Origin of the sequence: Hydrogenophaga sp. Root209 (assembly GCF_001428625.1) — a bacterium.
Taxonomy (GTDB): Bacteria; Pseudomonadota; Gammaproteobacteria; order Burkholderiales; family Burkholderiaceae_C; genus Hydrogenophaga.
Window position 1 is genome coordinate 79400 of the sequence record NZ_LMIE01000030.1, and the last position, 56058, is coordinate 135457.

52 protein-coding genes, 1 tRNA gene and 2 pseudogenes (1 of these 55 running past the window's edge) are annotated in these 56058 nt (G+C 64.6%); 18 read left to right on the forward strand and 37 right to left on the reverse strand.

Going from position 1 to position 56058, the window contains the following annotated elements:
• A pseudogene (locus ASE11_RS26730) lies at nucleotides 1–126 on the forward strand (FAD-dependent oxidoreductase); the annotation flags it as partial.
• A 74-nt stretch (nucleotides 127–200) separates the two neighbouring features.
• On the opposite strand, the gene ASE11_RS26735 reads toward ASE11_RS26730, so the two are convergent.
• The 9 genes from ASE11_RS26735 to ASE11_RS17225 all read right to left on the reverse strand — a co-directional run bounded on the left by ASE11_RS26735 (nucleotide 201) and on the right by ASE11_RS17225 (nucleotide 7754).
• A complete protein-coding gene (locus ASE11_RS26735) occupies nucleotides 201–641 on the reverse strand; it encodes a GNAT family N-acetyltransferase (RefSeq protein ID WP_162258061.1) in 441 nt (146 codons plus the stop codon).
• A 59-nt stretch (nucleotides 642–700) separates the two neighbouring features.
• Nucleotides 701–1906, reverse strand: a complete 1206-nt coding sequence (locus ASE11_RS17190; RefSeq protein ID WP_082585814.1) for a PP2C family protein-serine/threonine phosphatase — start codon at nucleotides 1904–1906, stop codon at nucleotides 701–703.
• Nucleotides 1907–1936: 30 nt separating this feature from the next.
• On the reverse strand, nucleotides 1937–2824 hold the full coding sequence (locus ASE11_RS17195) for a patatin-like phospholipase family protein (RefSeq protein WP_056274532.1): 888 nt from the start codon (nucleotides 2822–2824) through the stop codon (nucleotides 1937–1939).
• Nucleotides 2821–3165 (reverse strand): STAS domain-containing protein, encoded by a 345-nt coding sequence (locus ASE11_RS17200; RefSeq protein WP_056274535.1) that lies wholly within the window; start codon nucleotides 3163–3165, stop codon nucleotides 2821–2823. Before ASE11_RS17200 ends, ASE11_RS17195 begins: the two co-directional genes overlap by 4 nt.
• Nucleotides 3166–3180: 15 nt before the next feature.
• Complete coding sequence (locus ASE11_RS17205) at nucleotides 3181–3618, reverse strand: ATP-binding protein (RefSeq protein ID WP_056274538.1); 438 nt, start codon at nucleotides 3616–3618, stop codon at nucleotides 3181–3183.
• A complete protein-coding gene (locus tag ASE11_RS17210; RefSeq protein WP_056274540.1) occupies nucleotides 3615–4961 on the reverse strand; it encodes an ATP-binding protein in 1347 nt (448 codons plus the stop codon). Before ASE11_RS17210 ends, ASE11_RS17205 begins: the two co-directional genes overlap by 4 nt.
• On the reverse strand, nucleotides 4958–5317 hold the full coding sequence (locus ASE11_RS17215) for a response regulator (RefSeq protein WP_056274543.1): 360 nt from the start codon (nucleotides 5315–5317) through the stop codon (nucleotides 4958–4960). The genes ASE11_RS17210 and ASE11_RS17215 overlap by 4 nt, the downstream gene beginning before the upstream one ends.
• 1 nt (nucleotide 5318) lies before the next feature.
• Nucleotides 5319–6707: an ATP-binding protein gene (locus ASE11_RS17220; protein WP_082585817.1), complete on the reverse strand. Its 1389-nt coding sequence runs from the start codon at nucleotides 6705–6707 to the stop codon at nucleotides 5319–5321.
• A 165-nt stretch (nucleotides 6708–6872) separates the two neighbouring features.
• The gene (locus ASE11_RS17225; RefSeq protein ID WP_162258062.1) at nucleotides 6873–7754 is read right to left on the reverse strand and encodes a tripartite tricarboxylate transporter substrate binding protein; all 882 of its coding nucleotides are present in this window, start codon (nucleotides 7752–7754) and stop codon (nucleotides 6873–6875) included.
• 201 nt (nucleotides 7755–7955) lie between these two features.
• On the opposite strand from ASE11_RS17225, the gene ASE11_RS17230 reads away from it, so the two are divergent.
• Nucleotides 7956–8999 carry a LacI family DNA-binding transcriptional regulator gene (locus ASE11_RS17230; RefSeq protein ID WP_082585819.1) on the forward strand — a complete coding sequence of 348 codons (1044 nt, stop codon included), beginning with the start codon at nucleotides 7956–7958 and terminating at the stop codon, nucleotides 8997–8999.
• Nucleotides 9000–9039: 40 nt separating this feature from the next.
• On the opposite strand, the gene guaA is transcribed toward ASE11_RS17230, so the two are convergent.
• Both guaA and guaB read right to left on the reverse strand, forming a co-directional pair.
• A complete protein-coding gene (gene guaA, locus ASE11_RS17235; protein ID WP_056274553.1) occupies nucleotides 9040–10656 on the reverse strand; it encodes a glutamine-hydrolyzing GMP synthase in 1617 nt (538 codons plus the stop codon).
• Nucleotides 10657–10726: 70 nt separating this feature from the next.
• On the reverse strand, nucleotides 10727–12196 hold the full coding sequence (guaB, locus tag ASE11_RS17240) for an IMP dehydrogenase (protein ID WP_056275037.1): 1470 nt from the start codon (nucleotides 12194–12196) through the stop codon (nucleotides 10727–10729).
• A 219-nt stretch (nucleotides 12197–12415) separates the two neighbouring features.
• On the opposite strand from guaB, the gene ASE11_RS17245 reads away from it, so the two are divergent.
• Entirely contained in the window at nucleotides 12416–12907 is a 492-nt protein-coding gene (locus ASE11_RS17245; protein ID WP_056275039.1) for a DUF4124 domain-containing protein, read from the forward strand.
• 22 nt (nucleotides 12908–12929) lie between these two features.
• Here the strand turns inward: ASE11_RS17245 and ASE11_RS17250 are convergent, their stop codons facing one another.
• A complete protein-coding gene (locus tag ASE11_RS17250) occupies nucleotides 12930–13259 on the reverse strand; it encodes an RnfH family protein (RefSeq protein ID WP_056274557.1) in 330 nt (109 codons plus the stop codon).
• A 7-nt stretch (nucleotides 13260–13266) separates the two neighbouring features.
• The gene (locus tag ASE11_RS17255) at nucleotides 13267–13713 is read right to left on the reverse strand and encodes a type II toxin-antitoxin system RatA family toxin (RefSeq protein ID WP_056274558.1); all 447 of its coding nucleotides are present in this window, start codon (nucleotides 13711–13713) and stop codon (nucleotides 13267–13269) included.
• A gap of 48 nt (nucleotides 13714–13761) precedes the next feature.
• On the opposite strand from ASE11_RS17255, the gene smpB reads away from it, so the two are divergent.
• Nucleotides 13762–14256, forward strand: a complete 495-nt coding sequence (gene smpB / locus ASE11_RS17260) for an SsrA-binding protein SmpB (RefSeq protein ID WP_056274560.1) — start codon at nucleotides 13762–13764, stop codon at nucleotides 14254–14256.
• Between the two features lie 15 nt (nucleotides 14257–14271).
• Here smpB and ASE11_RS17265 read toward each other — a convergent pair whose 3' ends face one another.
• The 14 genes and pseudogenes from ASE11_RS17265 to ASE11_RS17330 all read right to left on the reverse strand — a co-directional run bounded on the left by ASE11_RS17265 (nucleotide 14272) and on the right by ASE11_RS17330 (nucleotide 31546).
• Nucleotides 14272–15372: an enoyl-CoA hydratase/isomerase family protein gene (locus ASE11_RS17265; RefSeq protein ID WP_056274562.1), complete on the reverse strand. Its 1101-nt coding sequence runs from the start codon at nucleotides 15370–15372 to the stop codon at nucleotides 14272–14274.
• 22 nt (nucleotides 15373–15394) lie between these two features.
• Nucleotides 15395–16414, reverse strand: coding sequence for a DMT family transporter (locus ASE11_RS17270; RefSeq protein ID WP_056274565.1), 1020 nt, complete (start codon nucleotides 16412–16414; stop codon nucleotides 15395–15397).
• 112 nt (nucleotides 16415–16526) lie between these two features.
• Nucleotides 16527–18353, reverse strand: a complete 1827-nt coding sequence (gene typA / locus ASE11_RS17275; RefSeq protein WP_056274567.1) for a translational GTPase TypA — start codon at nucleotides 18351–18353, stop codon at nucleotides 16527–16529.
• Entirely contained in the window at nucleotides 18350–19339 is a 990-nt protein-coding gene (truB, locus tag ASE11_RS17280; protein WP_056274569.1) for a tRNA pseudouridine(55) synthase TruB, read from the reverse strand. The genes typA and truB overlap by 4 nt, the downstream gene beginning before the upstream one ends.
• A gap of 2 nt (nucleotides 19340–19341) precedes the next feature.
• The gene (rbfA, locus tag ASE11_RS17285; RefSeq protein ID WP_056274571.1) at nucleotides 19342–19713 is read right to left on the reverse strand and encodes a 30S ribosome-binding factor RbfA; all 372 of its coding nucleotides are present in this window, start codon (nucleotides 19711–19713) and stop codon (nucleotides 19342–19344) included.
• A 12-nt stretch (nucleotides 19714–19725) separates the two neighbouring features.
• Nucleotides 19726–22599 (reverse strand): translation initiation factor IF-2, encoded by a 2874-nt coding sequence (gene infB / locus ASE11_RS17290; protein WP_056274573.1) that lies wholly within the window; start codon nucleotides 22597–22599, stop codon nucleotides 19726–19728.
• A 31-nt stretch (nucleotides 22600–22630) separates the two neighbouring features.
• Nucleotides 22631–24130: a transcription termination factor NusA gene (gene nusA, locus ASE11_RS17295; protein WP_056274575.1), complete on the reverse strand. Its 1500-nt coding sequence runs from the start codon at nucleotides 24128–24130 to the stop codon at nucleotides 22631–22633.
• A gap of 51 nt (nucleotides 24131–24181) precedes the next feature.
• Nucleotides 24182–24781 carry a ribosome maturation factor RimP gene (gene rimP / locus ASE11_RS17300; RefSeq protein ID WP_056274577.1) on the reverse strand — a complete coding sequence of 200 codons (600 nt, stop codon included), beginning with the start codon at nucleotides 24779–24781 and terminating at the stop codon, nucleotides 24182–24184.
• Nucleotides 24782–24963: 182 nt separating this feature from the next.
• A complete protein-coding gene (locus ASE11_RS17305) occupies nucleotides 24964–25185 on the reverse strand; it encodes a DUF2788 domain-containing protein (protein WP_056274579.1) in 222 nt (73 codons plus the stop codon).
• A gap of 3 nt (nucleotides 25186–25188) precedes the next feature.
• Nucleotides 25189–25938, reverse strand: a complete 750-nt coding sequence (locus ASE11_RS17310; RefSeq protein ID WP_056274581.1) for a DUF2189 domain-containing protein — start codon at nucleotides 25936–25938, stop codon at nucleotides 25189–25191.
• Nucleotides 25939–26002: 64 nt separating this feature from the next.
• A complete protein-coding gene (locus tag ASE11_RS17315; RefSeq protein ID WP_235501343.1) occupies nucleotides 26003–27601 on the reverse strand; it encodes an ABC transporter ATP-binding protein in 1599 nt (532 codons plus the stop codon).
• Between the two features lie 8 nt (nucleotides 27602–27609).
• Nucleotides 27610–28680, reverse strand: coding sequence for an ABC transporter permease (locus ASE11_RS17320; RefSeq protein ID WP_156406401.1), 1071 nt, complete (start codon nucleotides 28678–28680; stop codon nucleotides 27610–27612).
• Nucleotides 28646–29672, reverse strand: a pseudogene (locus tag ASE11_RS17325) (microcin C ABC transporter permease YejB). The gene ASE11_RS17320 and the pseudogene ASE11_RS17325 overlap by 35 nt, the downstream one beginning before the upstream one ends.
• A gap of 5 nt (nucleotides 29673–29677) precedes the next feature.
• Nucleotides 29678–31546, reverse strand: a complete 1869-nt coding sequence (locus ASE11_RS17330) for an extracellular solute-binding protein (RefSeq protein WP_056274588.1) — start codon at nucleotides 31544–31546, stop codon at nucleotides 29678–29680.
• A 38-nt stretch (nucleotides 31547–31584) separates the two neighbouring features.
• On the opposite strand from ASE11_RS17330, the gene fabI reads away from it, so the two are divergent.
• Entirely contained in the window at nucleotides 31585–32382 is a 798-nt protein-coding gene (gene fabI, locus ASE11_RS17335; protein ID WP_056274590.1) for an enoyl-ACP reductase FabI, read from the forward strand.
• Nucleotides 32383–32423: 41 nt separating this feature from the next.
• On the forward strand, nucleotides 32424–33314 hold the full coding sequence (locus ASE11_RS17340) for a DNA ligase (RefSeq protein WP_056274592.1): 891 nt from the start codon (nucleotides 32424–32426) through the stop codon (nucleotides 33312–33314).
• On the opposite strand, the gene ASE11_RS17345 is transcribed toward ASE11_RS17340, so the two are convergent.
• Nucleotides 33287–35569, reverse strand: coding sequence for an arginine/lysine/ornithine decarboxylase (locus ASE11_RS17345; RefSeq protein ID WP_056274594.1), 2283 nt, complete (start codon nucleotides 35567–35569; stop codon nucleotides 33287–33289). The two genes, ASE11_RS17340 and ASE11_RS17345, sit on opposite strands and share 28 nt — an antisense overlap.
• Before the next feature lie 228 nt (nucleotides 35570–35797).
• Here ASE11_RS17345 and ASE11_RS17350 point away from each other — a divergent pair, with 228 nt between their 5' ends.
• The 4 genes from ASE11_RS17350 (at nucleotide 35798) to ASE11_RS17365 (ending at nucleotide 37748) form a co-directional block, all read left to right on the forward strand.
• Entirely contained in the window at nucleotides 35798–36223 is a 426-nt protein-coding gene (locus ASE11_RS17350) for an NfeD family protein (RefSeq protein ID WP_056275041.1), read from the forward strand.
• A 67-nt stretch (nucleotides 36224–36290) separates the two neighbouring features.
• The gene (locus ASE11_RS17355) at nucleotides 36291–37205 is read left to right on the forward strand and encodes an SPFH domain-containing protein (protein WP_056274596.1); all 915 of its coding nucleotides are present in this window, start codon (nucleotides 36291–36293) and stop codon (nucleotides 37203–37205) included.
• A gap of 24 nt (nucleotides 37206–37229) precedes the next feature.
• Complete coding sequence (locus tag ASE11_RS17360) at nucleotides 37230–37622, forward strand: DUF2237 family protein (protein ID WP_056274598.1); 393 nt, start codon at nucleotides 37230–37232, stop codon at nucleotides 37620–37622.
• Nucleotides 37623–37658: 36 nt separating this feature from the next.
• Nucleotides 37659–37748 (forward strand) — tRNA-Ser (locus ASE11_RS17365).
• Between the two features lie 60 nt (nucleotides 37749–37808).
• Here ASE11_RS17365 and ASE11_RS17370 read toward each other — a convergent pair.
• The 4 genes from ASE11_RS17370 to ASE11_RS17385 all read right to left on the reverse strand — a co-directional run bounded on the left by ASE11_RS17370 (nucleotide 37809) and on the right by ASE11_RS17385 (nucleotide 41781).
• Entirely contained in the window at nucleotides 37809–38261 is a 453-nt protein-coding gene (locus ASE11_RS17370; protein ID WP_056274600.1) for a hemerythrin domain-containing protein, read from the reverse strand.
• A 181-nt stretch (nucleotides 38262–38442) separates the two neighbouring features.
• Nucleotides 38443–39627 (reverse strand): branched-chain amino acid ABC transporter substrate-binding protein, encoded by a 1185-nt coding sequence (locus ASE11_RS17375; RefSeq protein ID WP_056274602.1) that lies wholly within the window; start codon nucleotides 39625–39627, stop codon nucleotides 38443–38445.
• Nucleotides 39628–39830: 203 nt separating this feature from the next.
• Entirely contained in the window at nucleotides 39831–40265 is a 435-nt protein-coding gene (locus ASE11_RS17380) for a DNA polymerase III subunit chi (protein ID WP_056274605.1), read from the reverse strand.
• Between the two features lie 7 nt (nucleotides 40266–40272).
• On the reverse strand, nucleotides 40273–41781 hold the full coding sequence (locus tag ASE11_RS17385; RefSeq protein WP_056274606.1) for a leucyl aminopeptidase: 1509 nt from the start codon (nucleotides 41779–41781) through the stop codon (nucleotides 40273–40275).
• A gap of 25 nt (nucleotides 41782–41806) precedes the next feature.
• Here ASE11_RS17385 and lptF point away from each other — a divergent pair, with 25 nt between their 5' ends.
• Genes lptF through ASE11_RS17410 form a run of 5 tightly spaced genes read left to right on the forward strand, consistent with a single transcriptional unit; the run spans nucleotide 41807 to nucleotide 46555 of the window.
• Complete coding sequence (gene lptF, locus ASE11_RS17390) at nucleotides 41807–42931, forward strand: LPS export ABC transporter permease LptF (protein WP_056274607.1); 1125 nt, start codon at nucleotides 41807–41809, stop codon at nucleotides 42929–42931.
• Entirely contained in the window at nucleotides 42928–44046 is a 1119-nt protein-coding gene (lptG, locus tag ASE11_RS17395; RefSeq protein ID WP_056274609.1) for an LPS export ABC transporter permease LptG, read from the forward strand. The genes lptF and lptG overlap by 4 nt, the downstream gene beginning before the upstream one ends.
• A gap of 7 nt (nucleotides 44047–44053) precedes the next feature.
• Nucleotides 44054–44431 carry a sirohydrochlorin chelatase gene (locus tag ASE11_RS17400; protein ID WP_056275042.1) on the forward strand — a complete coding sequence of 126 codons (378 nt, stop codon included), beginning with the start codon at nucleotides 44054–44056 and terminating at the stop codon, nucleotides 44429–44431.
• Nucleotides 44428–45372: a CysB family HTH-type transcriptional regulator gene (locus tag ASE11_RS17405; protein WP_056274611.1), complete on the forward strand. Its 945-nt coding sequence runs from the start codon at nucleotides 44428–44430 to the stop codon at nucleotides 45370–45372. Before ASE11_RS17400 ends, ASE11_RS17405 begins: the two co-directional genes overlap by 4 nt.
• A 4-nt stretch (nucleotides 45373–45376) precedes the next feature.
• Nucleotides 45377–46555 carry a pyridoxal phosphate-dependent aminotransferase gene (locus ASE11_RS17410; protein ID WP_056274614.1) on the forward strand — a complete coding sequence of 393 codons (1179 nt, stop codon included), beginning with the start codon at nucleotides 45377–45379 and terminating at the stop codon, nucleotides 46553–46555.
• Nucleotides 46556–46629: 74 nt separating this feature from the next.
• On the opposite strand, the gene ASE11_RS17415 is transcribed toward ASE11_RS17410, so the two are convergent.
• Both ASE11_RS17415 and hrpA read right to left on the reverse strand, forming a co-directional pair.
• Entirely contained in the window at nucleotides 46630–47346 is a 717-nt protein-coding gene (locus ASE11_RS17415) for a (2Fe-2S)-binding protein (protein WP_056274616.1), read from the reverse strand.
• A gap of 161 nt (nucleotides 47347–47507) precedes the next feature.
• The gene (hrpA, locus tag ASE11_RS17420) at nucleotides 47508–51422 is read right to left on the reverse strand and encodes an ATP-dependent RNA helicase HrpA (RefSeq protein WP_056274618.1); all 3915 of its coding nucleotides are present in this window, start codon (nucleotides 51420–51422) and stop codon (nucleotides 47508–47510) included.
• 39 nt (nucleotides 51423–51461) lie between these two features.
• Between hrpA and argA the strand changes: the two genes are divergently transcribed.
• Nucleotides 51462–52802: an amino-acid N-acetyltransferase gene (argA, locus tag ASE11_RS17425; protein ID WP_056274619.1), complete on the forward strand. Its 1341-nt coding sequence runs from the start codon at nucleotides 51462–51464 to the stop codon at nucleotides 52800–52802.
• An 18-nt stretch (nucleotides 52803–52820) separates the two neighbouring features.
• On the opposite strand, the gene ASE11_RS17430 is transcribed toward argA, so the two are convergent.
• On the reverse strand, nucleotides 52821–53345 hold the full coding sequence (locus tag ASE11_RS17430; protein ID WP_414842466.1) for a disulfide bond formation protein B: 525 nt from the start codon (nucleotides 53343–53345) through the stop codon (nucleotides 52821–52823).
• Between the two features lie 51 nt (nucleotides 53346–53396).
• A complete protein-coding gene (locus tag ASE11_RS17435; RefSeq protein WP_056274622.1) occupies nucleotides 53397–54170 on the reverse strand; it encodes a ferredoxin--NADP reductase in 774 nt (257 codons plus the stop codon).
• Nucleotides 54171–54415: 245 nt separating this feature from the next.
• On the opposite strand from ASE11_RS17435, the gene ASE11_RS17440 reads away from it, so the two are divergent.
• Both ASE11_RS17440 and ASE11_RS17445 read left to right on the forward strand, forming a co-directional pair.
• The gene (locus ASE11_RS17440; RefSeq protein ID WP_056274624.1) at nucleotides 54416–54691 is read left to right on the forward strand and encodes an oxidative damage protection protein; all 276 of its coding nucleotides are present in this window, start codon (nucleotides 54416–54418) and stop codon (nucleotides 54689–54691) included.
• A 26-nt stretch (nucleotides 54692–54717) separates the two neighbouring features.
• The gene (locus ASE11_RS17445) at nucleotides 54718–55923 is read left to right on the forward strand and encodes an FAD-dependent oxidoreductase (protein WP_082585822.1); all 1206 of its coding nucleotides are present in this window, start codon (nucleotides 54718–54720) and stop codon (nucleotides 55921–55923) included.
• On the opposite strand, the gene ASE11_RS17450 is transcribed toward ASE11_RS17445, so the two are convergent.
• Nucleotides 55910–56058 carry the final stretch of a hypothetical protein gene (locus ASE11_RS17450; RefSeq protein ID WP_056274629.1) on the reverse strand. The gene runs 652 nt beyond the window's last position, so only the last 149 of its 801 coding nucleotides appear in the window; its start codon lies beyond the right edge, outside the window — the gene reads right to left on this strand; its stop codon occupies nucleotides 55910–55912. The two genes, ASE11_RS17445 and ASE11_RS17450, sit on opposite strands and share 14 nt — an antisense overlap.

Here is a 56058-nt window from a genome sequence, read left to right on the forward strand (position 1 = left end):
GGCGATGTGGCCGTGGTGGGCGCCGGCCCGGCCGGGCTGGCAACAGCCGTCCATGCAGCGTCCGAAGGCTTGCGCGTGGTGGTGGACTGCCGCGCTTACGGTGGCCAGGCCGGCGCCAGTGCGCGCACTACGATCCGCCGGAACTGTGCAAATAACAGCTCTTCCGCGATGCACGAAGGGATGCGCGTGACCCGGAACGCTCAGGTCAGTTGGCAGCTGACCCGCTCCACGCCCCGGTCGGGCGGCTCATCGAAACCCGCCTCCAGTCCGTGCTTGCGCATGAAGGCCAGCATCCGCACATTGACGTCGAGCACGTCGCCGTAGAGGTGGCGCAAGCCTGCATCGCGCGCGCCAACCATGATGGTGTTCATCAGCCGGCTCGCCACCCCGGAGCCCTGCCACCCATCCAGCACGCTCAGGGCCAGCTCGGCGCTGCCGCGCTCGGGGTCGACGACGAACCAACCCGCCTCCCCGATGATTTCCTCGCCGTCAGGACCCCAGATGCAGGCCACCCAGGCCGCATGGCGGATGCCGTCGGCATTGACCAGATACGCAATCAACTTGGGCGAGGCGCCGTTCACGCTCCCATGGAAGCGATTTCGCCGCGACGGTCCGCTCAACCCCAGCACAAAGCCTTGCATGGTTTGTGCGTCCTCCATTCGCACACGGCGGACGAAGACAGTGAGTCGCGCTGTTGGCGTCACGGTTGAACACCTCTTGGGGATTCACGTGTCAGACAGAACAAGGTCACGTCGTCATGCGGTTCGAATGCGCCCACATGGGCAGCCAGCTGCGTTCGCATGCTCTCGACCATGGCCTGCGCCGAGCCCGCATGACGGGCAAACGCATGCCCGAGTGCCTCTTCACCAAAAGGCCCCGACACGCCCAGCGCTTCGGTCACCCCATCGGTGTACAGGAGCAGCCTGGCGCCTGGCTGCACCGTCAAGGTCTGCACTTCAAAGCTCTTGCCGGCCATCAACCCGACCGCCGGCCCGGTGACGCCGAGCCGGGTCAAGGCGCCGCCGCCCGCCTGCTGGACAAACGGCGCTTCATGGCCCGCGTTGAGGTAGTGCACGCGCCCGCTGTCCGGCTCCAGAAGCGCGAAGAACACCGTGGCAAACATGTTCTCGTGCCCGTGCACGGTGGCGATGTAGTCGTTGACGAAAGCGACGCTGCGCTTGAGTGTCGCGCGGGGTGTCTCGCCCTGCGTCGCCTGGCAGGCCATCGCGCGCAACAGCGTGCGAAACAGCGCCATGTAGAGCGCCGCCCCCACGCCCTTGTCGCACACGTCCGCGACCACGAAAGCAAGCGCACCTCCCGGCAGTGAGTAAGCATCGTAGAAGTCGCCGCCGACCTGTCGGGCGGGCGTACAACAGGCCCCCAGCGACCATCCCGCCAGGCTCGGCAGTTCCCCGGGCAGGAAGCCTTGCTGGATCCGCTGGCCGATCTGCAATTCGCGCGAGAGCGCCCGCAGCAACTGGCTCTTTTGATCCTGCAGACGTTTTTTTGCCAGCGATGATTCGACGCGTGCCTGCAGTACCACGGGGTTGAAGGGCTTGGGCAGGTAGTCGTCGGCCCCCAGCTCCAGGCAACGCACGACGCTTTCGCTCTCGTCGATGGCCGAGACCATCACCACGGGCAGTTGCGCCGACAGCGGGTCGGCCCGGATGCGCCGCAGGGTTTCGTAGCCGTCCATTTCGGGCATGGTGATGTCCAGCAGCACCAGGTCCCAGTCCTGCTGACTCAGCTTGTCGAGTGCATCGCGTCCATTGACGGCGACGCCAGCCTCGTGGCCGAGCCGCTGCACGCGGCGCGCCAGCAGGTCGCGGTTGAGCTCGAGGTCGTCGACCACCAGGATGCGCATCGGGCGCTCCAGTTGGTCATTGGGCGGCGGACGGGGCTTCATGCGGACACCGGATTGAAGCCTTCCGCGCCTTCACGCCGTGGCGGGTTCAAGGCGCTCGCGCTCTGAATTCAGCAGCGCATGAAGGTAGGGCAGTTGCTGCAAGGCGGCTTGCTCGCCTTCTTCGATGATGTAGGGCACCTTGGCGGTGTCGAACAGGCCCACACGCTGCTTGAACTGCGGCAGGATCAGGATCATCTCGGAGTGGTGCGCCGCGCTCTGGAATGCCAGGCGCGCCTTGAGCAGGTTGTTCGCAAGGATCGCGCTGAGCTGGCTCGCAAAGCGCCCTGCACTGCGGATGTTGTCCTGGTACGGACTCTCGAAGCCCACCGCGACGATCACCCGGCTGCCGTTCTTCATGGCCACGCTGACGGGCAGCGGGTCGGCCAGATAGCCATCGACCAGAAGCCGGCCGTCCCTCTTCACGGGCGGGAACACCAGGGGCAAGGACACGCTGGCGCGAATCGCATCGACCAGGTCGCCGCGGGTGATGTCGACCAGTTCGCCATTCTGGAAGTCGGTGGCCGTGATGTGGAGCGGAATCGGCGTGTCCTCGATGCGCTGTGCTCCGAAGACGTCGCGAAAGGCCGCGAGCATCGGGCGGTCGTCACGCAAACCAAAACTCTCCGGCTTGAAACCGAAGAGCCGAGGTGCCAGCAGACGCAGGAACCCCATGTTGTTTCGCCTGGAGGTCAGCTTGCGGGTCCAGGTGCGCTGGGTGATCTCCGTCATCCTGGGGGCATCGAAGCCCATGGCCACCGCGGCCGCGAACAGGGCCCCACCGCTGCAACCGACCACGCGGTCGATGCCGATGCCCGAGTCGGAAAGGGCCTTGACCACCCCGATGGCGGCGGCGCACTTGACGCTGCCCGAGCCGATCACCAGCGTGACCGCAGGACCCTCAACCGGCGCGCGTTTCATGCGGCCTCCGTGAAGCTCTCGACCGCGTGGTGCACGTCGGGGAAGATGTTGAGAATGCTGGTAAAACCGGCGATCTCGAGCACCCGGTGCACCTGAGGCTGCACCGCGGCCATGCGCAGATCGCCGCCGGCAAGGCGGCAGCTCTTGACCGTGCCCAGCAAGGACCGCAAGCCGGCGCTGCTGGTGTAGTTCACCCGCGAAAAATCGGCCACCAGACGCACATGGCTCAGCGAGATCGACTCCGCAAAGCGTTGGGTCAGGTGTTCGACGTTGAGGCTGTCTATGCTGCCAGTGATGGCCACGACGAAGACTGTGTCGTGTTGTGTGATGTCGATCTGCAAGGCGTTCTCCAGGGGTCAATGGGATGCGGGCGGCACGAGGAATTTTTCAATGGTGAAGACGTTGCCGCGCAGTGGGTGGCGGTGGTAGTGCTGGCGGTCGGACAATTGACGGATGAGATGCACGCCCAAGCCCCCCTGCGCGCGTGCCTCGACTGCAGCGCTGGCGTCCACGGGTGCCAGCGACAACGGGTCGAAGGGTTTGCCCTGGTCTTCCAGCGTCAGCACGATGCGGCGTGGACCGTCCTGGTGCACGATCGCCGCCGCCAGCGTCAGCGGACCGGCCTGCCCTGCGGGATAGGCGTGGTGCATGACGTTGACACAGGCTTCCTCGACGATGAGTCGAAGGTCGTGGCAGGTCGCGCCATCGATCTGCTCGCGCTCACACAGGCCGTCGACCAGGGACATCAGCGCCGGCAGGTTGGCGAGCTCGGCAGTGCACGCGATGCGGTTCATGCGAGGTGCTCCGGTGGCGCGACCGGCTGGGGCAGCCAGACGGTGAAGCACGAGCCCTGGCCGGGTGTGCTGCTCACCTCGATGTCGCCACCCATCAACCTGCACAGGCGGCGGCTGATCGCCAAGCCCAGACCACTGCCGCCAAAGGCACGCGTGGTGCCCTCGTCGGCCTGCAGAAAGGGCTGAAACAGGTTGCCGATCGCCTCGGGGCTCAGGCCGATGCCGGTGTCTTCGACATCGAACCGCACCTCCAGCGCACCGGGTTGTCGCTCGCACGTGGAAACGCGCAGCTTCACGGTCCCGCGGGACATGAACTTGGCCGCGTTGGACACCAAGGCGATCAGCACTTGCCGCAAGCGCAGTGCATCCGCAAGGACCAGCGACAGGCCCGGCTGCACGTCGAGCTGCATGCGATTTCCGTTGGCGACCAGCATGGGCTGCACGGCGGCCTCGACGGACGACAGCAGGCCACGCAGGTCGCAGTCCTCGAGGTTGAGGTGGATCTTGTTCGCGTCCAGCCGGGTGAGGTCCAGCACGGCGTTGATCATCGACAGCAAATCGGTCGCAGCATGCTTGATGCGGCCCAGGTCGGCGCGGGCCTCGGAAGTCGTGCTGTCGGGCAGTTCTTCTTCGAGCAGCTCGGCGTAACCGATCACGGCGTTGAGTGGCGTTCGCAACTCATGGCTCATGTTCGCCAGAAAGGCGCTCTTGGCCTTGTTGGCCTGCACGGCCTCCTTGCGTGCCTGTTCGAGGTGCACGGCCTGGGATTCGATCTCGCGATTGCGCTCTTCGAGTGCCGCACGCGTCTTCGCGGTGCGCAGCGATTCGGCATAAATCGCATGACCGAACAGCGACAGATAGAGCGCGGCGGCCACGGCCGACAACGCGATGGTGAGCAACGAGGTGTCTGGACGGAATTCGAAGCCGGTCACCGCAGCGCCGGTCAGGATGCCGATCCCCATGGCCATCACGCCACGCACCGCGTGCCGCCCCCCGCCCGAACCGAGGTTCGAGGCATGCATCGCCCCCCCCAGGGCAACGATGATCCATGGGTTGAAGCCGGAGAGCCCGCCGTAGACGCCGATCAGGAACGAGTCGACCAGCAAGGCGCGCATCTCGCTGCGCTTGCTGTCGCTTGAGCGGCAACTCAGCCAGTAGGCGACATGCGGCCACGTCAGCATGATCACCGCTGCCCACCACAGCGCCGCGGGCGGATGCATCGCAAAGACCGAGCCCAGCAACAACGCAGCGGCCAGATGGGCGCCGATGCGCACCGGGTAGTTCACCCGCACCCCGCCGTACAGGCGCCGCCGCAGCGTCGACACGCCAGTCAACGCCGTCACAGCAGTCCCTCGATCTTTGCCAGCAACCTCTCGAGATCGATCGGCTTGGTGTCGAAGTCGTCGCAACCTGCTTCCATCGCGCGCAGGCGGTCGCCCTCCATGGCATGCGCGGTGAGCGCGATCACGGGGATCTCGCGCATGGCGATGTCCGCCTTCAGGCGACGCGTGGCCTCCCAACCGTCCATGATCGGCAGGCTCAAGTCCATCAAGATCAGATCTGGCCGTGCGCTCTCCGCCAGGCGCAGGGCGTCCGGTCCGTCGAAGGCCATCACCACCTCGAAGCCACGCCGCAGCAGCCGCCGCGACAACATGTCCCGGTTGAGTTCGTTGTCCTCGACCAGCAGGATCTTTGGCATGTCAGTCCGCGTCGGTGCTTTCGACGACCGGCATCTTCATGAGCACCACTGCACGGAACAGGCTGCCCTCAGCGAGCGCACTGGTGGCCGTCACGTCGCCGCCCAGCAGGCGACACAGGCGCCGGCTGATGGCCAATCCCAGGCCCGTGCCGCCGTACTTTCGCGTGGTTTCGGCGTCAGCCTGCACGAAGGGCTGGAACAGCCGGTCCAACTGCGAAGGCGTCATGCCGATACCCGTGTCGCGGACCTCGAACGCCAGAATGGGTCGGCCACGCGTGTCGGCCTCGCCTGCTGCGGTGATCGAGATGCGACCGTCGCTGGTGAATTTGGCCGCGTTCGACACCAGGTTGATCAGCACCTGTCGCAGCTTGGTCAAGTCGGACTGCATCGAACCCAATTCCGGCGCGCAGTGCACCTCCAGCTTGTTGCGGTTGACGGCAAGCAGCGGCTGGGTAGTCGAAACCACCTGGTCCAGAAGCTCGGCCAACTGGAAGGACTCGATGTGCAATTCGATCTTGCCTGCTTCGATCTTTGAAAGATCCAGCACGTCGTTGATCATTTGCAGCAGATGCCGCGCAGCACCCTTGATGTGACCCAGATCGACCAGCGAGCTGCTGAGCGCCTCGCGATCCGCGAAGTCTTCTTCCAGCATCTCGGTGTAGCCGATCACGGCATTGAGCGGCGTGCGCAGCTCATGGCTCATGTTGGCCAGGAAGGTGCTTTTGGTGAGGTTGGCCGCTTCGGCCTGCTCACGGGCCCGCTCGGCAATTTCGCGGGCCTGTTCGAGGTGCGCCTTCTGTTGCTCGATGACCAGGTTGCGCGCGTGAACCTCCCGTTTCGCGCCAATGGCGTGCCGCGTCTGAAAATGAGACGCCAGCCCGAACGCGGCCGTGTAGGTGATGACGGCCAGTGCGGTCATCGCGTGCGCGAACATCGGCACCGGCAACACGTTGAAACCGGTGCTCAGTCCCGCAACCAGGACCCCGAACGCGAAGCAGCCGGCACCCATCACGCCCAGGCGCAGCCCGCCGATGCTCAGGTTGGCGGCGTTGACGGCGGTGAACGCCACCACTCCAATCCACAGATCGAGGCCCGTCAGCAAGGTGAACACGCCCATCAGGAAGCTGTCGACCAGCAGGTTCCGCTGTTCGGCGGCCTTGCTGTCGCGCGCCCGGCTTGCCACCAGATAGGCCAGATGCGGCCACAGCAAGGCAACGCTGCAGATCAGCACCAGGATGCCGACAGGCATGGGCCGCAGTTGCAACACCGAGATCGCTGCGGCGGCAAAGAACCCGTGTCCACCCACGCGCAGACCGTAGTCCAGGCGCACAGTCGGGTGGACCCGTCGCGGCGACTCCAGAGATGGCAGATCTTGTGTGGCGGTATTCAAGGAACGTCTCTCTGCAAATGCAGGTGATGCTGGCGGTTACACCCGGACGCTCTGCCGCCCAGCACCTATGAAGTGCGTATCATAATACGTATTACATCAGGAAATTCAACTTGTTACCGGGGCATCGCGAATCGCAGCGGCAGTCCGGAACCGGCCCGACAACGACTACAGGGGCTCGACGTGCGCGGCCTTCGCCAACGCCTCCAGCTTCACGGTGTCTGCGGCGTAGAAGCGCGCAGCCTCAACCAGTGACATCCGGGACGGCACGGCCCCACCAGCGGCATCAATGGCATGGCGCACGTCCGCATCGCCCAGCGCGTCTGCGACGACCTCGTGCAACTGCACGCTGATGCTTTCGCTCATCGCGGCGGGCACCAGCAGGCCGACCCAGATGCTCGGGCGACCGAAGGCAGGCGCCGATCTGCTTTCGTCGAAGGTCGCGGCGGCGGGAAACCGCTTGAGCCGCTGCGCAGACGAGACGCCCAGCACCTTCATCCGTCCGCCGGCGATCATGCTTCCCAGCAGTGCGTCCACGGGCAGCATCGTGAAGTCGATGATGCCGCGCTGAAGGTCGATCAACATGGGCATGCCGCCGCGGTAGGGCACGTGCGTGGCCTGCATGCCTGTGGTGGACAGCAGCATCTCCGTGACGAGGTGGAACAACGAGCCCTGCCCTGTGCTGCCATAGCTCAGGGGCCTGTCGCCTCTCTTGCGCGCCAGCGCAACGAGTTCGTCCAGGTTGTTCGCGGGCAAGTCGCTGCGCGCGTACAGCGCCAACGGCGAATCGTTGACCAGGCCCAGCAGGCGGAAGTCCTTGGGTTTGTATCGGACAGCGCGCAAGGTGAGCGGTGCGAGCACGGTCTCTGAAGGAGATCCGACAAAGAGCGTGGAGCCGTCGGGCTCGGCCGCCAGCAAGCGGGTGGCGGCGATGGAGCCGCTCGCTCCGGTGACGTTCTCCACCACCACGACACGCCCAAGTCTCCGGCCCAGCGCCGGCGCCACGGCGCGCGCGAAGATATCCGTCACGCCGCCAGCGGGTTGCGCCACCAGGATGGTTAGATGGCCAGTGCGGGTCTGGGCGCGGAGGCGAGGGGCGACAGCGGCGCCCACGCCCGACAGGGTGAATGCGCGACGTGAGAGGTTGATGGCGGAATCCTCTGTTCGGGGCTCATCCGGACGACGCCCCCTCTCTCAGCAATCAGACAGGGAGTGCAAAATGGTGATACGCATTATGGATGGCAACCCAATATGAAGAAGCCAACGACCGGCACACCAGCGCCCGCGGTCGCCTTGCGACGGCCCACGCAGCGCGACATCGCCGTGGCCACCGGCTTGTCGCAGACCGCCGTGTCGCTGGTGCTCAACGGTGTGGAGCCGTCCACCGTGTCGGAGGAGGCACGCGAACGCATACGGCAGGCCGCACAACGGCTCGGTTATGTCCCCAACCGCATGGCCCGCAATCTTCAGTCTGCGCGCACGCGCACGCTGGCTTGCATCGTCCCGGACATCACGAACCCGACGTACCCGGCCCTGGTGCGGGGGTTCCAGTCCACCGCCGATGCGGCGGGATACGACACCATGATCTTCGACACCGACGGCGCGCCCGAGCGCGAGCACCGGGCGCTGCAGTGGCTGTCGCAGGGGCATGTGGACGGTGTGATGGCGGTCTTCTTCCACGTAGACGAAGCCGAGCTGCTGAAGGCAGTGCGCGGACGCGTTGCCGTGGTGCAGATGGAAAGCCAGGCGCACAAGCCGTCCCGAGATATCGACAAGATCTATATCGACAACGCAGCGGCGGCGCAGGCCATGACGCAAGCCCTGATCGATAAAGGGCACCAACGCATCGCCATGCTGTCCTGCCCGTTGGGCCCGGGCGCGGAGCGCCAACGCGGCTTTCATGCGGCGATGCAGAAAGCCGGGCTTGAGCCTTGCGTCATTGCCGCCGATGACTTCACACAAGACGCCGGTGCGCGCGCCATGGCCGCCGAACTGGCGGGTCAATTCCGTTGCAGCGCCGTGTTCGCGGCCAACGACCTGCTGGCCATCGGTGCGATGGGCGCGCTGCGCGCGGCGGGGAAACGCATTCCCGACGATGTCGCGGTGGCCGGCTTCGACGACATCCCTTCCGCGCAATTGCTGCAGCCTGCGTTGACCACCGTGCGCCGATCAGAACAGGCCATCGGCCGCTTTGCAGCCGAATTGCTCATCGCACGGTTGGACGGCCCCGACGCGGACCGCCCGGGCCGCGGCTTTGAGCAGCCCTTTCAGCTGGTCCTGCGCGACTCGGCCTGACCGGCCGCCCTCTGCAGCAGCGATCGGCGATCGCCGTCCATCACTCCCACTCGATCGTCGCGGGCGGCTTGGAGCTCACGTCGTAGGTCACGCGGTTGATGCCGCGCACCTCGTTGATGATGCGGCTGCTGACCTTCTTGAGCAGCGCGTACGGCAGCTCGGCCCAGTCGGCGGTCATGAAGTCGCTGGTCTGCACCGCGCGCAACGCGACCACGTAGTCGTAAGTGCGCCCATCGCCCATCACGCCCACGCTCTTGACCGGCAGGAACACGGTGAAGGCCTGGCTGGTCAGGTCGTACCAGCTCTTGCCGCTGGGGTGGTCGATGGTGGAGCGCAGCTCTTCGATGAAGATCGCGTCGGCCCGGCGCAGCAGGTCGGCATATTCCTTCTTCACCTCACCCAGGATGCGCACACCCAGGCCCGGGCCCGGGAACGGGTGGCGGTAGACCATGTCGTGGGGCAGACCGAGCGCCACGCCGAGTTCGCGCACCTCGTCCTTGAACAGGTCGCGCAGGGGTTCCAGCAGTTTCAGGCCCAGTTGCTCGGGCAAGCCACCCACGTTGTGGTGGCTCTTGATGGTCACGGCTTTCTTGCTCTTGGCACCGCCGGATTCGATCACGTCCGGGTAAATTGTCCCTTGTGCCAACCACTTGGCACCTTTTGTTGATGCACCACTTGAAATGAGTTTGGCGGCTTCGGCCTTGAAGACCTCGACAAATTCGCGGCCGATGATCTTGCGCTTGGCCTCCGGCTCGCTCACGCCGGCCAGGTGGCCGAGGAACTGGTCGGCCGCGTCCACGCGAATCACCTTGGCGTGCAGCTTGCCGACGAACATATCCATCACCATGTCGCCCTCGTTAAGGCGCAGCAGGCCGTGGTCGACGAACACGCAGGTGAGCTGGTCGCCGATGGCGCGGTGGATCAGCGCCGCGGCCACCGAAGAATCGACGCCGCCCGAGAGGCCCAGGATGACCTCCTCGTCGCCCACCTGCTGGCGGATCTTCTCGACGGCTTCGGCGATGTGGTCACGCATCACCCAGTCGGGTCGGGTGGCGCAGATGTCGAGCACAAAGCGCTCCAGCAGCGCCCGGCCCTGCACGGTGTGCGTGACCTCGGGGTGGAACTGCACTGCATAGAAGTGGCGCGCCTCGTCGGCCATGCCAGCGATCGGGCAGGACTCGGTGCTGGCCATGAGCTTGAAGCCCGGAGGCAGTTCGGTGACCTTGTCGCCGTGGCTCATCCAGACCTTGAGCATGCCGTGGCCGTCGGGGGTGTGGAAATCGGCGATGTCCTTGAGCAGCGCGGTGTGGCCGCGTGCGCGCACCTCGGCATAACCGAACTCACGCGTGTGGGAGCCTTCCACCTTGCCGCCGAGCTGCTGGGCCATGGTCTGCATGCCGTAGCAGATGCCAAGCACCGGAATGCCCAGCTCGTAAACCACGTCGGGCGCCTTGTCGTCCACCTCGTACACGCTGGCGTGGCTGCCGGAGAGGATCACACCCTTGAGCTGGCCGTCGGCCGCAAACTCCCGCACCCATTCACTGCTGACGTCGCAGGGATGCACTTCACAGTACACATGGGCCTCCCGCACCCGGCGGGCAATCAGCTGGGTGACCTGGGAACCGAAATCGAGGATGAGGATTTTCTGGTGCTGCATGGCGGGGTCGGTGGAGCGTGAGGGGAAAAGAAAAAGGCCGTCTCGCGGACGGCCTGCGGAGTGGACCTGATCAGTCCGCCCGGTAGTTGGGTGCCTCTTTCGTGATCTGCACGTCGTGCACGTGGCTTTCGCGGATGCCGGCCGAAGTGATCTCGACGAACTCCGCCTTGTGCCGCATGTGCTCGATGCTCGGGCAACCGCAGTAACCCATGGCCGCACGCAGACCACCGGCCATCTGGAAGATGATGGAGACCACCGAGCCCTTGTAGGGCACGCGGCCTTCGATGCCTTCTGGCACCAGCTTGTCGGCATTGGGGTTGCCGGTGCTGCTTTCCTGGAAGTAGCGGTCGGCGCTGCCCTGCTGCATGGCGCCGATGGAGCCCATGCCGCGGTATCCCTTGTAGCTGCGGCCCTGGTACAGGACGATCTCGCCCGGCGACTCTTCCGTGCCGGCAAACATGCCACCCATCATCACGGTGTTGGCACCGGCCGCGATGGCCTTGGCGATGTCACCGCTGTAGCGGATGCCGCCGTCGGCGATCATCGGCACGCCTGTGCCTTGCAGGGCCGTGGCCACGTTGTCGATGGCCATGATCTGCGGCACGCCCACGCCCGCCACGATGCGGGTGGTGCAGATGGAGCCAGGGCCGATACCGACCTTCACCGCATCCGCGCCCGCTTCGACCAGCGCCATGGCAGCGCCACCCGTGGCGATGTTGCCGCCGATCACGTCAATCTGGGGGTAGTTCTGCTTGACCCAGCGCACACGGTCGATCACGCCCTTGCTGTGGCCATGAGCGGTGTCCACCACGATGGCGTCCACACCGGCCTTCACCAATGCTTCCACGCGCTCTTCGGTGCCTTCGCCCACGCCCACCGCCGCGCCCACGCGCAGGCGGCCAGAGGCGTCGCGCGCGGCGTTGGGGAAGTTGAGCTGCTTGGTGATGTCCTTCACCGTGATCAGGCCTTTGAGCTCAAAGCTGTCGTTGACCAGCAGCAGGCGTTCGAGCTTGTGCTTGTTGAGCAGGGTCTTGGCCTCGGCCGGCGTGGTGCCGTCGGGCATGGTGATCAGGCGCTCGCGCGGCGTCATGATCTCGCTCACCGGCAGGTCGTAGCGGGTTTCGAAACGCAGGTCGCGGCCGGTGACGATGCCCACCACACGGCCAGACTCGACGACCGGGAAACCGGAGATGCCCAGATCGTCGGACAGCTTCATGACCTGGCGGATGGTGGTTTGCGGCGAGATCACCACCGGGTCGCGCAGCACGCCGGACTCGTAGCGCTTGACCTTGGCAACCTGGGCCGCCTGCTCCTGCGGCGTGAGGTTTTTGTGAATGATGCCTATGCCGCCTTCCTGGGCCACGGCGATGGCCAGCCGGGCTTCGGTGACCGTGTCCATGGCCGCGGAAACCAAGGGCAGGTTCAACTGGATATTGCGGGAGAACTGGGTGGCAAGAGAAGCGTCCTTGGGCAGGACCTGGGAGTACGCTGGCACCAGCAACACATCGTCGAAGGTGAGCGCTTTGCCGAGTAGGCGCATGGGAAAGCTCCAAAAGAGTCGATTGTAGCCGCCCGACCCGAGGGCAAACCCGTGGGCCGGCGCCTGCAGCATCGACCGCTCAGCCGCGAAAAACCACCGCTGCGTCAGCTTGTGCCCGGTGGGGTGTCAGACGGCCACAGCGCCCGGTGGACTCAGGGCTAAACTGATGCAATGTCACAAGCCAACACCCCTCAACCGTCCTGGCGCAACCCACTGCTGATGGGACTGCTGCTCGCATTCAGTTCAGCAGCGATGGCGCAATGGCAATGGGTCGATGGCACCGGCCGCAAGGTGTTCAGCGACACCCCGCCGCCTGCAAGCATCCCCGACAAGAACATCCTCAAGAAGCCGGGCATGACGGCGGCCCCCATCGTCGTTGCAGAACCGGCCCCATCGACAGCACCCGCCGCCACCCCGCCTGCCGCGCCTCAGATCCCCGCTCGCGACACCGAGCTGGAAGCGAAAAAGAAACAGGCCGAACAGGCCGAGGAAGCGAAGAAAAAGGCCGAGCTGGAACGGGTGGCCAAGGTGCGTGCCGAGAGCTGCGAGCGAGCGCGAAAAGCGAAGATCACGATGGAGTCCGGCGTGCGGCTGGCGACCACCAACGCCAAGGGAGAGCGCGAGATCATGGACGACAAGGCCAAGGCCGCCGAATCTCGGCGCATGGATGGCATCATCCGCAGCGATTGCGGACCTGTGCCGAAGCAGTGATCAAGCCCGGCGCATCAAGAATTCAGTAGCCGGCCTTGGAGCCGGCTTTTCTTCGGGCAAACAGGCCTGTTCCGCGAGCGCCCTGCCCCACGAACCGCTCCCGGCGGGCCACCTTCGGGTCCACCCGAAGCGCCCGATACACCTCCAGGCGATCTCCGTCACGCAGCACATGCTCCGGGCTCACACGCCGACCCCACACGCCCAGCGTCAGTGCGGGCGTGCCCAGTTCTGGGTAGACGTTCAGCCAGCCGGCCTTCTCCAGCGCCATCTGCGCCGTGCATCCCTCGGGCACTTGCAGGCCGAGTTCGTGCACATGGCGCGGTGCCTTCGAATGGATCAGGGTGATCTGCATGCTTCGCTCAGTCTGCGCCGTACACCTGATCGGCGCGCTTGACGAACGCGTCCACCAGATTGCCAGCGATCTTGTCAAACACCGGGCCCACGAGCGCTGCGAGTGTGGTGCTTGAAAAACCATAGGTCAGGGTGAACTCCACCTTGCAGGCGCGCTGGCTGCCTTCCCCCAAGGGCGTGAACGCCCAGACACCGTCCAGCCTGGAGAATGGGCCATCGACCAGTTCCATGAGTACTTTGCGGTCGGTCTCATGCGTGTTGCGCGTGGTGAAGTTGTGGCGCAGTCCGCTGAAGGCCATGCCCACGCGCGCGACCATCCCGTCCTCGAATTGCTCCAGCACTTCGCCGTGATCGCACCAAGGCAGAAACTGCGGGTAGTGTTCGATGTTGGTGACCAGGGCGAACATTTCGTGCGCGCTGTGCCAGAGCAAGACATTCTTGTGAATCGTTTTCATACAATCGAACTCATTGTATTGGCCTGAAACGGCCGCACCTCGCGCGTCATGGCCACCAAAAACAGCAAAGCAACTCCCACCAAAGGCCTCGACAGCCGCATCGCCGACAACAAGAAGGCGTTCTTCAACTACGCCATCGAGGAGCGCTTTGAAGCGGGCATGGTGCTCGAAGGCTGGGAAGTGAAGGCCCTGCGCGAGGGCAAGGTGCAACTCACCGACGGCTACGTGGTCATTCGCAACGGCGAGCTGTTCCTCATCGGCTGCCAGATCAACGCGCTGCACACGGCATCCACGCACGTCAGCCCGGACGCGGTGCGCACCAAGAAGCTGCTGCTGAACAAGGACGAGATCCGCCGCCTCATTGGCAAGGTTGAGCAGAAGGGCTACACGCTCGTGCCACTCAATCTGCATTGGAAGAACGGCAAGGTCAAATGCGACCTGGCCCTGGCCAAGGGCAAGGCCGAGCACGACAAGCGCGACACCATCAAGGACCGCGAAGGCAAGCGCGAGGTGGACCGGGCGATGAAGTCGCGCAACCGCTGAGGCTGCGCGTGGCGTTCAGCCCAGGTGTTTGAGCGGATGCGCGTCCGCCGTCCACGGACTTTCGAAGAACGCGGCCACGTGCCCTCTTCCCACATCCTCGATGCGCTCGGGGTTCCAGCGCGGTTGGTGGTCCTTGTCCACCGCCAAGGCACGGATGCCTTCCACCGTTTCGCTGGCGGCACCCGGGCGCAGGTGGAAGCACCGGTACACCATGCCACGCTCCATGCGCAGGTTGTCGGTCAGGCCCATGGCGCGGGCGCGGCGCACCTGCTCCAGCACCACGTGCAGCATCAGCGGTGAGCGATGGCGCAGGGTGGCGGCAGTGGCCTTGGCCCACTCTCCATCACCCGACTCCAGCGTGGAGATGATGGCGTGCATGTCGGGCAACCCAAACACACGGTCGATCTCCTTGGCCGGCCAGCTGCCCGGCGAAACGGTGGTGCTGAGGTGGCTGGCGCACCAGCGCTCCACCGAGGCACCGTTCTCGAAGGGGGTCTGCGCCAGCGAGTTCCAGAGGCCGACAAGGCGACCCGACTCGATGAAGCCGTCGGCCAGTCCCGCTGCCATGGCGTCGCGCGCGCCGAGCGTCTGCCCCGTGAGCGCGAGGTATTCGCCCAGACGGCCCGGGCAGCGGCTCAGGAAGTAACCACCGCCTACATCGGGGAACAGGCCGATGTGGGTCTCCGGCATGGCGAGCTTGCTGCGCTCGGTGACGATGCGCAGGCTCGCCCCCTGGCTGATCCCCATGCCGCCACCCATGACGATGCCGTCCATGAAGGCGATATAGGGCTTGGGATAGGTGTGGATCAGGTGGTTGAGTGCGTACTCTTCGGTGAAGAAATCTTCCAGCGAAGCGTCGCCCGAGAGCGCAGCCTGGTGGAAGAAGCGGATGTCGCCGCCCGCGCAGAAGCTGCCGAACGGGCCTTCCTTGTTGACGCCGCGCACCGCGACCGCCTGCACTTGATCGTCATCGCGCCAGGCCACCAACGCCTGTGTGATGCGGCGGATCATGTCGAGCGACAAGGCATTGAGGGCCTTGGGGCGGTTGAGCGTGATGCAGCCAACGCGGCCCTGGACTTCGGCAATGACGTGGGTTTCTGGCACTGAGGCGTTCATTGTTGTTCTTCCGGAAGATCGTTCATTGTGGCTGCTGGTCGACGGTCTGGATGCGCGGTGAACCTGCTCGTGAGCGCCAGCCCAGCAACTCGTTGATCACCAGGGCGCCAATCACCACACTGCCGCCCAGCAGCACTTCGTCACCGGGTACTTCGTTGGCCAGGACCCAGACCAGCAGGATGCCGAAGATCACCTCCAGCAAGGCCAGCAGCGAGACCTCTGGTGCCTTGAGGACACGCGCGCACACCACCGAGAGTGCGCAGGGAATCGCCAGTTGCACCAGGCCGAGCAGGGCCAGCCAGGCCACGTCGCTGCCGGTGGCCGAAAACGGCAGGGCCAGGGGCAGCGTGAGCACCGACGAGATCACCGCGCCCAGCAGCACCGAGGGCACGAGATCGATCTTTTCCCCGTGGGTCTGGCCACGTTGCACCACGGTCCAGTTGATGGCACCGGCGATGGGCACGCACAGCGCGGTAAGCGATCCCAGCAACAGCCCGCCGGTGTCGATCTCGGGATGGGTCAGCGCCTGGACGAACTGGCTGCCGTACATGTACGCAATGCCCGCCCCGGCGGCCAGGATGGCCAGCCAGGTGCGCATGGCCAGTTGCTGTCCGATGAAGAGTCGCGCGACCAGCGCGGTGAGCAGCGGACCGATCGACATGATGATCAGCACGTTGGCCACGCTGGTGAAGGTCAGGGCCAACATGAACGCGGTGAACATCACCGACCAGCAGACGCCCGAGATCCAGAAGGCCGGCGACTCGGGAATCAGTCCCCAGTGGCGCTTGAGCCACGTGCGCAGCGAAGGCGCCAGTGCAGGGTCGATCAGGTGACCCTGGCTTCGGTCCATCCGGCGCCAGACGGGCAGGATCACCAGCAGCGAGAGCGCGGTGAAGGCACTGCGCCAGAACGTGACCTCAAAATGCGCCGCCGATTCGAGTTGGCGCGACACCACACCGGCGATCGACCACATGAGCGTGACCGCCAGCATGAGAAAAACCGCCTGGGTGTGGGTCAGGCGGTTGAGGGCGCGAAAGGGCATGGATGTCTTTGCCGTTCAGGTTACGCCACCCCATTGGGGTTGAGCTTGCCGAAGCCCCGAGCTCCGATCATCCTGAGCTTGTCGAAGGGCAGGCTCAGGGCGAACGGATACTTCAGGCGCTTTTGGAGGCGCGCTTGCGATCGCTTTCCTTCAGGAAACGCTTGCGCAGGCGCACGCTCTTGGGCGTGATCTCGACCAGTTCGTCGTCTTCGATGAACTCGACACCGTACTCCAGGTTGAGGTCGACCGGTGGCGTGATCTTGATCGCGTCTTCCTTGCCACTGACACGGAAGTTGGTCAGCTGCTTGGTGCGGGTGGCGTTGACGATCAGGTCGTTGTCGCGGTTGTGGATGCCCACAATCATGCCTTCGTACACCGGGTCGCCGGCGCGAACGAACATGCGGCCACGGTCGTCAAGCTTGCCCAGGGCGTAGGTGAAGATTTCACCGTCGTCCATGGAGATCAGCACGCCGTTCTTGCGGCTGGCGATGTCGCCCTTGTGCGGCTCGTAGCCATCGAAGATGTTGGCGATCAGGCCGGAGCCGCGCGTCAGGTTCAGGAATTCGTTGGTGAAACCGATCAGGCCACGCGCTGGAATCCGGTACTCCAGGCGCACACGGCCACGGCCATCGGGCTCCATGTTGGCCAGTTCACCTTTGCGCTCGCCCAGTGCCTGCATCACGCCACCCTGGTGCTGCTCTTCGATGTCGGCCGTCACCATCTCGATAGGCTCGTGGCGCACGCCATCGATGTCGCGGAACACCACGCGCGGCTTGGACACCGCGAGTTCATAGCCTTCGCGGCGCATGTTTTCCAGCAGGATGGTCAGGTGCAGTTCGCCGCGGCCCATCACTTCAAAGATGCCGTCTTCGTCGGTTTCCTTCACGCGCAGGGCCACGTTGTGCTGCAGCTCTTTCTGCAGGCGGTCCCAGATCTGGCGGCTGGTCACGTACTTGCCTTCACGGCCAGCCAGCGGGCTGGTGTTCACGCAGAAGTTCATGGTCAGCGTCGGCTCGTCGATCTTGAGCATGGGCAGCGGCGCGGGGTTCAGCGGATCGGTCACGGTCACGCCGATACCGATATCGGGAATGCCGTTGATGAGAACGATGTCGCCTGGACCGGCTTCGGTCACTTGCACGCGGTCCAGGCCCTGGAACTTCAGCACCTGGTTGACGCGGCCTTTGACGACCTTGCCGTCCTCGCCCTCCATCACGACCACATCCATGTTGGGCCTGATCGTGCCCTGGCTGATGCGGCCCACGCCGATGCGGCCGACGAAGGTCGAGAAGTCGAGTGCCGACACCTGCAACTGCAGCGGTGCCGCCGGGTCACCCTCTTGAGGTTTCACATGCTTGAGCACAGTGTTGAACAAGGCCGACATGTCCGGGCCCCACTGCTCGCCCGGTGCGCCTTCGACCAGTGACGTCCAGCCGTTGATGCCCGAGGCATAGACCACCGGGAAATCGAGTTGCTCGTCGTTGGCGCCGAGCTTGTCGAACAGGTCGAACGCGGCATTGATGACTGCGTCGGGGCGAGCGCCCGGCTTGTCCACCTTGTTCACGACCACGATGGGCTTCAGACCCAGGGCGAGCGCTTTCTTGGTCACGAAGCGCGTCTGCGGCATCGGGCCTTCCTGCGCGTCGATCAGCAGCACCACGCCGTCCACCATGGACAGGGCGCGTTCGACTTCACCACCGAAATCCGCGTGGCCGGGGGTATCGACGATGTTGATGTGCGTGCCTTCCCAGCTCACGGCACAGTTCTTGGCCAGGATCGTGATGCCCCGCTCGCGTTCGATGGCGTTGTTGTCCATCACCGTGTCGACGATTTTCTCGTGCTCGGCGAAGGTGCCCGACTGGCGAAGCAGCTGGTCGACCATGGTGGTTTTGCCGTGGTCAACGTGGGCGATGATGGCGATGTTGCGGATTTGTTTGCTCATGATGCGAGTTCCGGTGAGGTTTCCAGGATTTGCTGTATTTCGGAGGGGCTCAGCAGTCGCCCCGGGATCAGTTCACCCGATTGGGTGTGCGCGCTGCCCAGCAGCACGGGTTCGTGGGAAAAGGATTCTTCGCCTGCGGGCACCGGGCCGAACACGGCCACCCGCTCGTTGTCGCCCCAGGCGCCGCGACGGCGCAGGCCGCTGAGGAAGCGTCCGGCGTCCATGGCGTCGAGCGTGACGACCTCGTGTCCGTCCAGCAAGGCTTGAACCGGCAGCAACCGCGCCATGCGCTCGCCTTCATCGAGGGCTTCCAGTGCTTCGAGCGTGATGCACTGCGACGCATCGAAGGAGCCGGTCTCGGTGCGCCGCAGCATGCTGAGATGACCACCGCAGCCCAGGGCCTCGGCGATGTCTTCACCCAGCGTGCGGATGTAGGTGCCCTTGCTGCAGCGCACACGCAGGCGCAGGAACGGTGCGTCCCCCTGCAACCGCATGTCCAGCAGGTCCAGGTCGTGAATGAGGACAAGGCGCGCCTCGCGCTCCACCGTCTCGCCCTGGCGGGCATATTCGTAGAGGGGCTTGCCGTCTTTCTTCAAGGCGCTGTGCATGGGGGGCACCTGGGCAATGGGGCCCATGAAGCGGTCCAGCACCTCGACCACCTGCCCCGGCGTGCAAGCCACGTCGCGGGTCTGGAGCACATCGCATTCGGCATCGCCGGTGCGCGTCTTCACGCCGAGACGGACCACGGTCTCGTAAGTCTTGTCGGCGTCCAGATGGATCTGGCTGAACTTGGTGGCCGCGCCAAAACACAGCGGCAGTACACCACTGGCCAGTGGATCCAGCGTGCCGGTGTGACCCGCCTTTTCAGCACGCAGCAACCATTTGGCCTTTTGCAAAGCCTGGTTGCTGGAGAGACCCAGCGGTTTGTCGAGCAACAGCACCCCGTGCACAGGGCGCCGCTGCACCCTCGTGCTTGGCGCGTGCATGACTACTCTTCCTTTGAACGAGAAGAGACCGCCTTGGAAATCAAGGCGTTCATGTCAGCCGCGCGCTCGGTGGTGCGGTCGAACACGAAATGCAGCGTGGGCACGGTGTGGATGTGCAGGCGCTTGAACAAACCGCTGCGCAGGAAACCCGCCGCAGCGTTGAGGCCCTCCAGCGTCTCCTGCGGATCACCGGTCAGCAGGCTGAAGAACACCTTGGCGTGCGCGTAGTCGGGCGTGACCTCGACCGCATTGATCGTGACCATGCCCACCCGCCGGTCTTTCAACTCGCGCGCGATCAGCTCGGCCAGATCGCGCTGGATCTGGTCGGCCACGCGGAAACCGCGGTTGGGGGTGGAGGAGGCTTTGCGAACCATGCAGATCACCGCTTACAGCGTGCGCGCCACTTCCTTGACCTCGAAGAATTCGAGCTGGTCGCCTTCTTTGATGTCGTTGTAGTTCTTCAGCTTGATACCGCACTCGAAGCCTTCCTTGACTTCGCGCACGTCGTCCTTGAGGCGCTTGAGGGTGTCGATCTCGCCGGTGTAGATGACCACGTTGTCGCGCAGCAAGCGGAAATGCGCGCCGCGATTGACCTGGCCAGACGTGACCATACAACCGGCGATGGTGCCGATCTTGGTGGCCACGAACACGGTGCGGATCTCGGCCGAGCCGATGACCTCTTCGCGCTTTTCGGGTGCCAGCATGCCGGACATGGCCGCACGCAACTCATCGACGGCGTCGTAAATGATGTTGTAGTAGCGCAGATCCACGTCGTTGCCTTCGGCCAGCTTGCGGGCACCGACATCGGCGCGCACGTTGAAGCCGATGATCACCGCCTTGGAGGCGATGGCCAGGTTCACGTCGGACTCGCTGATGCCACCGACTCCCGCGAACACCAACTGCACCTTGACCTCGTCGGTCGAGAGCTTGAGCAGCGACTGGGCCAGCGCTTCCTGCGAACCCTGCACGTCGGACTTGACGATGATGGGCAGCAGCTTGACTTCGCCAGCCGACATGTCGGAGAACATGTTCTCCAGCTTGGCGGCCTGCTGGCGTGCCAGCTTGGTGTTGCGGAACTTGCCCGCGCGGTAGGTGGCGATCTCGCGCGCACGGCGCTCGTCGGTCATCACCATGAAGTCGTCGCCAGCCTGTGGCACCTCCGACAGGCCCTGGATTTCCACCGGAATCGACGGGCCGGCCGATTTGATCGGCTTGCCGTTTTCGTCCAGCATGGCGCGCACGCGGCCGGAGGTCTGACCCACCAGCACCACGTCGCCAGTCTTGAGCGTGCCGCTCTGCACCAGCACCGTGGCCACGGCACCGCGGCCTTTGTCCAGGCGCGCTTCGATCACCAGGCCCTTGGCCATGGACTCCACCGGCGCCTTGAGTTCCAGCACTTCGGCCTGCAGCAGCACCTGCTCCAGCAGCGCGTCGATGCCCACACCGGTCTTGGCTGACACGCCCACGAAGGGCACGTCACCACCGAACTCTTCGGGCACGACTTCTTCGGCCACGAGTTCGGAGCGGACCTTCTCCAGGTTGATACCGGGCTTGTCGATCTTGGTCAGCGCCACGACGATGGGCACGCCCGCCGCCTTGGCATGTTTGATGGCTTCCTTGGTCTGCGGCATCACACCGTCGTCGGCTGCGCAGACGAGGATGACGATGTCGGTGGCCTGGGCACCACGGGCACGCATGGCGGTGAACGCCTCGTGACCCGGGGTGTCAAGGAAGGAGATCATGCCGCGCTCGGTCTCGACGTGATACGCACCGATGTGCTGCGTGATGCCGCCTGCTTCGCCCGCGGCCACCTTGGCGCGGCGGATGTAGTCCAGCAGCGAGGTCTTGCCGTGGTCCACGTGGCCCATGACGGTAACCACAGGCGCGCGCGGCAGCAGCTCGTGCTCCTGCTGCGAGGTTTCGTCGTCAGCAAAGGCTTCCGGATCGTCCAGCGCAGCCACGACGGCCTTGTGGCCCAGTTCTTCCACCACGATCATGGCGGTGTCCTGGTCCAGCGGCTGGTTGATCGTGACCATTTGGCCGAGCTTCATCAGCTGCTTGATGACCTCGGACGACTTCAGGCTCATCTTGTGCGCGAGCTCGGCCACCGTGATGGTCTCCGGCACGTGCACTTCAATGACCTTGAGCTCGGTCGGCGCCACGAAGTTGCTCTGACCGGTGTCACGAGAATCGCGCGAGTCGCGGCGACCGCGTGGGCCTCCGCGCCAGTTGGAGCGGCCCGCGCTGGTGTCGCCACGGGTCTTGATTTCTTTCTTTTTGGCCGCGTCGTCCTTCCAGGTGGAAGACAGGTTCTCCGACTTGATTTCTTTCTTGCCGGCCACGCCAGCCGTGGCTGCGCCAGCGGTGGTGACGGGCTTGCCGGGCGTGCCGGCAGGCTTGTGCAGCGTGCCCTTGATGCCGGCCTTGGGGTCGGCCACCGGGGCAGGCTCGGGCTTCTTGGCCACCAGCGTCTTGGCTGGCGCAGACATCATGGCGCGGATGTTGGCGGCTTCGGCTTCGGCCTTGCGGCGGCGCTCCACCAGATCCTGAGCACGCAGATCGTCGGCGCGTTTGCTTTCAGCGTTGCGGTCCGCGATCACGCGGGCCGCGGAATCGCGCTCCAGCGAGTCGGTCTTGGCCTTGGCGTCCTTGGCGGTGCGGGCGGCGATGGCTTCGGCAACGCCTTCAGGGGTGGCGGCCTCGGCGGCAGCACGGGCAGCAGCTTCCGCCACTTCGGCAGCGGCAGCAGCGGCGCGCTCCTGCTCGACGGCGGCCTGAGCTTGACGAGCTTCTTCGGCTTCGCGCGCCTGGCGCTTCTCGTTGAACTCTTCTTCCTGGCGACGCAGCAACTCGGCCTGGCGGCGCGCGTCTTCCTCGCGGCGGGTCAATTCTTCGGTGTCGACCACTGGTGCGGCCGCCACGGGCTCTTCCGCGACCTCGGGTACTGCTACTGCTTCGTCGTCTCGCTTGATGAAGGTGCGCTTCTTGCGCACTTCCACCTGGATCGTGCGGGCACGACCCGTGGAGTCGGCCTGCTTGATCTCGGAGGTGGACTTCTTCACCAAGGTGATCTTCTTGCGCTCACCGCCGGCCGTGCCGTGGCTGGCCTTCAGGTGGCCCAGCAGCGATTGCTTGTCGGATTCGGTGACTGGATCGGTCCCGGATGTCTTGGGCACACCCGCTGCGGAGAGTTGCTCCAGCAGGACGGTGGTGGGCTTGTTCAGCTCGGCAGCCAGTTCGGCGACGGTGGTACTTGTCATAGGTTTCAATTCTCCGATGGGCCTCCGCTGGTCAGGTCGTGGATTGCGCTTCGTCACCGGTGAACCAGTGAGCGCGTGCCAGCATGATCAGCGCGGTGGCCTCTTCAGGCGTCTGTGCGGTGATGTCGGTGAGCTCGTCGGTGGCCAGATCGGCCAGCTCGTCGCGGGTGTGGATGCCGGCGTCGGCCAACTTGGCAATCAGCTCGGGGGTCACGCCTTCGAGGTCGCGCAGATCTTGCGAAACTTCTTCGACGCTTTCTTCCCGGGCGATTTCCATCGTCAGCAAGGCATCCTTGGCGCGGGTGCGCAGCTCATTGACCGTGTCTTCGTCGAAAGACTCGATCTCCAGCATTTCCTGCAGCGGCACGTAGGCCACTTCTTCGAGGCTGGTAAAGCCTTCTTCGATCAGGATGTCGGCAATCTCCTGGTCCACGTCCAGCTTGGCCATGAAGATCTTGCGGATGCCGTCGGCCTCTTCGGCCTGCTTCTGGGCCGATTCATCGGCCGTCATGATGTTGATGCGCCAGCCGGTCAGCTCGGACGCCAGGCGCACGTTCTGCCCCCCGCGGCCGATGGCGATGGCGAGGTTTTCCTCGTCCACCACCACGTCCATCGCATGGCGCTCTTCGTCCACAACGATGGAGACCACGTTGGCTGGAGCCAGCGCGCCGATGACAAACTGCGCGGGGTCCTCAGACCACAGCACGATGTCCACGCGCTCGCCAGCGAGTTCGTTGGTCACACCGTTGACGCGCGAACCACGCACACCGACACAGGTGCCGATGGGGTCGATGCGTTTGTCGAAGGTGTGCACGGCGATCTTGGCGCGCGAGCCCGGGTCGCGGGCGCAGGTCTTGATCTCCAGCAGGCCTTGTTCGATCTCGGGCACTTCCTGGCGGAACAGCTCGATCATGAAAGCCGGAGCCGAACGCGACAGCAGGATCGGTGCGCCGCGCAGCGTCAGGTCCACGTCCATGATCATGGCGCGCACGCGGTCCCCCGTGCGGAAGTTTTCCTTCGGGATCATCTCGCCACGCTTCAAGCGACCTTCGACGCGACCGCTCTCGATGATGAGGTCGCCCTTGTCCATGCGCTTGACGGTACCCACGAAGATCTTGTCGCCGCGCGACATGAAGTCGTTGAGCAGCATTTCGCGCTCGGCATCGCGGATCTTCTGCAGGATGACCTGCTTGGCGGCCATGGCGCCAATGCGGCCAATCGGCACGCTCTCCACCGGTTTCTCGATGAAGTCACCTTCTTCGATGTCGGAGAGTTCGTCGCGAGCGTCCGTGAGCAACTCTTCGGCGTCCGGGTTCTGCAGGCCGGCCTCATCGGGCACGACCAGCCAGCGACGGAAGGTCTCGTAGGCGCCGGTGTCCGGGTCCATCGCCACGCGGATGTCCACGTCGCCCTTGTAGAGTTTCTTGGTGGCCGAGGCCAGCGCCAGTTCCACGGCGCCCAACACGACGTCGCGCTCGACGTTTTTCTCGCGCGAGATCGCATCGATCAGCATCAACATTTCGCGGTTCATTTCACTCGCCCACCTTTCCGAATAGCTTGTCCTGGGTCACTTTGATTTCTCTCATTCATCACTGTCTGGAGCATTTGCTCCGGGAGCCTGTCGGCCCTTGAAATTCACGATCGGCGCCAACCGCGCCTGCTGGATGTCGTCCAGCGAAAACGTCATGGCCTGCATGGGCACGGGTGCGCGCTTCTTGCTCACCCGCGCGCCAGGCTTGGGTTCGGGCGCATCGCTCCAGACCACTTGCCACTGCACGCCGTCGTCGGCACGCTCGAGCGTGCCCCTGAATTTCTTGCGGTTCGCCGCCACGTCGGTCCCGGTGGCACCGATCGGTGCCTTCAAGGTGAGGTCGATCACGTGACCTTCAAACCGCACGTAATCGATCTCGCGCTTCAGTGGGCGGTCGATACCCGGCGAACCCACTTCGAGGCGGCGGTATTCCAGGCCCTCGACTTCCAGCAGGTATTGCAACTGACGCGTGATCTTTTCGCAATCTTCGACCGTAACGAAACGCTCCACAGGCACCGGCTGACCTACAACAGGCGCTTCCCACGGCAGATCGATCGTGACCTTCAACAGGCCACTGCCCGAGCGCTCCAGCTCCACCAGGTCAAAACCCAGTCCGGTGACGGTCTGCTCTACGATCTCTTGCCAAGCCATGCTGATGGTGTCTGCCCAGGGGTGTGCCGTTGAATCCGCCCTGTGGATTACCCCAGGGTCAAAAGCGTTCGGCCAAAAAAAATGGGCCGGTATTTACCCGCCCATTTGGTCGTGAAGCTCGCATTGTAACGCCTGCCAAGGCCAAATGGCAACCCAATGGGCCACTCAACGCTGAACACCGTTCAAATACCCAGAACCCATTGAATGAGGTTTTTGGCCAGAAACCCCAGCATGCCGAACGACAGCACCAGAAACAGCACGAAGGTGCCGAACTTGCCGGCTTTGGATTCGCGGGCCAGGTTGAACACGATGAAGAGCATGTAGAGGATGAAGGCGCCGACGCCGAAGGTCAGGCCGAACTGTGCGATCTGGCCCTCGGTGTAGCCAAAAAGGGTATTGCCCATGGCTCAGCGCGCCGTCCGATGGGCAGTCAGGTCGCGGTAGGCGTGCCAGCTGGCATGGGCCAGCAACGGGGTGATCGGAATCAGACCCAGCAAGGCGGTGGCCATGCCCAAGCCGACCAACAGCGCGATCACCACCGCCCACAAGACCATGGGTGCGGGATGGCTGGCCACGGCCCGCCAGCTCTCGGCCACCGCTTCCATTACCGAGGCGCGGGTGTCCACCAGCATGGGCAGTGCGACCACGGTGGAGGCAAACACGGGCGCGGCCAGCAAAGCACCGAGCAACAACCAGACTTCAAACAGGCCGATCTCGCGCACCAGCACCACGTGACGCAGGAAGTCCAGCGGCTTGAGGATGGGCGCCGGCGACCCCAAGGTGATCAGCCCGGCAGAGGTGAGCACCCAGCCGGTGCCCGCCAGCCCCAACAGCAGCCCGAACTTCACCAGCCGGCCATCGCCCGAACGCCAGAGATGCACCACATCACCAAGCCCTGCCCGCCGCTGTCGGCTGACTTGGTACAACCCGGTGGCCAGGATGGGCGCAACGATGAGGAAGCCTGAGAAGGCGCCTGCCAGCAGCCAGAACTGGTCACGCGCGGCCCAGAGCAGCAGCCAGCCAAAGGCGGTGAGCAGAAGTCCGTGAACCAGCCCGGGCATCGGGTTTCGCCGCAGGTCGCCCCAACCCAGGACCAGCCAGCGCCAAGGCGATTGCAGCGTGACGGGAAGCGTGGGCGGTGGCGAGGGATCGGTCATGGGAAGCGGTTATACGCTGCCCACCCCGCCAGAGCACTGATGCAGGTCAAGCCCGAGAAACGCTTCAGGCAGCCGCCTGCACCAGCGTTCGGGTGTAGGGATGTTCCGGGGCGCGAAGGACCCGCTCGACGGTGCCGCTTTCCACCACCACACCGTCTTTCATCACGATCACCTGGTGCGCCATCGCCTGGATCACGTCCACGTCGTGCGTGATCAGGAGGTAGCTCAAACCGCGGTCGCGCTGCAAACGCTGCAGCAAGGCCAACACCTGCTTTTGCACCGTCACGTCGAGCGCGCTGGTGGGCTCGTCGAGCACCAGCAATTGCGGATCGATGATGAGGGCGCGTGCGATGGCCAGACGCTGTCGCTGTCCACCGGAGAACTCGTGTGGGTAACGCTGCAGCCAGTCGCCGCCACGCCGGGGGTCGTCAACCAGGCCGACGTCGGCCAGGGCCATGACCACCCGTTCGCGTCGCTGGGCCACCGACAGCTCGGGCTGGTGCACAAGCAAGCCTTCACCCACGATCTGCTCGATGGTCATGCGCGGCGAGAGCGAGGAGAACGGGTCCTGGAACACCACCTGCACACGCTGACGCAGCGCCCTGCCCTGGCCGCTCTTGAGGGCTTGTACCCAGTCGGACCCGGTCACCTGCAGGTGGCCTCGGTGGGGCAACAAACCGAGCGCGGCCAGCGCCAGCGTCGACTTGCCGGAGCCCGACTCTCCAATGACACCCAGCGTCTGGCCGGGCGCCACGTCCAGATCGGCACCCTGCACCGCAACGAACTCGCCTTTTTTGAACCAGCCTTGCAACCCCGGCAGAGACACGGGGTAACTCACACGCAGGCCACGGGCCTGCAGTACCGGGGTGGCGTCGGCAGCCGGGGGTTCGGCGGGCGCCACGTCGCGTTGGGGTTTGCTGGCCAACAGCATCTGTGTGTAGGCATGTTGGGGAGCGGCGAACACGTCTGCCACCACACCCTGCTCCACCAGATGGCCCTGCTCCATGACCGCCACGCGGTCGGCGAAACGTCGCACCAGGTTGAGGTCGTGCGTGATCAGCAGCACCGCCATGCCGTGCTGGCGCTGCAGGTCGGCCAGCAGGTCAAGGATCTGGCCGCGCAGGCTCACGTCGAGCGCAGTGGTCGGTTCGTCGGCCAGGAGCAGCTTCGGCGCGCTGGCCAAGGCCATGGCGATCATGGCGCGCTGGCGCTGCCCCCCACTGAGCTGGTGCGGAAAGGCGTTGGCGCGGCGCGCCGGCTCCGGGATGCCTGTGGAAGCCAGCAGCTCCACGGTGGACGCGAGTGCCTGCCGGGGAGTGAGGCCTTTTTTGAGCTGCAGCACTTCGCCGATCTGGTCGCCCACGGTGTAGAGCGGGTTGAGCGCCGTCATGGGCTCCTGGAAGATGATGGCCACCTCGTCGCCCCGCACACCGCGCAACTGGTGTTCGGTCATGGCAAGCAGGTCGCGCCCGTTCAACATCGCAGAACCACTCACCTCGGCGTTGTGCACCAGGCGCAGCAGCGACAAGGCAGACACGGTCTTGCCCGAGCCGGATTCGCCGACCAGCGCCAGCTTCTCGCCGGCGTTGATGGAGAAGTCGATGCCGTGCACGACTTCCTGAGCGCCGAACGACACACGAAGGCCTTTGACTTGGAGGAGCATGGAGTGGGTCATTTGTCGACTTTCCGTGGGTCCAACGCGTCGCGCAGCGCATCACCCATGAAGGTCAGCAACAGCAGCGTGACCACCAGCACCGCAAAGGTGGAGAGCGAGATCCACCAGGCATCAATGTTGTTCTTGCCCTGACTGAGCAGTTCACCCAGCGAAGGCGTGCCGGGCGGAACACCCAGGCCCAGGAAGTCGAGCGAGGTCAACGCCAGGATGGCCGCGCTCATGCGAAACGGCAGAAAGGTGACGACCGGCGTGAGGCTGTTGGGCAGCACGTGGCGCCGGATGATCTGCCAGTTGGACAAGCCGAGCGCACGCGCCGCGCGCACGTAGTCCAGCTGGCGGTTGCGCAGGAACTCCGCGCGCACGTAGTCGGACAGACCCATCCAGCCGAACAGGCTGAGCAGGATCAGCAGCAGGCTGATGCTGGGCGCAAACACGGCCGAGAAGATGATGAGCAGATAGAGCTCGGGCATGGAGCCCCAGATCTCGATGAAGCGCTGGAAGGCGAGATCGGTCTTGCCCCCAAAGAAGCCCTGGATGGCACCAGTGACCACACCGAGCAGCACGCCAATGACGGTGAGCGCCAGCGCAAACAGCACACTCACGCGAAAGCCGTAGATGAGTTGGGCCAACAGGTCACGACCTCGGTCGTCGGTGCCCAGCAGGTTGTCCAGCGTGGGTGCTGACGGGTTGGGCAGTTTGGCGAAGTAGTTCAGCGTCTGCGGGCCGTACGGATTGGGGGCGTAGATGGCCCAGTTGTCGCCCTTGTTGAGCTGCTCGCGAATGAAGGGATCAAGGTAGTCGGTCGTGGTGTCAAAGTCGCCGCCGAACACTGTTTCAGCATAGTCCTTGACCATGGGGAAATAGGTCGTGCCCTCGTAGCGCACGATCAGGGGCCGGTCGTTCGACAACACCTCGGCGAACAGGCTGCCCACCACCAGAATGCAGAATGCGATCAGGCTCCAGTAGCCCAGGCGGTTGCGCTTGAAGCGGCGCCAGGCGCGCCTGCCGGGGGACAGCGAAGGTGTCACGGCTTCAGTCGAATTTGACACGCGGGTCCACCCAGACATAGCAGAGATCGGAAATCAGCTTGGTCACCAGACCGATCAGCGTGAAGAAGAACAAGGTGCCCAGCACGACTGGGTAGTCGCGCCGGATCACGCTCTCATAGCTCAGCAGGCCCAGTCCGTCGAGCGAGAACAGGGTCTCGATCAGCAGCGAACCCGCAAAGAAGGCGCCGATGAACGCCGAGGGAAAACCGGTGACGATGGGGATGAGCGCATTGCGGAAGATGTGCTTCCACAGCACCTGCCGCTCGCTCAGACCCTTGGCGCGGGCGGTCATCACGTACTGCTTGCGGATCTCTTCCAGAAATGCGTTCTTGGTCAGCATGGCCGTGACCGCAAAGCTGCCCAGCACCATGGCGGTGATGGGCAGCGTGATGTGCCAGAGGTAGTCAACGATGCGCGCGCCCCAACTGAGTTCGTCCCAGTTGGACGAGGTCAGGCCGCGCAGCGGAAACCACTGCAACTGCCCGCCAAAGATCACCAGCAGTGCCACGCCCAGCACAAAGCCTGGAATGGCGTAACCGATGAGCACCAGCAAGGTGGTCACCAGATCGAAGCGCGAGCCGGCACGCACCGCCTTGGCCACACCCAGCGGTACGGCCACGCCGTAGCTGATGAGAAAGGTCCATAAACCCAGCGTGATGGAGACCGGCAGCTTCTCCATGATGAGTTCAGACACCGCCTTGTTCTGGAAAAAGCTGGTGCCCAGATCGAAGCGCGCGAACTGGGCGACCATCTGGAAGAAGCGCTCGTGCGCGGGCTTGTCGAAGCCGTAGAGTGCCTTGATCTTCGATGCGTTTGGGGTCCACGCCTTGCGCGCCGCGGTAGACCGAGCCGCCCTCGGCCCCCGCCGCGCCGGCTCCCGCTCTTGCTTCGGCGAGGTACTGATCCACCGGCCCACCCGGCACGAACTGGATCACCACGAAGGTCAGCAGCAGCACCCCGAACAGCGTCGGGATCATGAGCAGCAGGCGTTTGAGGATGTAGACCCACATGGCGTTCAGGGCTTCCTGGTGATGATGGGGTTGCGGGCCCACCAGGTGTCGATGGCCCAGACCTCACCGCTGGCGTACGGCGGCATTTTTTCCGGCCTTGCCAGCCGCCACGCGTTGTAGGCCATGCGGTGCGTCGTGGCCGACCACTGCGGAATCAACACATGGCTGTGCATGATGGCGCGGTCGAGCGCGCGGCAGGCCGCCAGGAACTCGGGCTGCGTGGGCGCTTCGATCATGCGTTCGATCAACGCGTCCACGGCGAGGTTGGCAATGCCGGTGTGGTTGCCCGAGTCCTCGGTCTTGGCAGCGGCGCTGCCGAAAAGGTCGGCGTACTCGGCGCCCGGGTTGTTGGTACCGCCGTAAGCGAGCGAGACGATGTCGAAATCGAAGCTGCGCAAGCGCTGCTGGTACAGCGCAAAGTCCACCGGGCGGAACTTGAGCTCAATACCCAGTTTGGTGAGGTTGCGGATCCACGGCGTGACCACGCGCGCACCGGTCTCATTGCTGTCCAGATACTCGAGCACCATGGCCTTGCCTTGCGCGTTGCGCAGTTGACCGCCCCGCACCGTCCAGCCAGCCTCGCGCAGCAAGGCCTGCGCGCGTTTGAGGTTGCCGCGCAGGGAGTTTTCGCCATCAGTGCGCGGCGCCGCGTAGGCCGGGCCGAACACGGCCGGTGGCAACTGCTTGCGCCAAGGCTCCAGCAAGGCCAACTCCTCGGGCGAGGGTGTGCCCTGCGGCGAACAGTCGGTGTTGCCGAACAGGCCCTGCACACGCTGATAGGCGTTGTAGAACATCTGGCGGTTCATCCACTCGTAGTCCATCGCCAGGCCCAGCGCCTCGCGCACGCGGATGTCGTCCAGTGGCGCACGGCGCGTGTTGAGCACATAGCTCTGGAAGCCCATGGGCAGGCGGTGCGTGAACTCGCCCTTGACGAGTTCGCCGGTGTCGAAGCGCTTGCCGTTGACGCGGCGTGCCCAATCGCCCGCCGAGAAAAAGCGCATGAGATCGAACTCGCCCGCCTTCAGCGCTTCGAGCCGCGCGGTGTTGTCCTTGTAGATCTTGACCACAATGCGGTCGAAGTTCGCAGTGCCGCGGCGCACCGGCAGGTCGCGCGCCCAGTAGGCCGGGTCGCGCACGTAGGTGATGTCCTTGCCGAACTCAACCGGGCCGATTCTGTAGGGCCCACTGCCGATGGGAATATCGGTCACGACCTGGTCAAAGGTCTTGCGTTGGCCCGTCTTGGGATCGATGGCATTGCCCCAGGCACGGCTGAACACCGGCAATCCGCCCACGGTCAGCGGCAGTTCGCGGTTGGGCTTCTTGAAACGGTAGCGCACGGTGCGCTCGCCCAGCACGTCCAGCCCGGCCACGTCCTGCAGGATGGTCTTGAAGGCCGGCGAGGTGTGCGGGCCCATGAGCGTGTCGAAGCTGTGCTTCACGTCGGCTGCGAGCACCGGGTCCCCATTGTGGAAACGCGCGGTGTCGCGCAGCTTGAACGTGACCGACAGGCCGTCGGGCGCGGCGCTCACGTCTTCGGCCAGAAGGCCATAGCCGGCACCGTTCTCGTCCAGCGCGCCGGCCAGCAAGGAGTCGAACATCAGGTTGGACAAATACGCCGGCGCACTGCCGCGCAACGTGAACGGGTTGTACTTGTCGAAGGTGGACAGCCGAAGGTTGCTCACCAGGCGCAGTTCACCACCCTTGGGCGCGGTGGGATTGACGTAGTCGAAGTGGGTGAAGCCGTCGGGGTACTTGAGCTGGCCCCACAGCGCGTAGCCGTGTGCGGCCCAACCCAGCGGGCTCCAGAGCAGCAGCAACACGGCCAGGGTCAGCGAAACGAGTCGGTGGCCGGGGCGGGTGCTGTGAATGTGCATGCGACAATTCTGAAGGAATTTTCACTGGAGACTGAAACATGGGTTTTCTCGCTGGCAAGAAATTGCTGATCACGGGCGTGCTGTCCAACCGATCCATCGCCTACGGCATTGCCAGGGCCTGCCATCAACAAGGCGCCGAGCTCGCTTTCAGCTATGTCGGTGAGCGCTTCAAGGACCGCATCACCGAGTTCGCAGCCGACTTCGACTCCAAACTCATCTTTGACTGCGACGTGGGCGACGACGCCCAGATCGACAAACTGTTCACCGACCTCGCGCTGGTGTGGCCCAGTTTCGACGGCTTCGTGCACAGCATCGGCTTCGCCCCACGCGAGGCCATCGCCGGTGACTTCCTGGACGGCCTGAGCCGCGAGAGCTTCCGCATCGCACACGACATCAGTGCCTACAGCTTTCCCGCGATGGCCAAGGCCGCGCTGCCGATGCTCAACGACAAGTCGGCCCTGCTCACCCTCACCTATCTCGGCGCGCTGCGCGCCGTGCCCAACTACAACACCATGGGCCTGGCCAAGGCCAGCCTGGAAGCCTCGGTGCGCTACCTGGCCGAGTCGCTCGGCCCCAAGGGCATGCGCGTCAACGGCATCAGCGCCGGCCCCATCAAGACGCTGGCGGCCAGCGGCATCAAGGACTTCGGCAAGCTACTGGGCATGGTGGCCAGCGCCTCGCCGATCCGGCGCAACGTCACCATCGAGGACGTTGGCAACGTGGCCGCCTTCCTGTTGAGTGATCTGGCCGCTGGCGTGACCGCCGAAATCACCTACGTGGACGGTGGCTACAGCCACACCACGGGCGTGAGCCGCGACAGCGACGCGTTGAGCTGATTCGTTCCGGATCTGGGGAACGCACACTGCGCGGCAGTTCCATGAAGCGACGCGAGCTGATGGCCTGGCTGTGCGTCACCGCGTGTGGCCTGCCAACCGCAGCACGGGCGGGCGATGCGCCCGCCTTGATGCTCGCCAACGTTTACCGACCTGGCGTGCCGCTGGTTGAGTACTGGTTGAGCGAAAAGTACGACGGCCTGCGCGGCTTCTGGGATGGCCAGCGACTGATCACCCGCGGCGGTGAGGTGATCGTGGCACCCGCCTGGTTCACCGAAGGCTGGCCCGCCGAGCCCATGGATGGCGAACTCTGGATGGGCCGAGGTCTATTCGAAGAAACACTGTCTGCCGTGCGCCGTCAGACGCCCCGTGAAGACGCGTGGCTACGGATCCGCTTCATGGTGTTCGACCTGCCCGCGCACCCGGGGCCTTTCACCGAACGCATCCAGGCTTACCAAGGGCTCGTGCGGAAAATCGATCGCGCCTGGGTGCGGGCCGTGCCGCAGGAACGCGTGGTCAGCCACGCCGAGCTGATGGTCCGACTGGACCGCATGGTGAAGGACGGCGGCGAAGGCCTGATGCTGCACCGGGGCGACTCGCTCTACCGCACAGTGCGCAGCGACGACCTGTTGAAGGTGAAAACCCACGAAGACGCCGAAGCACGCGTGCTCGCGCACCTGCCCGGCCAGGGCCGACATGCCGCCCGCATGGGCGCCCTGCTCGTGCAGACACCCCAGGGTGTGCGTTTCCAGCTGGGCACCGGCTTCACCGATGCCCAGCGCGAGCAACCACCCGCCGTGGGCCAGTGGGTGACCTACCGCTTTCGCGGCGTCAACCCGAGCGGCGTGCCACGCTTTGCCAGCTTCATGCGGCTGCGCCCGGATGCACCGCCCCCACCCCTGGCTGGTCAGGCCTTCACGCAGTCGGCGAAATAGCGCTTCCTGCCGTCATCGCCCACCATCTCCACGAGACCGTGGATGTCGGTCTCGAAGCCTGGGCATTGCTGGTTGAACTCACGCGCGAACTTGAGGTAGTCGACGATCTTCTTGTTGAACACCTCGCCCGGGATCAGCAGCGGGATGCCCGGCGGGTATGGCGTGACCAGGCTGGTCGTGATGCGGCCTTCGAGTTCGTCGATCGGCACACGCTCGGTGGTGCGCTGCGCGATGTGCGCGAACGCATCGGTCGGCTTCATGGCCGGCGTGAGGTCGCTCAGGTACATCTCGGTGGTCAGGCGCGCGATGTCGTAGCGCGCGTACAGCTCGTGCACATGCTGGCACAGGTCGCGCAGGCCCATCTGCTCGTAGCGCGGGTGCTTCTGGCAGAACTCGGGCAGGATGCGCCACATCGGCTGGTTCTTGGCGTAGTCGTCCTTGAACTGCTGCAGCGCAGTCAGCAGCGTGTTCCAGCGGCCCTTGGTGATGCCGATGGTGAACATGATGAAGAAGCTGTAAAGCCCCGTCTTCTCCACCACCACACCGTGCTCGGCAAGGAACTTGGTGACGATGGAAGCCGGAATGCCTTCGGGCTCGAAGCGGCCGTCCAGGTTCAGGCCGGGGGTGACGATGGTGGCCTTGATCGGGTCCAGCATGTTGAAGCCCGGCGCCATGTCGCCAAAGCCGTGCCAGTCCTTGGCGGTAGCCTGTGAACCCGCCGGGTCGGCGTTGAGCACCCAGTCGGTTGCCTCGCCCATGCCCTCCTCGGCCAGATCGTCCGGGCCCCAGACCTTGAACCACCAGTCGTCGTCGCCGAACTCGGCGTCGATCTTGCGCATGGCGCGGCGGAAGTCGAGCGCCTCAAAAATGCTTTCTTCCACCAGCGCACGGCCGCCGGGTGGCTCCATCATGGCTGCGGCCACGTCGCAGCTGGCGATGATCGCGTACTGCGGGCTGGTGCTGGTGTGCATCAGGTAAGCCTCGTTGAAGAGGTGGCGGTCGAGTTTGACGTTCTGCGAGTCCTGCACGAGCACATGGCTGGCCTGGCTGATGCCGGCGAGCAGCTTGTGGATGGACTGCGTGGCGTACACCACCGACTCCATGGGTCGCACCCGCTTCTTGCCCATGGCGTGGTAGTTGCCATAGAAAGGATGGAACGCCGCGTGCGGCAGCCAGGCCTCGTCGAAATGCAGGTTGGCCACATAGCCGTCGAGCATCTGCTTGATGGCCTCGGTGTTGTAGAGCACACCGTCGTAGGTGGATTGCGTGAGCGTGAGCACGCGCGGCTTGACCGCGTCTGCGTCCACGCCCGCCAGCAGCGGGTTGGCGCGGATCTTGGCCTTGATGGCATCGATCTCGAACTCGCTCTGCGGGATCGGGCCGATGATGCCGTAGTGGTTGCGCGTGGGCTTCAAGAAGACGGGGATCGCGCCCGTCATGATGATGCTGTGCAGGATGGACTTGTGGCAGTTGCGATCCACCACGACCACGTCGCCCGGCGCCACGGTGTGATGCCAGACCATCTTGTTGCTGGTGCTGGTGCCGTTGGTGACGAAGAAGCAGTGATCGGCGTTGAAGATGCGCGCCGCGTTGCGCTCGCTGGCGCCGATGGCGCCGTTGTGGTCCAGCAACTGGCCGAGTTCTTCCACCGCATTGCACACGTCGGCGCGCAGCATGTTCTCGCCAAAGAACTGGTGGAACATCTGGCCCACCGGGCTCTTGAGAAACGCCACGCCGCCCGAGTGGCCAGGGCAATGCCACGAATAGGAGCCGTCTTCCGCGTAGTCGAGCAGCGCCTTGAAGAACGGCGGCTGGATGCCTTCGAGGTAGCTCTTGGCCTCGCGGATGATGTGGCGCGCCACGAACTCCGGCGTGTCCTCGAACATGTGGATGAAGCCGTGCAGCTCGCGCAGGATGTCGTTGGGCAAATGCCGGCTGGTCTTGGTCTCGCCGTAGATGTAGATCGGCACGTCCGAGTTCTTGCGGCGCACCTCTTCAATGAAGTTGCGCAGGTTCAACACCACGGGATCGAGATCGGCGCCGTGGCTGAACTCCTCGTCGTCGATCGACAGGATGAAGGCGCTGGCCCGGCTCTGTTGTTGGGCGAACTGGCTCATGTCGCCGTAGCTGGTCACCCCGACCACTTCAAAGCCCTCCACCTCAATGGCCTGCGCCAGCGCGCGAATGCCCAGGCCCGAGGTGTTTTCAGAACGGAAGTCCTCGTCGATGATGACGATGGGGAAGCGAAATTTCATGAAATTCTCCAGCCGCGGGGGCGGCCATCAGGCAAAAGAAGGCAGGCAACGAAAGCGCCCTTGATGGCAAAGCAGGCGCGAAGTGTACGGACAACGTGTGTCCGCGCCCTGGGACCGCATGGCATTTGCCGCAGAATGTGGCGTTGGTCCTACAAACGCCACCCCTGGACGCGGGCCAGCGGCGAACACAAGGACCCGTCGTACTCGGTCAACAAAGCGGGAGCATGCATGTCGGATTCAACATTGTGGTGGTTGTTGGCGGGTTCCACCGTCGCGCTGGAGCTGTTCACGGGCACCTTTTACCTGCTCATGCTGGCCGTGGGCATGGTAGCTGGCGCGTTCGCGGCCCACGCCGGCCTGGGCATGGCGGGGCAACTGATTGCTGCCGCCTTCACCGGGATGGCGGCGGTCGTGGCCTGGTACTTCGTCAAGAGGCGACGCGCCACCGACCCGTCCGTGCGCGCCATGCGCAGCGTGAACCTGGATGTGGGCGAGATCCTGCAGATCGATGAATGGAACGCTGACGGCACCGCCAGCGTCAAATACCGGGGTGCCCAGTGGACCGTGATCCAACGCCCGGGCAATCCGCCCACACCCGGCGCCTACCGCGTGGCCGAACTGGTGGGTAGCCGCCTGCTGGTCGACAAGGTCTGAGCTTCGACGCCGCCATGCCCTTGCGCTAACCTCACCATCTTCCAACTTTCCTGAGAACCACCTCGCCATGGAAATCGCCATCCTGTTGATCATCGTCGCTGCCATCTTCATCACGCGCTCCATCAAGGTGGTGCCGCAGCAAAACGCCTGGGTGGTGGAACGCCTGGGCAAATACAACTCGTCGCTCGCCCCGGGCCTGAACTTTCTGATCCCCTTCATCGACAAGGTGGCCTACAAGCACAGCCTGAAGGAGATCCCGCTCGACGTCCCCAGCCAGGTCTGCATCACGCGCGACAACACCCAGTTGCAGGTCGACGGCATCCTGTATTTCCAGGTCACCGACCCCATGCGCGCCAGCTACGGCTCGTCCAACTACATCGTGGCCGTGACCCAGCTCGCCCAGACCTCGCTGCGCTCGGTCATCGGCAAGCTGGAGCTGGACAAGACCTTCGAAGAACGCGACATCATCAACGCCCAGGTGGTACACGCCATCGACGAAGCCGCGCTGAACTGGGGCGTGAAGGTGCTGCGTTACGAAATCAAGGACCTGACACCACCCAAGGAAATCCTGCTGGCCATGCAGGCGCAGATCACCGCCGAACGCGAGAAGCGCGCTCTCATCGCCGCCTCCGAAGGCCGTCGCCAGGAGCAGATCAATATCGCCACCGGCGAGCGCGAAGCCTTCATTGCCCGTTCCGAGGGTGAGAAGCAGGCGGAGATCAACAACGCTCAGGGTGAGGCCTCTGCCATCCTCGCCGTGGCCGAAGCCACCGCCGAGGCCATTCGCAAGGTGGCAGACGCTATCCGCCAGCCCGGTGGACAGGAAGCCGTGCAGCTGAAGGTCACCGAGCGCGCCGTGGACGCCTACAGCAAGGTCGCCGCCGACGCCACCACCACCCTGATCGTGCCCAGCAACATGACCGAGGTCTCCGCCCTGATCGCCTCCGCCATGAAGATGGTCGGCGCCACCAAGACCAACTGACCCCCTCCCCTCGTCGAGACCACCATGACCCTCGCACGCAACGTTCTCGGTGGCGAACTGCTGCCCTGCTCCTACGACCCACTCACGGGGTTCTACCGGGACGGTTGCTGCGAGACCGGCCCCGACGACCAAGGCACCCATGTGGTGTGCGCACGCGTCACCGCGCCATTTCTGGCGTTTTCGCGCGAGCGGGGCAACGACCTCAGCACCCCCCGGCCGGAGTGGCGCTTCGCCGGTCTCAAACCCGGCGATCGCTGGTGCGTTTGCGTGCGGCGCTGGCTGGAAGCCCTGCAGGCCGGCGCCGCACCGCCCGTGGTGCTGGAGAGCACCAACGCCACCACGTTGCAGTACGTGAAGCTGGAGGTGCTGCAACAACATGCCTGGCACAAGACGGCCGATGGGAGCCCAACCACCTGAGCCAGTCAGCCAGGCTGCTACAATCGTGGGCTTCGCGGAGAGGTGGATGAGCGGTTTAAGTCGCACGCCTGGAAAGCGTGTGTGGGCTAATACCCACCGCGGGTTCGAATCCCGCCCTCTCCGCCAGGGATCAAGCAAAAACGGGCCTCACGGCCCGTTTTTCATTTCTGCGCCTCATGCGCCACGTCATCCCGCCACCACGGTCCGCATACGCTTCAGGTCTCGCCGGTACTTGCCGGCCAAGCTGCTCTTTTGCGCATCGCTGAGGATTTTCCCGGACAGCTGGAAGAACTTGGTCTCCTCTTCCTTGAGGTGGTGGTGCACTTCGTGCGACAGCTTCCTGGCAAGCTCGGGCCAAGTCTTCAGGTCTTCGTGAGCCTCGCCCAACGCTTCGACGCACTCGTCGATCTCGTGGTGTTCGGACAAAGCGTGCCGCGACGGCTTGAGGCCCAGGTCGTCCAGCAAGATGGGGGCATACAGGAACCGCTCTTCCGCGGCTGCATGAGCTGCCAGTTCGATGCGCAGCGTCGTGAAAGTTTCCTTCGCGCGCGGGTCTTCCGGTTTGATGCGAACCAATTGCCGGCACAGTTTGCGCTGAACCTCGTGACTCTCCCTCAGGGCTTCGTAGATGTTGTCCATGTGGATCTCCGTGGTGGGTTTCTGGGAACAGGCCCGACCATAGCCGCATCCCGGCATCGGCGGTGTAGGACATCGACGCATAGAAAAGTGCAGACTGCCCTGACAGATCACACGGTGGCTCGGCACCCCAAAAAGAAAAAGCCACCCGAAGGTGGCTTTTCAAAAGAACCGGAGCGCTGGATCAGCGGATCACGGCCAAGGTGGTGCGAACACCGCCCTTGTAGGTCATGAGCGTCAGGGCGCCATTCTTGATGTCGCCTTTTTCGTCAAACGCGATGTTGCCGGTCACGCCTTTGTAGTTGGTGGCCTTGAGTGCGGGCAGGTAGACCTTGGGGTCTGCGGAGCCAGCGGTCACCATGGCGTTGGCCATGACTTTGACAGCGTCGTACACGTAGGGTGCGTACACCTGAACGTCGGCACCGAACTTGGCCTTGAAGTCCGCACGGAACTTGTCCATGCCTTCTTTCTGCTCACCTTCAACACCACCGGCTTCGGCGCAATACACCTGGTCGTCGGCCATGCCGTCGGCGGCCAACTTGGGCAGCTCGCTGGAGCAGATGCCGTCGCCGCCCATGAACTTGGCGTTGATGCCCAGCTGCTTCATTTGCTTGAGCATCGGGCCGGCCACGGCGTCCATGCCGCCGAAGAACACGACGTCAGGCTTCTTGGCCTTCAGGGTGGTCAGGATGGCGTTGAAGTCGGTGGCTTTGTCATTGGTGAACTCACGGCCCACCACGGTACCGCCAGCAGCGGCCACACCTTTTTCGAACTCGTCAGCCACGCCCTGGCCGTAGGCCGTGCGGTCGTCGATCACGGCCACGGTCTTGGCCTTGAGGGTTTCCACAGCGTACTTGCCCAGCGTGCCACCGAGGTGCACGTCGTCAGCCACCATGCGGAACACGCCGGCGTAACCCTGGCGGGTGTACTTGGGGTTGGTGGCCGATGGGGAGATCTGGGGAATGCCAGCGTCGTTGTAAATCTGCGAGGCGGGAATGGTGGTACCGGAGTTCAGGTGACCGATCACGCCAGCAACTTTGGCATCAACCAGCTTGGTGGCGGCAGCGGTGCCCTGCTTGGGATCGGCAGCGTCGTCTTCAGCCAGCAATTCGAAGGTGACTGGAGCGCCAGCAATGGTCAGACCAGCCGCGTTGAGTTCTTCAATCGCCATCTTGGCGCCGTTTTCGTTGTCCTTGCCGAGGTGGGCAATCGCACCACTGGTGGGTCCGACGTGACCAATCTTGATGACCTGGGCTGCAGGTGCAGGAGCCGCCGCGGGTGCTGCGACCGGCGCGGCTTCTTCTTTTTTGCCGCAAGCGACAAGAGCGACGGCCGCAGCAAGAACGGCCAGTTTCAGGTTCAGTTGCATGGTTTTCCTCGAAAAGGATTAAAAAGTTAAGCGATGGGAACTTTTGCCATCACGCTCATAAAGATACTCTAAAAATGCCGTGAATTTCACATGTGTGACAAGGCGAAAGCGCTATCGAGGGTTTTCCCAGATCACATCACAGCGATGAATGGCGCATTAGCGGTGATCATTCCCCGCCGGGAAGCAGCCTTGTCGAACTGCGCTCAGTCCGACTGTGCCAACTGAAGATCGTGCCGCTGAGGCTCCAGTCCGAGCGCCTTGTACTGGCGCCAGCGCTCGCGAGCGGGTGCGCGATCGGCCTCGTCGAGCGTCACGACTTCGATGATCCGGCTGAAGGCGGCTGGATCATCGGGCATGTCATGGCGCAAGTTCACCAGAATAAAGGCCCCGCGGTCATCGGGTAGCCGATGGCCCAGCTGGATGGGTGAGCGGCTTTTCAGCAGATCGGAGTCATCGGCGCGGCAATGCGGGACGAATTCGCCTGAGCCCATGGTCCACAGAGCAGCATCGAGCCTGGTCAGATCGCCTTCCGACACCCAAACAAACAGGCGGGCCTTGCGCAAATAGGCCTTGCGCAACAGCCGGCAGGCATACCCCAGGCGATCCGGCGCATTGAAGTGGAAGGCGACGTCGGGCAAACCAGCCTCAGGCTTTGGCGGCGCGGCGGGCCGCCGGCTTGGCTGAAGGCGCTGCCTTGATGGGCACGTTCGCCTGATCCAGCAGGTATTGCAGCAGCAGCGGCACGGGCCGGCCGGTGGAGCCCTTGGCCGCGCCACTCTTCCAGGCGGTACCGGCGATGTCGAGGTGGGCCCACGGCAGTTCGGTGGCGAACTTCTGCAGGAACTTGGCGGCGGTGATGGCGCCGCCGGCGCGACCGGCCACGTTGCCCATGTCGGCAAAGTTCGACTTCAGGCCTTCGGCGTACTCATCGTCCAGCGGCATGCGCCAGCACAGGTCGAGCGACTTCTCGCCCGCGCTGGCCAGCGCCTGGGCGAGGTCGTCACGGGCCGAGAACAGTCCTGAGCGCACGCCACCCAGAGCGATCACGCAGGCGCCGGTGAGCGTGGCAATGTCGACCACGCTGCGGGGCTTGAAGCGCGCGGCGTAGGTCAGCGCGTCGCACAGAATCAGGCGGCCTTCGGCGTCGGTGTTCAGGATCTCGATGGTCTGCCCGCTCATGCTGGTGACCACATCCCCGGGTTTGACGGCCTGGCCGTCGGGCATGTTCTCGCAACTGGGAATGAGGCCCACCACGTTGATGGCCGGCTTGAGCTCGGCCAGCGCTGCGAAGGTGCCGAGCACGCTGGCAGCGCCACCCATGTCGAACTTCATCTCGTCCATCTCGGCGGCGGGCTTGATGGAGATGCCGCCGGTGTCAAAGGTAATGCCCTTGCCCACCAGCACCACAGGCGCGCTGTCCTTGGCGCCGCCGTTGTAGTGCATGACGATGAAGCGCAGCGGCTCCACGGAGCCACGCGCGACCGACAGGAAAGAACCCATGCCCAGCGCCTCCACCTGTTTGGGGCCGAGCACATCGGTCTTCATGCCGGGCTTGCGGCCGAGCTTGCGCGCGGCTTCGCCCAGCATGGTGGGGGTGGCGTGGTTGGCAGGCCGGTTCGCCCATTCCTTGGCGAACTCCACACCCACCACCTGGGCCTTGCCCACGTCAAAGCCACGCTGCACATCGCCCGCCTTCGCCACGCCCACCACCACTTGCCTGACGGTGCGCGCTTTGGCGCTGGGCTTGGTGGTGGTGTAGCAGTAGGTGGCGTCGGCACAGGCCTGCATGGCAGCGCGCACGCCGTCTTCTGTGGCTTCCATCAGGCTGAACACCAGCCCGAGTTTCTGAATACCGGGTTGTTTGAGCGAGCCCATGCCGGCGGCAACAGCCTTGCGCACCGAGGCGGCCGATCCATCTCCCACCCGCACCAGGGTCACGCGCGAGGCCTTGAACCCTTCCGGCCGGTAGCACGCCAGCAGCTTGGCCACGCCGATTTCAAGATCCTTGAGTTCGACGGCCTGCGCCACCAAGCGGGTCAAGGCCTGGTCGGCGGACTTCACGGTCGGGGTCGTGTCGGGCACCAGCACCAGCAGCGCGTCCACGGGCAGTTGAGCCGCTTGTGCAGTGCTGAGGGATTTGAGTTCGAAGTCCATAATTGTGGTTTCCTGTTGTGAATCGATGTTATTCCATTCTTCCATCCGCAAAGAGCTGGCGCGCAGCTTCGGGGCCACCCTGGTGGTGCTGTTCACCATCGTGTTGACGATGCTGCTGATCCGCACGCTGGGCCTGGCTTCGCGTGGCAGCGTGAACCCGCAAGAGATTGCCTTGGTGCTCGGCTACACCGTCATCGGCCGCATGCCCACCATCCTCACGCTGGCCTTGTTCGTGGCCATCGTCTTCACGCTCTCGCGCATGTACCGCGACAGCGAAATGATCATCTGGTTCTCCAGCGGGCGCTCGCTCGGGGGCTTTCTCGGGCCAGTGTTGCGCTTCTCCTGGCCGATTCTGGTGGTCATCACGCTGATGGTGTTTTTTGTGTGGCCTTGGGCCAATCAGCAAACCGACAACCTGCGCAGCCGGTTCGAACGGCGCGGCGATCTCGAGCGAGTGGCGCCCGGCCAGTTTCAGGAGTCGTCGAGCGGGCGCCGCGTCTTCTTCATCGACAAGGACACGGCTGGTGGCACCGAAGGCCGCAACATCTTCATTTCGAGCACCGAGGACGATGGCAGAGAGACGGTCACGTCCGCACGATCGGGGCGGATCGAGTGGGTGAACGACCAGCAGTTCCTCATGCTGAACAACGGCCAGCGGCTTGAAACGGCCGCCGACGGGAGCGGTTTGAAGGTCAGCGAATTCGAGAGCTACGGCACGCAGATCGGGTCCAGCTCGATCGCTGAAGGAGGCGCACAGGCGCTCAAGTCGCGCAGCACGCTGGTGCTCATCACCGAGCCCGACCGCGCCAACCTCGGTGAGTTGGGCTGGCGCATCGGCATGGCGCTTACCGCGCTCAACTTCGTGCTGATTGCCCTGGCCACCACCACGGGCAATCCGCGCGCCGGCCGTGGCGGCAACCTGTTCTTCACGCTGTTTTCGTTCGTGTTCTATTACAACCTGCTCAACCTCGGCCAGAGCTGGGTGGCCGGTGGGCTGGTGGGGCTGGGCGGCTTCATGCTGTTGCTGCATGGAGGGGTGTTCGTGCTGACCATGCTCTGGTTGATCAAGCGGCACTACAACGTGAGCATGCGCAGTTGGCTCAACAGCCGTCGCAATGCCAGCGCAGCGGGACAAGGGGCCGCTGCATGAAGACGATTCGACGTCTGATCTACGGCGAAATCTTCCTGGCCGTGGGCTTCGTGCTGCTGGCCTTCCTGTCGCTGTTCTTCTTCTTCGACTTTGTGGACGAGCTGCCTGCGCTGGGTAAACCGTCGGCACTGGATTCCACGCTGGTGTACGAAGTGCCGCATGCCTTGTTGTATGTGGGCCTGCTCATGCCCAACCGCATCTACGAACTGCTGCCGATCTCGGTGCTGATCGGCGCGGTGTTCGTGCTGGCGCGGCTGGCGCAGGGATCCGAATACACGATCCTGCGCACCAGCGGGCTGGGGCCCTGGCGCGCGCTGCGCACGTTGCTCGGCCTGGGCGCCGTGTTCGTGGTGCTCACCTTTGCGCTGGGCGACTACGTGGCGCCCCTCTCGGACCGGACGGCCCAACTCCTCAAGGCACGCTACCAGGGCAACATCAGCGTCGGTCAGACCGGCGCATGGCTCAAGGAGCGCCAGCCCTACAGCAATTTCTCGGTCAACGTCGGATCGATGTCCTCTCAGGGCGAGCTCGGCAACGTGCGGATCTTCGAGTTCAACAACCAGGGTTCGCTGGTCTCCACACTGACTGCCGTCACCGGCCAGATCGAGACAGACGACTCGTGGACCTTGCGCCAGGTTCAGCGGCGCGAATTCGACACCGCCGGCAAAGCGTCGGCCCGCATCGTGCGCAGCGAGCTGGAAATTTTCCGCTGGCCCAGCGGGCTCAACAGCGAGATGGTGTCGGTTGCTTTGCTCAAGCCCGAAACCATGCGCACGGCCGACTTGTTCGGCTACATCCGCCACCTGCAGGCCAACGGGCAGACCGCACAGCGCTACGAGATCGAGTTCTGGCGCAAGGTGTTCTACCCGCTCAGTTGCCTGGTCATGGTGGTGCTCGCCCTGCCCTTCGCTTACCTGCATTTCCGCTCGGGCAGCATCACCGCCTACGTGTTTGGTGGCGTGATGATCGGTATCAGCTTCTTCCTTCTCAACAACGTGTTCGGCTACATCGGCAACCTCAACCAGTGGCAGCCCTGGCTGGCGGCGGCCTCACCCGCGCTGATCTATTCGGTGTTTTCGTTGGCCGCGTTTGGCTGGCTCGTCTTGCGAAGGTAGCGTGTCCATGCTCGGTGTGATCGTGTTTGCCCATGGGTCGCGCGACCCGTTGTGGCGCCTGCCGGTGGAGGCTGTGGCGCAGCAGATCGCGCGCACCGACCCCACTGCCGCCGTGTCTTGCGCCTACCTGGAACTGTGCGAGCCCGACATGGCCTCTGCGGCACGCCAGATGGTCGAGGCCGGCGCCACCTGTGTGCGGGTACTGCCTTTGTTTTTCGGCATGGGCAAACACGCGCGCGAAGACCTGCCTCAGCTGATGCGCGAACTCCATGAAGCCCATCCGCAGGTGCGGTTCGAGCAACTTCCCGCTGCGGGCGAAGACCCCCGGCTGACCACCTTGCTCGCGCAGATCGCGCTGGAGAACTCAATGGAGAGCGCGCCATGAACCTGCACCAGTTCCGCTTCGTCCAGGAAGCCGTGCGCCGCAACCTGAATCTGACCGAAGCGGCCAAGGCCTTGCACACCTCGCAGCCCGGCGTGTCCAAGGCCATCATCGAACTCGAAGACGAGCTCGGGATTGAAATCTTTGCACGCCACGGCAAGCGCATCAAGCGCGTGACCGAACCCGGCGTGCAGGTGCTCAAAAGCATCGAGATCATCCTGCGCGAGGTCAACAACCTCAAGCGCATCGGCGAGCAGTATTCGGCCCAGGACAGTGGCACGCTCTCCATTGCCACCACCCACACCCAGGCCCGCTACGTACTCCCCGGGCCGGTGGCCGCATTGCGCCAGGCCTATCCCAAGGTCGGCATCAGCCTGCACCAGGGCTCGCCCGACCAGGTGGCCAAGATGCTGATGGAAGAGGTCGCGGAGATCGGTATGGCCACCGAGTCGCTGGTCAATTACCCCGAACTCGTCACCCTGCCCTGCTACGAATGGCAGCACGTGCTGGTGTTCCCGTTCGATCATCCCCTGCTGGAGCGCGAGCGCATCACGCACGAAGACCTGGCCCAGGTGCCCCTGATCACCTACCACCCGAGCTACACCGGCCGCACCCGCATCGACCAGGCGTTTGCGCTGCGCCATTTGCAGCCCAACATCGTGCTGGAAGCGATCGATTCCGACGTGATCAAGACCTACGTGAAGCTGGGCATGGGCGTGGGCATCGTGGCCGAGATGGCCATGGCGGGTGACAACCAGACGCCAGACCTGGTGTCTCGCCCCGCTGCCGACCTGTTTGGCCACAACCTGGCGCGCGTGGCCTTCAAGCGCGGCACCTACCTGCGCCACTTCGTGCTGCGCTTCGCCGAGCTGCTGAGCGAACGCCTCACGCGCGACCAGATCATGCGCGCGATGAGCGGCACCCCTGACGACTACCAGCTGTGATTTCATGAGCCCGAATCCACCCCGCACACCCACTCTCACATCCCGCCTGCCCAACGTGGGCACGACCATCTTCACCGTCATGTCTGCATTGGCAGCCGAACACAAGGCGGTCAATCTGGGCCAGGGGTTTCCCGATTTCGATTGTGACCCCGCATTGGTCGACGCTGCGACGCGGGCGATGCAGGCCGGCCACAACCAGTACCCGCCCATGCCGGGCGTGCCCTCGTTGCGCCAGGCCATGGCAACCAAGATGCAGGCGCTGTACGGCCTGAGCTGCGACCCGGCCACCGAGATCACCGTGACCGCCGGCGCAACACAAGCCATCCTGACCGCCCTGCTCGCCGTGGTGCACCCCGGCGACGAGGTGATCGTGCTGGAGCCCTGCTACGACAGCTACGTGCCCAACATCGAGCTGGCCGGCGGTGTGCCGGTGCGCGTGCCGCTCACCCCCGGCACCTTCCGCCCCGACTTCGACCGCATTGCCGCGGCCATGTCGGCGCGCACGCGCGCCATCGTCATCAACAGCCCACACAACCCCAGTGGCACCGTGTGGAGCGCGGCCGACATGCAGCGCCTGCAAGACCTGCTGGCGCCCACCGAAGTGCTGTTGATCAGCGACGAGGTCTACGAGCACATGGTGTTCGACGGTCAGCATCACCAGAGCGCCGCGCGCTTCCCCGGCTTGGCCGCGCGCGCCTTCATCGTGAGCAGCTTCGGCAAGACCTACCACGTGACCGGCTGGAAAGTGGGCACCGTGGTGGCGCCCGCTGCGCTCACCGCCGAGTTCCGCAAGGTGCACCAGTTCAACGTTTTCACGGTGAACACGCCGATGCAGCACGCCCTGGCCACCTACATGGCCGACCCCACGCCGTACCTCGAACTGAGCGCGTTCTACCAGCGCAAACGCGACCTGTTCCGCGAAGGCCTGGGCGCCACGCGCTTTCGCATGCTCGCGGGCGAAGGCACCTACTTTCAGTGCGTCGACATTTCCAACCTGGCCGTGCCCGAGCGCAACCTGCCCGAAGGCGACTTCTGCCAATGGCTCACACGCGAGATCGGCGTGGCCGCCATTCCTTTGTCTGCCTTCTACGGCAACGGATTTGACCAACGGGTGGTGCGGTTCTGCTTCGCGAAGAAGGACGACACCTTGCGCGAAGCGTTGAAGCGGTTGTCGCGGCTCTGATTGCTCGGCCTGGGTTTGTTTCTCGCCTGCACCCTCGCGGGCTCGTGAGCGCACGGCGCTCTGCTCCGCGAAAATCAACAGCGGACAGGATTGCGACAGTACCGGTCGAGTTCGCGCACCGTGCTTTGCCGCGCCACCGTCTGTTTGGCATTCGGCCCCACTTCCAGACTCAGCTTCATTTCGTATTTCTTGAAGAAGTCGTCGAACAATTCCCCGCCCAACGTGCCGGTGGCCGTCAGCTGATCGGTCGTCACGTCGTGTTCGATCAGCACCGCGCACAAGGGCTGCTCGGCCGGTCCATCGAGCACCTGGGCGCCGCGCGCCGGGTCGTACTGGCTGTGATCGGCGCAGCAATGGATCAGATCGTTGCCCTTGCTCGGCGTCTGTGGATTCACCGCCGCGCCCTTGCGAAAGCTGATGAAGCTCAACTCTTTCGTGGGGTAGACCAGCTTGTGCGCGCAGATGGCCGAGAACGCCACCAGGCTGCGCTGTGGGCCGACACCGCCGGGCCACTGGTAGGTCTGCTTCTCGCGCGTGACGAGCTGGGTTGCCGTGGCCGGCTTGCCCAGGTCGAGCAGAAAGACAGGCGTGGCCTCGAAGGGATAGTGAAACACGTAGTTGGTCTGAGCACGCAAGCTGGCGGCCTTGAGCGGGCGGCCGTGTTCGTCGACCAACAGCACTCGGCCGTAGCTGCGGGGCTTGGTGTCAGCCGCCCAAGCCGTGCCGGCCAGCGCTGTTGCCAACGAACCCGCGCCCAGCGCACAACTTTCCACGAATTCACGACGATCCATCGGTAGACCCCCAGTGCGGTGAAACAGCGACCACGACCGTGGTCTGATCCGCAGTGAAACGCATCGGCGGCCATGGTGTCAACCCAGGCGCACATGCCCCAGCCGACCAGGGGGACAAGCGGCTTTTGACTTTGTCCATCGCGCGCTGGGCGCGGGGCCACTCACAGATTGATTTGCGCCCAGGCCTTGTCCAGGCGTTTCACGCTGACCGGCTGCGGCGTGCGCAGCTCCTGCGCAAAGAAGCTCACCCGCAGTTCCTCCAGCAGCCAGCGCAGTTCCTGCAGGCGCGCGTCCTGCACACCCTTGCGCTCGGCCACCAGGCGCCAGAAACGCTGGTCTTGCGGGCGCAATTCGGCCAGCCTTGAAGCGTCGCGCGCCGGGTCGGCCCGCAGCTTGTCCAGCCGCAGCTGCACCGCCTTCAGGTAGCGGGGCAGGTGCTGCAGTTGGGCGTAGGGGGTGAGCAACAGGAAACGTTTGGGCACCAGCCGGGCCAACTGCTGGCCGACATCGGTGGCCACATCGGTGGGCGGTTTGCTGTCCTTGAGCTTGCGTGCGGCGGCGGCGTATTCGGTGAGGATGGCGCCGGCGCTGCGCGCAATTTCGCTGGCGATCAGCGTGAGGCGTCCTCTTCCTTCATCCACGCGCTGTTTGAAGGCCACCTCGTTGGTGGGCAGGGGTTCGGCCAGGAAGGCCCGGTCCAGCGCCAGTTCCAGTATCTGCGTGCGCAGTTCTTCCAGCGTGCCGCCACCGCCCGACTCCTTGCCCACCTGCATGTAGGCCGCGGCCATGGTCTGCAGGCCGGGCAGGTTCTTCTCCAGATACTTGAGCGCATCGCGGATCTGCAGCGCACACAGGCGGCGCAGGCCCTCGCGGTGTCGGGCCTTCGCCACGTCCGGCTCGTCGAACACCTCCAGCCGGACCGCATCACCGTCGTCGATGAGCGCGGGAAAACCGATCAACGATTGCTGGCCTTTGCGAATCTCCATCAGCTCGGGGAGTTCGCCGAAGTCCCAGCTGGTGTGGCGCTGTGCGGCGCTCACCGCAGGCGCGCTGGTCGCAGCCGTGCCGGCGGTTGTGGTCACCCGCGCGGCGGGCCGTTGCGCCTGAACCGGCGCAGCCGGGCGCAGGCTGTCCAGTTTGATGGAGGCAAGCGCCTGGAAAGCACCGCGCGCCTGGCTGCCCAGCTCGGCCTTGAGCGCGGCCAGACTGCGGCCCTGGCCGAGCTGACGGCCATGTTCGTCCACCACACGCAGGTGCATGAAGTGGTGAGGGCTGAGCATGTCGATCTTGATGTCGTTGCGCTGGATGTCGAGCTGCGTGGCCTCGCGAACCAGTTTCAGCAGTGCATCCATCAGGTTGCCCGCACCAAACGCCGCCGGTTCGCACAGCGCCTGTGCAAAGCGCTCGGCCGTGGCCGGCAAGGGCACCAGGCGTGAGCGTGGACGCTGGTGCAGCGTCTTGAGCAAGGCCAGCAACTTGTCCTTGAGCATGCCGGGCACCAGCCAATCGCAGCGGTCGTCGCTGGCCTGGTTGAGCGCAAAGATCGGCAACGTGACCGACAGGCCGTCACGTGGGTCACCGGGCACGTGCAGGTAGTCGCAGGCACAGTCCACGCCGCCCAGGCGCAGCGTCTTCGGGAATGCCTGCGTGGTGATGCCCGCGGCCTCATGCCGCATCAGCTCTTCGCGCGTGAGCAGCAGCAGCTTTGGATTGCGCCGCACCTCGTCCTGGTACCAGCGCTCGAAGCTTGCACCGTTGCAGATGTGCGCGGGCAGTTGTTGATCGTAGAAGGCGTAGATCAACTCGTCGTCGACCAGCACGTCCTGCCGGCGCGACTTGTGCTCCAGCTCGGCCACCTGCTGCACCAGCTTCTGGTTGGCGGCCAGGAACGGCAGACGCGTCTCCCAGTCACCTGCCACGAGCGCTTCGCGAATGAAGATCGCGCGCGCGCCCACCGGGTCCACACGGCCGTAGTCGGTGCGCCGATTGTTGTAGACCACCAGGCCGTAGAGCGTGGCGCGCTCCAGCGCCGTCACCTGAGCCGATTTCTTTTCCCAATGCGGATCGAGCAGCTGCTTTTTGAGCAGGTGCGAGCCCACCTGCTCCAGCCACAGAGGCTCGATGCCGGCGATGCCACGGCCAAACAGGCGGGTGGTCTCCACCAGCTCGGCACAGACGATCCAGCGCCCGGGTTTCTTGCTGAGGTTGGCGCCCGGGTGGCGGTAGAACTTGATGCCGCGCGCGCCCAGGTACCAGTCTTCCGCCTCGCTCTTCTGGCCCACGTTGCCCAGCAGGCCGGCCAGCATGGCCAGGTGCAGCTGCTCGTAGCTCGCGGGCTGGATGTTGATCTGCCACTTGTGCTCGGCCACCACGGTGTGCAGCTGGGTGTGGATGTCGCGCCACTCGCGCACGCGCCGCACGTTGACGAAGTTCTCCCGCAGCAGGTTCTCGTACTGGCGGTGGCTGAGCTTGTGGTCCTTGCCATGGCCGCCTTTCGTGTCTTCAAGCCATTTCCAGAGCTTGAGCGTGCCGCTGAATTCGCTCTTCTCGTCGTCAAACTTGGCATGCGCCTGGTCGGCCTGGGCCTGCTTGTCCAGCGGTCGGTCGCGCACGTCCTGCACGCTCAAGGCCGAGGCGATCACCATCACCTCGTCGAGCGCGCCGCGTTGCTGCGCCTCCAGGATCATTCGGCCCACGCGCGGGTCCAGCGGCAGGCGCGAGAGCGTCTGGCCGATGGGTGTGAGTTCGTTGTCGTCGTCCACTGCCCCGAGCTCGGCCAACAGCTGGTAACCATCCACGATGGCGCGTTTCTGCGGTGCTTCGATGAAGGCGAAGTCTTCCACCGCGCCCAGGCGCAGCGCCTTCATGCGCAGGATCACGCCGGCCAGCGAGCTGCGCAGGATCTCGGGGTCGGTGAACTTGGGGCGGCCGTTGAAGCCAGCCTCGTCGTACAGGCGAATGCAGATGCCGTCGGCCACGCGGCCGCAGCGCCCGGCGCGCTGGTTGGCCGCGGCCTGGCTGATGGGCTCCACCATGAGCTGCTCCACCTTCTGGCGGAAGCTGTAACGCTTCACGCGCGCGTTGCCGGCGTCGACCACGTAGCGGATGCCGGGCACGGTGAGCGAGGTCTCGGCCACGTTGGTGGAGAGCACGATGCGCCGCCCGCTGTGGTCCTGGAAGATGCGGTCCTGCTCGGCCTGCGACAGGCGCGCGAACAGCGGCAGCACCTCGGCGTTGCGCAGCGTGGGGATGTGGCTCAGGTGCTTGCGCAGATGGTCGGCCGCCTCCCGGATCTCCCTTTCACCCGGCAGAAAGACGAGAATGTCGCCCCCCTGGGGACCCCGCCACAGTTCATCCACCGCATCGGTGATGGCGCTGTTGAGGTCGTAGTCACGGCTCTCTTCGAACGGACGCCAGCGCACCTCCACCGGAAAGGTGCGTCCCGACACCATGAGCACCGGCGCCGGCCCGCGTTTGGAGGCGAAATACTGCGCGAAGCGGTCGGCGTCGATGGTGGCCGAGGTCACCACCACCTTGAGGTCGGGCCGGCGCGGCAGCAACTGGCGCAGGTAGCCCAGCAGGAAGTCGATGTTGAGGCTGCGCTCGTGCGCCTCGTCGATGATGATGGTGTCGTAGGCGCGCAGGTCGGGGTCGGTCTGTGTCTCGGCCAGCAAGATGCCATCGGTCATGAGCTTGACGGACGCGTCCTTCGAGAGCCGGTCCTGAAAGCGCACCTTGAAGCCGACCACGTCGCCCAGCGGGGTCTTCAATTCTTCAGCAATGCGCTTGGCCACGCTGGAGGCGGCGATGCGCCGCGGCTGCGTGTGGCCGATCATCTGGCCGCGCTGGCCCGGTTTCGCATTGAGGCGACCACGCCCCATGGCGAGCGCGATCTTGGGTATCTGCGTGGTCTTGCCGGAGCCGGTTTCACCGCAGACGATGACCACCTGGTGGTCGCGCATTGCCGCCTCGATCTCGTGGCGGCGGGCCGAGACGGGCAGCGTCTCCGGGAATTCGATGTGCAGCGGTGTGGAGGACAAGAGAGGAACTTCGGTCAAAATCGGGCAGCCGGCCATTATCCGCGTCCGGCCCACCGTCTGCCCGCCATCCGCCCCATGTCCACAGTCTTCAACTTCACCTTCGTTCCCTGGTTCCGCTCGGTCGCGCCCTACATCCACAAACACCGGGGCAACACCATCGTGGTCGGCATCGCGGGCGAGGCCATCGCGGCCGGCAAGCTGGAGAAACTGGCGCAAGACCTCGCGCTGATCCAGAGCATGGGCGTGGAGATCGTGCTGGTGCATGGCTTTCGCCCGCAGGTGAACGAGCAGTTGCGCCTGAAAGGCCATGAGGCGAAGTACTCGCATGGCATGCGCATCACCGACGAGGTGGCGCTGGACTGCGCGCAGGAAGCCGCCGGTCAGCTGCGCTACGAGATCGAGGCGGCCTTCAGCCAGGGCCTGCCCAACACGCCCATGGCCGGCGCCACCGTGCGCGTGATCTCGGGCAACTTCATCACCGCGCGCCCCGTGGGCCTGATGGACGGGGTGGATTTCCTGCACTCGGGCCTGGTGCGCAAGATCGACACCGAGGGCATTCAGCGCACGCTCGACATGGGCGCCATGGTGTTGCTCTCGCCCTTCGGTTTCTCGCCCACCGGCGAGGCCTTCAACCTGACCATGGAAGACGTGGCGACCTCGGTGGCGGTGGCGCTGCAGGCAGACAAGCTGATGTTCCTGACCGAGGTGCCCGGCATTCGCGTCGACCAGGCCGACCCGGAAAGCGACATCGACACCGAGCTGCCGCTGGCCGACGCGAAGAAAATGCTGGCCGCCCTGCCCCCGGCCACCCAGCCGACGGACACTGCGTTTTACCTGCAGCACTGCATCCGCGCCTGCGAAGGCGGTGTGGAGCGCAGCCACATCCTGCCGTTCGCAGTGGACGGTGCACTGCTGCTGGAGATCTACACCCACGACGGCATCGGCACGATGGTGGTGGACGAAAAGCTGGAGAGCGTGCGTGAAGCCACCATGGACGACGTGAGCGGCATCGTGGCACTGATCGAGCCGTTCGAGAAGGACGGCACGCTGGTCAAGCGCGACCGCACCGAGATCGAACGCGACGCCGGCAACTACACCATCATCGAGCACGACGGCGTGATCTTCGGCTGCGCCGCGCTCTACCCCTACCCGGAAGCACGCACCGGCGAGATGGCTGCCCTCACCGTGTCACCCGATACGCAGAGCCAGGGCGATGGTGAACGGCTGCTCAAACGCATCGAGGTCAGAGCCAAGGCACAGGGCCTGCAGAGCATCTTCGTGCTCACCACCCGCACCATGCACTGGTTCATCAAACGCGGCTTCGTGCAGGTCAGCGCGGACTGGCTGCCCGAGGCGCGCAAGCGCAAGTACAACTGGGATAGAAAGAGCCAGGTTCTGGTGAAGAAGCTGGGCTGACCCAGCAGCCCGCCAAGTTCAGGCGGGGGTGCGCTTCACCCAGAGCACGACTGCCGCCAGCGCAATCGCGGTGAAGCTGAGGAACGACCAGTTGGCGATCGACAAACCCAGAAAGGTCCAGTCGATCACCGAGCAGTCGCCACTGCCGCGGAAGATCATGGGAATGGCGCGGCGAAGCGGAAAGGATTCGATCATTCCGAAGAAGTCGCGTCCGCAGCTCAGGACCTCTGGCGGATTCCATTGCAGCCAGCTCTGGCGAGCAGCCACAAACGCCCCAAAAACGGCCAGCACACCCATCTTGATGATGCCGCCCAGCAGCCAGAAGCGGCTGCGCAGAAATGCCGTGACCCCGGCCACCAGCGCCACCGCGATCAGCGCGTAGCGCTGCACGATGCACATCGGGCAGGGCTCAAGACCCACGACGTGCTGCAAGTAGAGGCCAAAAGCCAGCATGCCGATGCACACCAGAGCGATCAGGCCCAGAAGCTGGCGGGGATTGCGTTCGAGAAAGGAAGGCCTGACGGTCGGGATGGTGGTGATCAAGGGAGACCCTGTGGTTGAACGGTGCTTCGGAACAGAGCGCTCACAGACCGATCAAGTTCCTGCGAACGCACGCTCGATCACGAAAGCGCCCGGCCGGCTGGTGTTGCCTTCTTCGAAACCCAATTTTTCAGCCAGCGCCTTCAGGTCGCGCAGCATCTCGGGGCTGCCGCAGATCATGATGCGGTCTTCCGCCGGGTTCAGCATGGGGATCCCCAAGTCCTTGGCGACCCTGCCTTCGGCCAACAACTGCGGGATGCGACCCTGATGCACGAACGGCTCGCGCGTGACCGTGGGGTAGTACAGCAGCTTCTGCTGCACCATCTCGCCCAGGAATTCGTCGTGCCGCAGCGCATCGCTGAGGTACTCGCGGTAGGCCAGTTCCTTGACCTGGCGCACGCCGTGGATCAGCACCACCTGCTCGTAGCGCTCGTAGGTTTCCGGATCGCGGATCACGCTGAGGAACGGCGCCAGCCCGGTGCCGGTGGCCAGCAGGTACAGGCGCTTGCCGGGCAGCAGGTAGTCGATCAGCAGGGTGCCGGTGGGCTTGCGGCCCACGATGATGGTGTCGCCCACCTGGATGTGTTGCAGTCGCGAGGTCAGTGGACCGTCGGGCACCTTGATGCTCAGGAATTCGAGGTGATCGGCGTAATTGGGGCTGACGATGCTGTAGGCGCGCAGCAACGGCTTGCCGTCAACACGCAGGCCGATCATGGTGAAGTGCCCATTGGAAAAGCGCAGCGACGCATCGCGCGTGGTGGTGAAGCTGAACAGCCGGTCGGTCCAATGATGAACGCTGAGCACGCGCTCTTCCTGAAATGCACTCATGAGGGGTCCTGTGAAGGCGAAGGTGTCTATTGTAAAAAGGCGTCGTGGCAACAAGGCCACCATGGACTTGCGCACCAGCGATCATGCAGACTGCAGCCCTGATGACTTTGCGGTCGATCAAAGGTTGCTACAGTCGCCCTCTGCCGCACGAAGCCCGCATCATGCCGGCCTTCGCAAGACACTGGAACGAATAATTTCTTCCATTCGTTATAACCAAATCATCTGACCCACACCAAGGACACCCCATGGCACGCACCGTCAACTGCATCAAGCTCGGCAAAGAAGCCGAGGGCCTGGACTTTCCGCCCTACCCTGGCGAGCTGGGCAAACGCATCTATGAAAGCGTGAGCAAGGAAGCCTGGGCCGCCTGGCTCAAGCACCAGACCATGCTGCTGAACGAAAACCGCCTGAACCTGGCCGATGCACGCGCCCGCCAGTACCTCGCGCGCCAGATGGAAAAGCACTTCTTCGGCGAAGGCGCCGACGCTGCTGCCGGCTACGTGCCGCCACCTTCGGCCTGATCCGCGCAACCCACGCGCCCGCGCCCGTGTCTGACGCTCGACGCCATGCCTTGGTGATCGGCGCTGGCCTGGCTGGCGCGGCGGCCTGCTCCGCGCTGGCCCGCCGTGGATGGCGAATCACGTTGCTGGACGCTGCTGGCGGGCCAGCCAGCGGCGCATCGGGCCTGCCGGTGGGCATGCTCAGCCCCCACGTCACACGCTCACCCACACCGTTGTCGCGCCTGTCAGCCCTGGGCGTGGCCGACACCCTGGCCGAGCTGCGGCGTCTGGTGCCTGAAGGATCGGGCTGGCAAGCCTGTGAGGTCGACAACCTGGCCCACGATCCTGGCCGCTGGCCCGCCGCCCTGGTGCGTCCTTCCGCATTGGTGCAGGCCTGGCTGAATGAGGCGACGGGACTCGACGCGCTGACCTGTCTCTGGAACGCACACGTCCACCGGCTGAGTCTCGACATGAGCCGCGACCCGTCTTGCCCCGCGGTCTGGCAAGCCTGGGACGCAGAAGGTCACCCGCTGGCCAACGCACCGGTGGTGATCGTCGCGGCGGCACTGGGCAGCTTGAGCTTGCTCGCGGGCGATTCGGGTCAACTGTCAGGCGGTGATTTGCCCCTGCGCCCGGTGCAGGGACAAATGAGTCTCGCGGCGCTGGAAGGCCCTGTCCTGGCCGAGCGGCCTCAGCGCAACGACGGCGTGTTCGTGCCGCGGTACCAGGACAGTGGCCTGCCGCCCCTGTGGCCCGACACGATCTGGACCATGGGCTCGACCTATGAGCGCGGCCTGACCCACACCGACGTGAGCCTTGAGGCCCATGAGCGAAATGCCCTAAGCCTGCACGCCATCCAGCCGGCGGCGGCCGACCGTCTTCGATCCACTCTGGCCCGAGGCCGGTTGCTGGGTTGGGCGCAGGTGCGTTGTGCCTCGCTGGACCGGCTTCCCCTGGTGGGCGCGGCACCCGACACCGCCGCGCTTCGCGACCTCATGGCATCGGGGCGCGGGCAACGTGTTCGTGTGCAGTTGGCGGATGTTCCTCGCTGGCCGGGTCTCCACCTGCTCAGCGCCATGGGCTCGCGGGGCCTCACCCTGGCCCATTGGTGCGCAGAGCAACTGGCCATGCAGCTGGCGGGTGAAGCCACATGGGGGGAACAGAGCTTGCAGGAGGCACTGGACCCAGCGCGGTTTGCCCTCAAAAACGCCCGCCGTCAGGGCGTCGCACAGGAACGGGCTACAGCAGGTTGAGCCAGACTGAAATTTCGGGCGGCTGAATCGGGCGCGCCAACAGGGCCGAGATGCCCGCGCGCTGGGCATGGCGTCGCACGCGGCGCCGACTCCACCATCCGGCCGATGGACCCGCAAGCTCACTGGTGGCCAGGG

Excerpts from the sequence above, each read along its gene's own strand:
- ASE11_RS26735 (WP_162258061.1), bottom strand. The coding sequence starts at position 641 with ATGCAAGGCTTTGTGCTGGGGTTGAGCGGACCGTCGCGGCGAAATCGC.
- ASE11_RS17190 (WP_082585814.1), bottom strand. The coding sequence starts at position 1,906 with ATGAAGCCCCGTCCGCCGCCCAATGACCAACTGGAGCGCCCGATGCGC.
- ASE11_RS17195 (WP_056274532.1), bottom strand. The coding sequence starts at position 2,824 with ATGAAACGCGCGCCGGTTGAGGGTCCTGCGGTCACGCTGGTGATCGGC.
- ASE11_RS17205 (WP_056274538.1), bottom strand. The coding sequence starts at position 3,618 with ATGAACCGCATCGCGTGCACTGCCGAGCTCGCCAACCTGCCGGCGCTG.
- ASE11_RS17215 (WP_056274543.1), bottom strand. The coding sequence starts at position 5,317 with ATGCCAAAGATCCTGCTGGTCGAGGACAACGAACTCAACCGGGACATG.
- ASE11_RS17230 (WP_082585819.1), top strand. The coding sequence starts at position 7,956 with ATGAAGAAGCCAACGACCGGCACACCAGCGCCCGCGGTCGCCTTGCGA.
- guaA (WP_056274553.1), bottom strand. The coding sequence starts at position 10,656 with ATGCAGCACCAGAAAATCCTCATCCTCGATTTCGGTTCCCAGGTCACC.
- guaB (WP_056275037.1), bottom strand. The coding sequence starts at position 12,196 with ATGCGCCTACTCGGCAAAGCGCTCACCTTCGACGATGTGTTGCTGGTG.
- ASE11_RS17245 (WP_056275039.1), top strand. The coding sequence starts at position 12,416 with ATGGGACTGCTGCTCGCATTCAGTTCAGCAGCGATGGCGCAATGGCAA.
- ASE11_RS17250 (WP_056274557.1), bottom strand. The coding sequence starts at position 13,259 with ATGCAGATCACCCTGATCCATTCGAAGGCACCGCGCCATGTGCACGAA.
- ASE11_RS17255 (WP_056274558.1), bottom strand. The coding sequence starts at position 13,713 with ATGAAAACGATTCACAAGAATGTCTTGCTCTGGCACAGCGCGCACGAA.
- smpB (WP_056274560.1), top strand. The coding sequence starts at position 13,762 with ATGGCCACCAAAAACAGCAAAGCAACTCCCACCAAAGGCCTCGACAGC.
- ASE11_RS17265 (WP_056274562.1), bottom strand. The coding sequence starts at position 15,372 with ATGAACGCCTCAGTGCCAGAAACCCACGTCATTGCCGAAGTCCAGGGC.
- ASE11_RS17270 (WP_056274565.1), bottom strand. The coding sequence starts at position 16,414 with ATGCCCTTTCGCGCCCTCAACCGCCTGACCCACACCCAGGCGGTTTTT.
- typA (WP_056274567.1), bottom strand. The coding sequence starts at position 18,353 with ATGAGCAAACAAATCCGCAACATCGCCATCATCGCCCACGTTGACCAC.
- truB (WP_056274569.1), bottom strand. The coding sequence starts at position 19,339 with ATGCACGCGCCAAGCACGAGGGTGCAGCGGCGCCCTGTGCACGGGGTG.
- rbfA (WP_056274571.1), bottom strand. The coding sequence starts at position 19,713 with ATGGTTCGCAAAGCCTCCTCCACCCCCAACCGCGGTTTCCGCGTGGCC.
- infB (WP_056274573.1), bottom strand. The coding sequence starts at position 22,599 with ATGACAAGTACCACCGTCGCCGAACTGGCTGCCGAGCTGAACAAGCCC.
- nusA (WP_056274575.1), bottom strand. The coding sequence starts at position 24,130 with ATGAACCGCGAAATGTTGATGCTGATCGATGCGATCTCGCGCGAGAAA.
- rimP (WP_056274577.1), bottom strand. The coding sequence starts at position 24,781 with ATGGCTTGGCAAGAGATCGTAGAGCAGACCGTCACCGGACTGGGTTTT.
- ASE11_RS17305 (WP_056274579.1), bottom strand. The coding sequence starts at position 25,185 with ATGGGCAATACCCTTTTTGGCTACACCGAGGGCCAGATCGCACAGTTC.
- ASE11_RS17310 (WP_056274581.1), bottom strand. The coding sequence starts at position 25,938 with ATGACCGATCCCTCGCCACCGCCCACGCTTCCCGTCACGCTGCAATCG.
- ASE11_RS17315 (WP_235501343.1), bottom strand. The coding sequence starts at position 27,601 with ATGCTCCTCCAAGTCAAAGGCCTTCGTGTGTCGTTCGGCGCTCAGGAA.
- ASE11_RS17320 (WP_156406401.1), bottom strand. The coding sequence starts at position 28,680 with ATGTCTGGGTGGACCCGCGTGTCAAATTCGACTGAAGCCGTGACACCT.
- ASE11_RS17330 (WP_056274588.1), bottom strand. The coding sequence starts at position 31,546 with ATGCACATTCACAGCACCCGCCCCGGCCACCGACTCGTTTCGCTGACC.
- fabI (WP_056274590.1), top strand. The coding sequence starts at position 31,585 with ATGGGTTTTCTCGCTGGCAAGAAATTGCTGATCACGGGCGTGCTGTCC.
- ASE11_RS17340 (WP_056274592.1), top strand. The coding sequence starts at position 32,424 with ATGAAGCGACGCGAGCTGATGGCCTGGCTGTGCGTCACCGCGTGTGGC.
- ASE11_RS17345 (WP_056274594.1), bottom strand. The coding sequence starts at position 35,569 with ATGAAATTTCGCTTCCCCATCGTCATCATCGACGAGGACTTCCGTTCT.
- ASE11_RS17350 (WP_056275041.1), top strand. The coding sequence starts at position 35,798 with ATGTCGGATTCAACATTGTGGTGGTTGTTGGCGGGTTCCACCGTCGCG.
- ASE11_RS17355 (WP_056274596.1), top strand. The coding sequence starts at position 36,291 with ATGGAAATCGCCATCCTGTTGATCATCGTCGCTGCCATCTTCATCACG.
- ASE11_RS17360 (WP_056274598.1), top strand. The coding sequence starts at position 37,230 with ATGACCCTCGCACGCAACGTTCTCGGTGGCGAACTGCTGCCCTGCTCC.
- ASE11_RS17370 (WP_056274600.1), bottom strand. The coding sequence starts at position 38,261 with ATGGACAACATCTACGAAGCCCTGAGGGAGAGTCACGAGGTTCAGCGC.
- ASE11_RS17375 (WP_056274602.1), bottom strand. The coding sequence starts at position 39,627 with ATGCAACTGAACCTGAAACTGGCCGTTCTTGCTGCGGCCGTCGCTCTT.
- ASE11_RS17385 (WP_056274606.1), bottom strand. The coding sequence starts at position 41,781 with ATGGACTTCGAACTCAAATCCCTCAGCACTGCACAAGCGGCTCAACTG.
- lptF (WP_056274607.1), top strand. The coding sequence starts at position 41,807 with ATGTTATTCCATTCTTCCATCCGCAAAGAGCTGGCGCGCAGCTTCGGG.
- lptG (WP_056274609.1), top strand. The coding sequence starts at position 42,928 with ATGAAGACGATTCGACGTCTGATCTACGGCGAAATCTTCCTGGCCGTG.
- ASE11_RS17400 (WP_056275042.1), top strand. The coding sequence starts at position 44,054 with ATGCTCGGTGTGATCGTGTTTGCCCATGGGTCGCGCGACCCGTTGTGG.
- ASE11_RS17405 (WP_056274611.1), top strand. The coding sequence starts at position 44,428 with ATGAACCTGCACCAGTTCCGCTTCGTCCAGGAAGCCGTGCGCCGCAAC.
- ASE11_RS17410 (WP_056274614.1), top strand. The coding sequence starts at position 45,377 with ATGAGCCCGAATCCACCCCGCACACCCACTCTCACATCCCGCCTGCCC.
- ASE11_RS17415 (WP_056274616.1), bottom strand. The coding sequence starts at position 47,346 with ATGGATCGTCGTGAATTCGTGGAAAGTTGTGCGCTGGGCGCGGGTTCG.
- hrpA (WP_056274618.1), bottom strand. The coding sequence starts at position 51,422 with ATGGCCGGCTGCCCGATTTTGACCGAAGTTCCTCTCTTGTCCTCCACA.
- argA (WP_056274619.1), top strand. The coding sequence starts at position 51,462 with ATGTCCACAGTCTTCAACTTCACCTTCGTTCCCTGGTTCCGCTCGGTC.
- ASE11_RS17435 (WP_056274622.1), bottom strand. The coding sequence starts at position 54,170 with ATGAGTGCATTTCAGGAAGAGCGCGTGCTCAGCGTTCATCATTGGACC.
- ASE11_RS17440 (WP_056274624.1), top strand. The coding sequence starts at position 54,416 with ATGGCACGCACCGTCAACTGCATCAAGCTCGGCAAAGAAGCCGAGGGC.